We start from the raw sequence: 56,277 nt of genomic DNA, 5'->3' as shown, positions 1-56,277 counted from the left end.
TAACGCTGCGCAGCATGACTTTCTCATCCACCGACGCCGCCAAGGCTGCTACGTGGCAGCCATTGCCGTCTTGCATGTTGCCGTGTTCTGGGCGGCCACGCGGCCGGTCCGGCAAAACGTGCCGCACGACGGCCGGGTCTGGCTAACGTTGATGCCGTCACTGCCGCCAGCGCAGGAGTTCATCCCCCCTGCCACGCCTGCCCCCAGGCACGCGCCCCTGCCGGCTGCCCGTGCGGCACCGGCAAGCCCGCCGGATGCGTCACCGCCCAAGGCCGTTGCGCCCGCCACGCCGGCATCACCGCCAGACAAGCCTGAAGACCATGCCTTCACGGCCGCGCCTGCAGCAGCGCCAGCGACACCGGCCTCCGGCACGGCCACCCTGGCGCAACAGGCCCTGAAGGCGGCCGGCGCCATCGACCGCCAGCTGCGCGCCGAGCATCCGCAGGAGTTCACGGCGCCGGCCGACACGCCGCAGACGCGCCTGGCGAAAGGCTTCGCGCAAGCGCATGCGGCGGTCAAGCCGAAGTGGTTCGAAGCGGCCCGCATCGAATTGTGGAGCGCGCCGAACGACCCCAAGCGCATCTACCGCATCGTCACGGCGACCGGAGAATATTGCATCTACATGCCGGACAAGGGCAACATGACGCTGAACCTCAGCGCGCGCTCCGGCTACGCCGGTTTTGGCGAAGGGACCGCGGCACCTTGTCCCATCCGGTTCTGATTTTTCCAGCCACTCCATCAGCATCGTGCCGCATATGCCTGAGAATGGTGGCATGGCGCACGCAGCGCCACAATTGTGTAGCCCCGGACCACTGGCCCCGCTTATGATGAGGCAACTCAACCATTATCATTCCGCTACCGCCCATGCCTACCCTCACGCTGCATCAGAAAGTGTTCTTGCTCCTGCTGAGCATCGTCACCATCGGCTTCGGCTGGATACTGGCGCCGTATGCGGGCGCCATCTTCTGGGGCGTGGTGCTGGCGATCCTGTTCGCGCCCGTCTACCGCTGGCTGCTGCTCAGGACGCGAGGGCGCGCCGGGCTGGCCTCGCTGCTGACCTTGCTGCTGATTATCGTCATCGTCATCCTGCCGCTGTCGCTCATTTCCGTGTCGCTCGTGAACCAGGCGGCGGGCGTGGTGGAGATGGTGCGTTCGGGTGAAATCACGGTCGGCATGTTCTTCAATAAAATCATGGCCGTGCTGCCGCAATAGCTGATCAACCTGCTCGAGCGCTTCAACCTGTCCAGCCTGGCCAGCCTGCAAGACAAGCTGGCCGAGGGCGCCAAGCAGGTGAGCCAGGTGGTGGCCGTGAAAGCCATCAATGTGGGCCTGTACACCTTCGAATTCCTGACCAGCCTGTGCATCATGCTGTACCTGCTGTTTTTCCTCATGCGCGACGGCTCGACCCTGTCGGCCCGCATCCGCGATGCCGTGCCACTAAGCCGCAAGTACAAGCAGCGCCTGTTTACCAATTTCACCACGGTGATCCGCGCCACGGTGAAGGGCAACATCCTCGTGGCGATCGCCCAGGGCGCCCTGGGCGGCCTGGCATTCTGGTTCCTCGGCGTGCCTGCACCCCTGCTGTGGGCCGTGCTGATGGCCTTCCTGTCGCTGCTGCCGGCCGTCGGCGCCGCCCTCGTCTGGGCGCCCGTGGCTGCCTACTTCCTGGCCACTGGCGCCATCTGGCAAGGCGCGGGCCTGGCCGCCTTCGGCGTCTTCGTCATCGGCCTGGTCGACAATGTACTGCGCCCCGTTCTGGTGGGTAAGGATACCAAGATGCCCGACTATGTGGTGCTGCTGTCGACCGTGGGCGGCATGGCCCTGTTCGGCCTGAACGGCTTCGTCATCGGCCCCGTGGTGGCCGCCCTGTTCATCGCTTCGTGGGATCTGTTCGTCTCGGCCAGCGAATTCCATGCGGACTGAGTCCGCCACCGGCGCGCGGACACGGGGCGCGGGAAACTACGCGCAATAACGGCCGCCAGGATGCGCGGCCGCAACGGCAATGCGCTGACGCCCTGCCAGGACTGCTTGCATTGCGCCCGTCATTGCACTATCGTTACAGCACGCGCATGTTGCCAACCTTGCAAAGGAGATACTACGGTGTCGCTCATCCTCTACGGCCACCCTTTTTCATCGTACACGCAGAAGGTGCTCATCGCCCTGTACGAGAATGCCCTGCCCTTCGAGTTCCGCTGCCTGGCGCCGGACATGCCGCAACACCTGCAGCAGTGGCTGGAGCGCTGGCCGCTACGCAAGTTTCCGCTGCTGGTGGACGGCGAGCGCAACGTCGCCGAGACGAGCATCATCATCGAATACCTGCAACTGGCCCATCCCGGCCCGCTGCGCCTGCTGCCGGACGACCCGATGCGGGCGCTGGACGTACGTTTTCTCGACCGCTACTTCGACCTGCACGTCATGACGCCCGTGCAGCATGCCGTCGGCGCCGCCCTGACGGGCGACCCGGCGAAGACGCGCGAAGGCCGCGCGCAGGCCGGAGAAAAACTGGACCTCGCCTACGCCTGGCTGGAAACCCGCCTGGCCGGCATGACGTGGGCCACGGGCGAACACTTTACGCTGGCCGACTGCGCGGCCGCCCCCTCGCTGTTCTATGCGGACTGGACGCAGCCGATTCCCGCCACCCTGCCCCTGCTGCGCGCCTATCGCGCGCGCCTGCTGGCCCGTCCATCGTTTGCCCGCGCGGTGGAAGAGGCACGCCCGTACCGCCACCTCTTCCCCCTCGGTGCGCCGCAGCGCGACTGAGGCATATCAGGCAAACACGGGCCGGAAGAAGCTGCGCTCGTAGCTGACGATGCAGCGCGTCTCCTCGGCGTAGCGGAAGGCGGCCTGGCATTCGGCGTCCTGCATGGAATCGCTGCGGTACTGCTCGTACAGCGCCAGGCTGGGAAACGAGAACATGGCCAGCGCCACGTTGCTGGCGCCCTCGGACGGCAAAAAGTAGCCGTGGTGCTGGCCGCCGAAGCGCTCGACGAGCGGTATCCACAGCTTGCCGTAAGCTTCGAATTCCTTCAGTTTGTATGGATCGATGATGTAGCGCAAATAACAGGTGATCATGCGGTTTCCTTGTGAACGTTCAGATTTGTCAACATACCTGCCTCCCACGAGCCGATGGCGGCCAGTGGCGAGGCAGGCAAAAAGTCCAGCGCGCAGGGATAGGTAAAATCTTCCTGCGCCAGCACATCGAGGCCGGGCCAGGCGTAAAACAGCAGCTTGCCCTTGCCGATGCGTCCCAGCGCGCTGCCATCGGGCAGTCAGCGCAAGGCATTGCCCGTGCCGCCGCCCGCCTCCACCGGCACCGTGGCCAGGCGGCGCCCATCGTCGATCGCGTGCACGGACAGGCACTCGTCGCCGCCAGCGTGGTGCAGCACGGCCAGGCGCCCGCCATCGGGCGATGGCGCGCATGACCTGATGCCTGGCAGCGACAGCACCACGCGGCCGCCCCCCGCCTGCAGCGGCCAGTCCCACAGGCTGCAGTAGTCGGGCGGCTGCACCTGCCCTTCCTCCACCGACTTGACGCCATGCTGGAGCAGCAGACGCCGTCCGCCATCGATGGCGCAAACGCTGCGCAGCATCTCGCGCGGATGCTCCTGCATGAAGAGCACCTCGCCCGTTTGCGCGTCGCGCAGCCGCAGGCGGCCATCCCAGCTGCCGTCGGCCAGATAGCGGCCGCAGGGCGACCATGCGGGACCACAGCCCTCGCCATCCTTTTTATTCTGGAAGTTGAGCAGCAAATTTCCCGATGCGGCATCGACCATGGCCATCTGGCCCGTCGTGCTCTTGATGGCGATCCGGCTGCCGTCGGGCGAAAACGCCATGCCCGACATATGCGCGATGAATTTGCCGCGCCACAGTTTCCGGCGCGATGCCACGTCCCACAGGACCAGGTCGCGGCCCAGCACGGCCAGCCGCGCGCCATCCGGTGAAAACCGCACGCCGTAGCTGCAGCCCAGCTTCAAGGGCTTCACGCTTGCCGTCATGGGCGCGCCAGGCGGTACACCACGCTGTCGATGTCGTAGTGGCGCTCCATGCCCACGTACTGCATGCCCAGGCGCGTCATGACCTTGATCGAGGCGGCGTTGTCGGGATGCGCCACGGCCACCACTTCGGGTGCGCCGACGACGTCGAACGCATGCGCGACGATGGCATTGGCCGCCTCGCTCGCATAACCCTTGCCCCAGCCGGCGCGCGCCAGGCGCCAGCCGATTTCGTGCGGTTTCTCCTTGTCGCCGCCGATATGCTGCAGGCAGGCCAGCCCCACCAGCACCTCGTCCTCGGTACGCATCAGGGCCCACCATGAATAGCCCCACTCGGCCCAGCGCCCCATGATGCGGGCAACGGCGGCGCGCGTGTGTTCCTCCGTCTCCGGCTGGCCCGCATTGAGGTAGGTCATCACCTCGGTATCAGAGTTCATGGCATGCATGGCGTCGTAATGCTGGTCGGTGACGGGTTCGAGGCGCAGCCGCGCCGTGTGCAGGATGGTCATCGCATTTCCTTGGACGAAAAAAAAGACGATACACGATCGTCTTTTTTTAGCAAGAGTGCAAGCGAATTACTTGCTCGACTCGCCCTTCTTGATCCACGCCGCCAGCTGGTGCGGGCGCAGGCCGTCATAGTCTTCGAATGGCTGGTGGATCCACGGGTTGTGTGGCAGCTCATCGAGGAAGTAGTCGGGACGCACGACGGAGCAGCCTTTCAGCCAGATCACGGCCGATTTGACTTCGGTCACGCCCGGGAAGTTGTCCTTCAGGTGGCGCGTGACCTTGTCCAGCGTGACGCCCGAATCGGCCAGGTCGTCGACCAGCAGGATGCGGCCGGCCAGCGGGCCCTTGGTCATGGTCATGTACTTGGCGATATCCAGGTCGCCCTGGGTGGTGCCCTTGTCTTCGCGGTAGGAGCTGGTCGACAGGATGGCCAACGGCAAATCAAAGATGCGCGAGAAGACGTCGCCGGGACGCACGCCGCCGCGCGCCAGGCACAATACCTGGTCGAATTTCCAGCCCGATTCGTGGACCTTGAGCGCCAGACGCTCGATCAGGCGGTGGTACTCTTCCCAGTTGACCCAGAGATGTTGATCGTTCGATTGTGGGGTAGTCATGATAGTGGAATCTTATTATTAGCGTGATTAAAAAAATCCGCCTTGCGGCGGATTGTATCCAGCAGCTTACTCGAATGGGTGGCGCAGCACGATCGTTTCTTCACGATCCGGACCTGTCGACACCATGTCCACCGGTACGCCGACCAGCTCTTCGATGCGCTTGATGTAGGCGCGCGCCGTGGCAGGCAGGGCCGCCAGCGATTTCGCGCCGACGGTGCTTTCCGTCCAGCCCGGCATCTCTTCGTACACGGGTACGCAGCGGGCGGCTTCTTCGGCGCCCGACGGGAAGATGTCCGTGGCCACGCCGTCGATGGTGTAGCCGGTGCACAGCTTCAGGGTTTCGATACCGTCCAGCACGTCCAGCTTGGTCAGGCACATGCCCGTCACGCCGTTGATCTGCACGGAGCGGCGCAGCAAGGCGGCGTCGAACCAGCCGCAGCGGCGGGCACGGCCCGTCACGGTGCCGAATTCATGGCCCACTTGCGCCAGGTGGTGGCCGACGCCCGCATCCGTTGGCAGTTCCGAAGGGAACGGGCCGGAACCGACGCGCGTCGTGTAAGCCTTGGTGATGCCCATGATGTAGTGCAGCATGCCAGGACCCACGCCCGAACCGGCGGCGGCATTGCCGGCCACGCAGTTCGACGAGGTAACGAACGGGTAGGTGCCGTGGTCGACGTCGAGCAGGGAACCTTGCGCGCCTTCGAACAGCAGGTTGGCGCCGGCCTTGTGCGCCTTGTACAGCGCGCTCGATACGTCGGTGACCATCGGACGCAGACGCGGCACATAGGCCAGCGCGTCGTCGAGGGTCTTCTGATAGTCGACTTTCGGCGCCTTCAGGTAGTGCTCCAGCACGAAGTTGTGGTAATCGAGGTTTTCGGCCAGCTTTTCGGCAAAGCGCTTCTCGTTGAGCAAGTCGGCGATACGGATCGCGCGGCGCGCCACCTTGTCTTCGTAGGCCGGACCGATGCCCTTGCCGGTGGTGCCGATCTTCGCATCGCCACGCTTGGCTTCACGCGCCAGGTCGATCGCGGTGTGGTAAGGCAGGATCACGGGCGCCGCGTCCGACACTTTCAGGCGCGAGGCGACTTCGACGCCAACGGCTTCCAGCTTGTCGATTTCGCGCAGCACGTCCGGCACGGAAACGACCACGCCGTTACCGATGTAGCAGGCGACGCCTGGACGCATGATGCCCGACGGGATCAGCTGCAGCGCGGTTTTGACGCCGCCGATGACCAGCGTGTGGCCTGCATTGTGGCCGCCCTGGAAGCGCACCACACCCTGGGCGTGATCGGTCAGCCAATCGACGATCTTGCCTTTACCTTCATCGCCCCATTGGGTGCCGATGACAACAACGTTCTTTGCCATAATTTTCTTTGACATCACTCAACCTAAGTTTTTAAGAATCCAGCTACTACCATTATCGGCAAGTACCAGCACGCGATCGCACTCGAACTCGTCTTGTTCATTACTGTGACCCGGCATACTCTGGATCACGACCTCGCCCGCCTTGCGCAACTCGGCGATTTTTTCCTTCAATTCCGGCGCGCTGCCCCATGGGGCGCGGATCGAATGCTTCCGTTCCGCCGTGGGGAGCAGGCGCGCCAGTTCGCGCAAATCGAGCGAGAAGCCGGTCGCGGGACGTGCCCGGCCGAACGCTTCGCCGACGTGGTCATAACGGCCGCCGCGCGCAACCGCGTTCGGCAAGCCAGGTACATACAGCGCAAACATCGCGCCGCTTTCATATTGGTAGCCGCGCAGGTCGGCCAGGTCGATCGCCACTTCGGCGCGGCCCAGGGCGGAACCTGCCAGCGCGGCCAATTCGGCCAGCGCCTTGAGCACGCCCGGCAGCGGCGGCAGCACTTCGCGCGCACGCGCCAGCACGTCGATGTCGCCATACAGGTTCGGCAGAGCCAGCAGCGCATCGCGCGTCACGGCGTCATAGCCGGCCGTCAGGGCGCGCAGGCCCGGCGCATCTTTCGCGCGCAGCAGGGTGTACAGCGCAGCCTCGTCGCGCCCGGCGGCGGCGTCTTGCGCAATGATAGCGCGCAACAGGCCCACGTGCGACAAATCCAGGCGCACGCTGTCGAAACCGGCCAGTGCCAGCGAGGCGAGCGCCAGTTCCTGGATCTCGGCATCCGCTTCCAGGCCGGCGTGGCCATAGATTTCGGCGCCGATCTGCAACGGTTCGCGCGTGGCGTGCAGGCCCGACGGACGGGTATGCAGCACGCTGCCGGCGTAGCACAGGCGCGTCACGGTGGCACGGTTCAGCAGGTGGGCGTCGATGCGCGCCACCTGGGTGGTCATGTCGGCGCGCAGGCCGAGCATGCGGCCGGACAGTTGGTCGACCAGCTTGAACGTGCGCAGGTCGGTATCCTTGCCAGCGCCGGTCATCAGCGATTCCAGATACTCGAGCAGCGGCGGCATGACCAGTTCATATCCGTACAGACGGAAATTATCCAGCATGAGGCGGCGCAGCTCTTCGATCTTGCGCGCTTCCGACGGCAGAACATCGGCAATATTTTCGGGCAAAAGCCAATTCGGCATGAGGGAGCGAGATACGGAAGAAAGTTGAAAAATGCATCATGCGAGGCAGCGGCGGGCGCGCCAGGCAAGAGGCCGAACCTGATATTTTACGCGAAAACACGGGCCTTTAGGGATAAGTTGTCCGAATCGATGCCGCGCAAGGCGAAAAACGCCCCATTTTACGCATTCCCGCAACAGCATGGCAGGCACAAAAAAACGGGGCCGACGTCAGACGCCGGCCCCGCTGGTGCCGCCCCCGCCCTTGCGGACGGAAGCAGTGTGCTGCTGTCTTACTTCTTGGCCGGAGCGGCTGCGCCGCCGCCCTTGAAGTACTTGAAGAATTCCGAGCTTGGATCGACCACCATCACGTCGCCCTTGTCCTTGAAGGTGGCGCGGTAGGCTTCCAGGCTACGGTAAAACTTGTAGAACTCCGGATTCTTGCCGAACGCTTCCGCATAGATCTGCGACGCCTGGGCATCGCCCTCGCCGCGGGTCTTCTCAGCTTCGCGGTAGGCTTCGGCCAGGATCACCGTGCGCTGCTTGTCGGCATCGGCGCGGATTTTCTCGGAGTCGGCCGAACCCGTCGAACGCAGTTCGTTGGCCACGCGCACGCGCTCGGACTTCATGCGGTCGTACACGGAGTTGTTGATCTGCTCGACGTAGTCGACGCGTTTCAGGCGCACGTCGACGATGCCCACGCCGATGGACTTGGCTTCCGCCGAGACCTTGGCCTGGATCGCCTCCATCACCTTGCCGCGCTGGCCCGAGATCACTTCGCGCACGGTACGCTTGGTGATTTCATCGTTCAGGGCGGCCTTGACGATTTGCGACATGCGGTTGCGGGCACGGCCCTCATCGCCGCCGAAGCTGCGGAAATACAGCTTCGGATCGGTGATGCGCCATTTGACGAAGGCATCGACGAGGATGTTCTTCTTCTCGGCCGTGATGAAGCGCTCCGGCTCCGGCGTGTCGATGGTCAGCACGCGCTTGTCCAGGTACATGACGTTCTGGAATGGCGGCGGCAGCTTGAAGTACAAGCCCGGGGTGCTGATCACTTCCTTGACCTCGCCCAGGGCGAAGACGATCGCGTATTTACGCTGATCGACGACGAACACGGTCGAGGACAGGAGCATGATCGCGATAAAGCCCGCGATCAGGGCGGCAACGATACGGTTCATTAACGGCTCTCCCGTTCACGCGAAGAGCGGCTCTCGCGACGCGAATTGACTTCTACTGTCTGCATGGCTTCCTGTGGCATTACGGTATTGGCTGCGGGTGCGGCCGCCGCTGCGCGCGCTGCCGCGGCCGAGGCGTCCGACGCTGCCGTCTGGGCGATCAATTTGTCGAGCGGCAGATACAGCAGGTTGCTGCCCGTCTTCGCATCGACCATGACCTTGCTGGCACTGCTGAATACCTGCTGCATGGTTTCCAGGTACATGCGGTCACGCGTGACGGCCGGCGCCTTCTGGTACTCGACCAGCACCTGCTTGAAGCGCGACGCGTTACCCGCGGCGTTCTCTGTCACCATGGAACGATACGCCTCGGCTTCCTGGATCAGGCGGAATGCGGCGCCGCGCGCTTTCGGAATGACGTCGTTGGCGTAGGCCTGGCCTTCATTCTTCTGGCGTTCACGGTCCTGGCCAGCCTTGACGGCATCGTCGAAGGCGGCTTGCACCTGCTCAGGCGGCTGCACGGCCTGCATCGTCACGTTGGTGATGACGACGCCGACGTTGTAGCGGTCGAGGATCTGCTGCATCAGCTGCTGCGTTTCGTAGGCGACTTTCTCGCGTCCTTCATACAGCACGAAGTCCATCTTGCTGCGGCCGACCACTTCGCGGATCGCCGTTTCGGCGACCTGGCGCAAGGTGTCTTCCTGGTCGCGCACGCTGAACAGCCAGGCCACCGGATCTTTCAGGGTGTACTGCACCGCGAACTGGATGTCGATGATGTTTTCATCGTCCGTCAGCATCAGCGATTCGCTGGCCTGCTTGTTGCGCAGCGACGTGCGATAACCCACTTCCACGGTACGCACCTGCGACACGTTGACGGTTTCGTCGGTCTGGAACGGATACGGCCAGCGCCAGTTGAAACCGGCCGGCGTGGTGTGGCTGTATTTGCCGAACGTCAGCACGACGCCGCTCTGCCCCTCCTGCACGATGAAGGCGCCGCTGGCGAGCCAGATCAGCACGGCGATCACGCCGACGACGCCGGCCGTGATGCCGGCACCCTTCATGTCAGGGCGCGGGCCGCCGCCGCCATTGCCGCCGTTGTCGGGACGGTTCTTCTGTCCGAAAAAGGCGTTCAGGCGCTGATTGAAATCGCGCCACAGCTGGTCGAGGTCCGGCGGACCTTCGCCGGGCTTTTTGCCTTCTTGGGCTTTCTTGCCGTCGTCCTTGCGATTGCCCCAGCGGGGATCGTTCAGGGACAACTTCAAGCCTGTTTTTTTGAGTAGGGAGACAAGCATAACTATCGTGTTCCGACTTGGGAGTGGGTGGAAAACCTATCGTCCTCGCCAGGCTCTTCGTCCTGGTCCGGGGCGGCGCCATCGTGCTGGTCGTGCTGACCGTCAAACTGATCTTCCTGCAGCGCAGCTTCGCCGCTCTCATCGTTCTGATAGAGGTGGGCCGAACCGGGCGCCTTCCTGGCCATTTCGACAATGGCATCGCGCAGCAGGTCGAGACCGCTGCCCTTCTGCGCACTGACGAACACGCGACTGATCGTAGCATATTCATCGCGTTCCACCGAAGGTTCCAGCCCTGCCGCATCGATCTTGTTCCACACGAGGATTTGCGGGATATGATCGGCGCCGATCTCTTTCAGGACCAGGTTGACCTGCTCGATCTGCTCCATGCGCACCGGCGACGCGGCGTCGACGACGTGCAGCAGCAGATCGGCATGGATGGTCTCCTCGAGCGTGGCGCGGAAGGCGGCCACCAGCTGGTGCGGCAATTCGCGCACGAAGCCGACCGTGTCGGAGATCACCACATTGCCCACTTCCTGGCCCAGGTAAACCCGGCGCGAGGTGGTGTCCAGGGTGGCGAACAACTGGTCGGCGACATACACGCCGGCCTTGGTCACGGCATTGAACAGGGTCGACTTCCCGGCATTGGTGTAGCCGACGAGGGACACCGAGAATGTGTGATTGCGGCCGCGCGCGCGGCGCTGCGTTTCGCGCTGCTTGTGCAGCTTTTCCAGGCGCGCGCGCAGGGACTTGACACGCTCGCCGATCAGCCGGCGGTCGGTCTCGAGCTGCGTCTCGCCGGGACCGCGCAAGCCGATACCGCCCTTTTGCCGTTCCAGGTGAGTCCAGCCGCGGATCAGGCGCGTGGCCAGATGCTGCAACTGGGCCAGCTCGACCTGCAGCTTGCCTTCGTGGCTCTTGGCGCGCTGCGCGAAGATATCGAGAATCAGGCTGGTACGGTCGAGCACGCGCACATTCAGGCGCTTTTCCAGATTGCGCTGCTGGGCAGGTGACAGGGCATGGTTGAAGATGACGATTTCCAGGCCATCGTTGACGACGGCGTCGCCAATTTCATCGGCCTTGCCGCTGCCGACGAAGTACGCGGAATCCGGACTGGAACGCTTGGCCGTGATGGTGGAAATCGGATCCGCACCGGCGGAACGCGACAACAGCATGAGTTCCTCCATGCTGGCGGCAAAGTCGCTGTGACCGAAGTCAACCCCGACTAGTGCCGCGCGCATGATGGCATCGGATACGTTGAGGCGGACGCCGACGCCGATGCAAACGCATCAGCGCCGCTGGCGCGGACGGGGGCGATGGGGAGTGAAAGGCGCTGGGCCGTCAAGCTCAACGCTTTACTCCGCTTCAGATTCAATATTGAGATTGACGGCACGGGCCGGCACCACCGTCGAGATGGCATGCTTGTAGACCATCTGCGTGACCGTATTGCGCAGCAATACGACATATTGATCGAACGATTCGATATGGCCCTGCAATTTAATGCCATTGACCAGATAAATCGAGACAGGAACATGCTCTTTGCGTAATGCATTGAGGAATGGGTCTTGTAACAGTTGCCCTTTGTTGCTCATAACAGCTCCGTTGTTTATGTTGTTGTGTAAGAATTGGAGGCGACTCGCTTGATTTCAAGTGCTCTCACACCTTTCAAAGAGAGAAAGATGCATCGCAGCTACTGTAACCTGTTTTCGCGATCGCTGTCGCGCATGGCGCATTAACACTTTATTATTTCCGTGCAAATGGCCCTATTTATTTGCTGTCGGCGCCGCATTATCTCTGCGGCGCCTTAATATGCACTTAATTTTACTTGCTTGGCGTGCGCGCAAACGGGTTTTTACCCGTACGCAACTCGATGCGCAGCGGCGTACCGACCAATGCAAACGTATCGCGGAAATGTTTTTCCAGATAACGCTTGTACGGATCGCCCACGGCGTCGAGTGCATTGCCGTGAATCACGATCACAGGCGGGTTCATGCCGCCCTGGTGGGCATAGCGCAGCTTCGGACGGATCGAGCCCTTGCGGCGCGGCTCCTGCTTCTCCACGGCCTCGATCAGGGCGCGCGTCAACTTCGGCGTCGACAGGTCGCACATGGCGGCCGCATACGCGGCGTTGAGCGACTTCATCAGCGGACCGATGTTGGTGCCCTTCAGCGCCGAAATGAAATGCATCTGCGCGAACGACAGGAAATCGAGCTTGCGGTCGATATCGATCTTGATTTCGTCGCGCTGGTGCGATTGCAAGCCATCCCATTTGTTCACGGCCACCACCAGCGCGCGGCCCGATTCCAGGATGAAGCCGGCGATATGCGCGTCCTGCTCGGAAATATCCTGCTGCGCGTCGAGCATCAGCACGACCACGTTGGCTTCGGAAATCGACTGCAGGGTTTTTACCACCGAGAATTTCTCGATCGCTTCGAATACCTTGCCGCGGCGGCGGATACCGGCCGTGTCGATCAAGGTGTATTGCTGGCCATCGCGCTCGAACGGAATCTCGATCGAATCGCGCGTCGTGCCCGGCATGTCGAAGGCGATAACGCGCTCTTCGCCCAGCAGGGTGTTGATCAAGGTCGACTTGCCCACGTTCGGACGGCCGACGAGGGCGATCTTGATGCCGCGGTCGGTCTTTTCCAGCTCTTCCGGCTCATCCGGACGCTGCGCGAAGGCCAGGTCCAGCATCACTTCGACGAGGTCGTTGACGCCGTCGCCGTGCGCCGACGAGATCGCATACGGATCGCCCATGCCCAATTCATAGAATTCGGACACGACGGCCGTATAGCGCATGCCTTCGCTTTTGTTAACCACCAGCAAGACCGGGCGGCCGCTCTTGCGCAGGAAGTCGACGATGGTCTTGTCATGCGGGGTCAGGCCCTGGCGGCCGTCCACGATGAACACCACCACGTCGGCCTCGGCCACGGCCTGCTTGGTCTGCAGTGCCATCTGGTGCATGATGCCTTCCTTGGCGACGGGTTCGAAACCACCCGTATCGATGACGAGGAAGGGACGTTCGCCGACACGGCCTTCGCCATAGTGACGATCGCGCGTCAACCCAGGCAAATCCGCCACCAGCGCATCGCGCGAGCGGGTCAGACGATTGAATAAGGTCGATTTCCCAACATTGGGTCGACCAACAAGTGCAATTACCGGCTTCATTACATTACTCGACCGCGAGAGCGGTCACTGTCCCTGATTGGGTTTGAAAAATCAAATTCGAACCGGCAACAACGGGAGCCGCAACAATCGGGCTGCCGTCGGTGCTGATCCGACCTATTAATGCGCCATCTTCCCGTGACAGGAAGTGGATATAACCCTGATAGTCGCCGACGGCGACGCTGCGGCCGAACGAGGCCGGCGTCGACAGGCGGCGGCGTGCCAGCGCGTCATTCTTCCAGGCGCTCTGGCCGCCTTCGCGGCTGAACGCCACCACGGCGCCCTGGTCATCGGCGGTAAACACGAAACGCTGGTCGACGGCCACGCCCACGTCGGACGAGATCGGCTTGGTCCAGCGCGGCACGCCCGTGGCGGCGTCGAAGCAGCCCGCCTTGCCCTGGTACGTGACGGTGCACACTTCGCCTTCGAACACCACCGGCGTGCCGGCGATGTCGGAGACGCGCTCCAGTTCGGTGGCGCCGCGCGGCTCGCTGACGATGATCTCCCAGCGTACCACACCGGTGGCCGCCGTCAGTGCCAGCAGCTTGCCGCCCGGCTGGGCCACGTAGACGTTCGCGCCGCCCAGCACCATGCCCGGCGCATTGCGCAGGGTCAATGCCGGTGTGGCGCGCTGCACGGTCCACTTGCGCTCGCCCGTCTTGGCATCCAGGCCGACGATGCGGTTGTCCACGCTGCGCACCACCACCACGCCCTGCCCCACCACTGGCGGCGTCAGCACTTCGCTGGACGCCTGCGCCTTCCACAATTGCTTGCCATCGGCATCGAAGGCCAGCACGGCGCCCTTGGCGGCGCCCACGGCCACGACCGTGCCGTCGCTGCCGGCACCCGACGTGATGTCGCTGCCCGCCTTGATGCGCCACGCTTCACGGCCGCTGGCTGCATCGAGGCGCGCCAGCGCGCCGTCGGCGCTGACCACGTACACGCTGCTGCCCGCCAGCGCCGGCGAGAACGCATATACGCCCGCCTTGCCGATCGAATATTTCCAGGCGTCGCGCACGGCAAGGCTCGATTTTAACTCGACGAGCTTGGCTGGCTCGGTTTTCGGATCTTTCGAGGCGAACGGATTCCAGGAAGAGCAACCGGCCATCAGGGCCAACAGGCTTGCAGCTACCAGCTTTTCAGTGACACGCATAAGTGTTATCCAACCTTTTTCTTGTACTTGTAAGGGCAAGGCAGGCGGCAAAAACGCCGCGCAGCCGCACCATCAGTGTTCCTGTCAGGCGGCAGCCTTGTCAGCCTTGGCCTTGTCTTCCGGTACCGTACCGCCGATCGCTTCCAGCTTGACCTGGATCAATTGACGGCCTGGATTGTTCTTGTCCGTCGCGGCTATCGCGGCCAGGTAGGCGGTGCGGGCATCGGCCAGCTTGTTTTGTGCCACCAGGATGTCGCCCTTGCGGTCGGCCACGGCGCCGGCAAATTGCGGCACAGTCGCCGTCGCCAGTACTTTCAGCGCTTCATCGTAGGCTTTCTCGTCCAGCAGGACACCGGCCAGGCGCAGCTTGGCGATGGCCTTGTACTCTTCCGTGCCATGCTCGGCCACCCATTGCAGCTGGGTCTTCGCCGTTTTCAGGTCATTCGCGTCGAACGCCACCTTGGCCGCGGCCAGGGCGCTCATCTGCGCATACGCCGTGCCGCTGAAGCGCGATTGCATGTCGCCGGCCGCGCGCATCACCTTGGCCGTATCCTTGGCGGTGATGGCGTTTTGCAGTTCGTCGTACAACTGGCCCGCTTGCGCCGCCTGCGTGCGCTGGTAGTACTGCCAGCCGGCCCAGCCGCTGTAGCCGGCCAGCGCCACGATCAGGACCCAGGAGGTCAGATTGCCATTGCGCTGCCACCAGGCCTTGAGGGTTGCCAGTTGTTCTTGTTCTTCGTGATCGTATGCCATGGGTCGTCAGTTTTAATGAGTAGTTGATCGAGGGTGGAACGGTCTTGCTTCAAATCAGTGGTGGTGATGCACGTGGCCGCCAGGGCCATGGTCGTGGCCGCAATCGTGGTCGCCGATGATCTGGTCCACCACGTAGTCGACGACGTCGTCGAACGGCACCGTGTTCTGCTGCGCGCCCGCATCGGCTTCGCGCATGGCTTTCACCGTGGCGACATGATTGGCGATTTCATCGTCGCCCAGGATCACGGCAAACGCCGCGCCGCTGGCATCGGCCTTCTTCATTTGCGTCTTGAAGCTGCCGCCGCCGTTGCTCGCTGCGCAATGTAGCACAACGTCCAGGCCCGCATCGCGAATCCGCTCGGCCAGCACGAAGGCTTGCAAGCCTGCCTGCTCGCCCTGGTGCACCAGGTAGACGTCGCACTGGGCCGGGGCTTCCGGCTCGGCCGCGTCCTTCATCAACAGCACCAGGCGCTCCACGCCCATGCCGAAACCGACGGCGGGCGTCGGCTTGCCGCCGAACATTTCCACCATGCCGTCATAGCGGCCGCCGGCGCAGACCGTGCCTTGCGCGCCCAGCTTGTCGCTGACCCACTCGAACACGGTGCGGTTGTAGTAATCGAGGCCGCGCACCAGGCGTGGATTGATGGTGAACGGAATATTGTTGTGGTTCAGGATCTTCTGCACGCCGTGGAAGTGGGCCAGCGATTCCTCGCCCAGGTAGTCCAGCAGCTTCGGCGCGCCATTGACCAGGTCCTGCATGGCAGGGTTTTTGGTGTCCAGGATGCGCAGCGGATTGCTGTGCAGGCGGCGCTTGGCTTCTTCGTCGAGCAGCTCGCTGTGGCTTTCCAGGTAGGCGATCAGGTCGGCGCGGTGGCGCAGGCGCTCGGCCGCGTCGCCGATCGAGTTCAGTTCCAGGCGGATGCCTTCCAGGCCCAGGTCATCCCACAGGCGGCGCGACAGCATGATGATTTCCGCGTCGATGTCCGGGCCCGTGAAGCCGATGGCTTCCACACCGAACTGGTGGAACTGGCGGTAGCGGCCCTTCTGCGGACGCTCGTGGCGGAACATCTGGCCCTTGTACCACAGGCGTTTCGGGCCTTCGTAGACGAGGTTATGCTCGACGACGGCGCGTACCACGCCGGCCGTGCCTTCGGGACGCAGGGTCAGGTTGTCGCCGTTCATCGAATCGGTGAACGAATACATTTCCTTTTCCACGATATCGGTCACGGCGCCGATGGCGCGCGCGAACAGTTTCGTCTCTTCCACGATCGGCGTGCGGATCTGCTGGAAACCATAGCTTTGCAGCACGGACTGCGCCGTGTTTTCAAACAATTCCCACAGCGGGGCGTCGGCGGGCAGCACGTCATTCATGCCTTTCACCGCGGTAATTTTATCGAACTTCTTATTTTCGGACATAGTATTCTTCTTTGCTTTTGATCGGATCAGGCTCAGGCGGCAACCGTTTTTCCGTAGTGACTCTTTACATAATTCAAGACGATGTCCTGGAATTCCTCGACGATGCGTTCGCCGCGCAGGGTGACGACTTTTTCGCCGTCGACAAACACGGGCGCGGCCGGCGACTCGCCCGTGCCGGGCAGGCTGATGCCGATGTTCGCATGCTTCGATTCGCCCGGGCCGTTAACGATGCAACCCATGACGGCCACGTTCATCGCTTCCACGCCCGGGTACGATTTCTTCCATTCCGGCATCTGCTCGCGCAAATACGTCTGGATGTTGTCGGCCAGCTCCTGGAAGGTGGTCGACGTCGTGCGGCCGCAGCCGGGACAGGCGATGACCATGGGCGCGAACTTGCGCAAGCCCATGGTTTGCAGGATTTCCTGGCCGACGATGACTTCGCGCGTGCGGTCGCCGCCCGGCTCGGGCGTGAGCGAGATGCGGATGGTGTCGCCGATGCCTTCCTGCAGCAGCACGGCCAGGGCCGCCGTGGACGCGACAATGCCCTTGCTGCCCATGCCCGCTTCCGTCAGGCCCAGGTGCAGCGGATAGTCGCAGCGCTGCGCCAGTTCGCGGTACACGGCGATCAGGTCCTGCACGCCGGATACCTTACAGGACAGGATGATCTTGTCGCGGCCCAGGCCCAGCTCTTCGGCGCGCACGGCGTTTTCAATCGCCGACGTCACCAGCGCCTCGTACATGACGGCTTGCGCCGGCCACGGTTCCGCGCGGCCCGCGTTTTCGTCCATGATGCGCGCCAGCAAGGCCTGGTCCAGGCTGCCCCAGTTCACGCCGATGCGCACCGGCTTGTCATAGCGGCACGCCGCTTCGATCATTTGCGCGAATTGCGTGTCGCGCTTGGCGCCCTTGCCCACGTTGCCCGGATTGATGCGGTACTTCGACAGCGCGCGCGCGCAATCGGGATAATCGTTGAGCAGGGTATGGCCGTTATAGTGAAAATCGCCCACCAGCGGCACATCGATGTCCATCTTGTCGAGCTGTTCGCGGATGTAGGGCACGGCCGCAGCCGCTTCCGGGCGGTCCACCGTCAGGCGCACCAGTTCCGAACCGGCACGCGCCAGTTCCTTGATCTGGATCGCCGTGCCGATGGCATCGGCCGTATCCGTATTCGTCATCGACTGCACCACCACGGGGGCGTCGCCGCCCACCCAGATCTGGCGCTGGCCGTGCGCGATCAGCACCTTGCGGCTGTCGCGCCGATCGGAAGGGCCGGAGCCGATCGCTGTTTTCGAAGTCGCCATAATATTATCTTCTGAGTTTGCTTATTTAAACTACTTGCTTAACCGACTAATTTCAATGCCTGATTGATGCTTGTTTGACAATTACTTAATGCTCACGCGCGAAATCGTGCCGCCCGCGACGGTCGGCAAGTCCAGCTTGGCGCCGCGCAAGGTTGCCTGCACAACACCCGGCTTGCCCACCACCAGGGTGGCCGGACCCGTGATATCGAACGTTTCCGTGCTACCCGCCTTGACCATGCGCGAAATCAGCGGCGTGGTGCCAGGACGGCGGATCTCGACCCACGAATCCTGTTCCACCTTCAGCACCAGCGCATTCGCGCCAACGGCCGCAGCGGCGGCAGGCGGCGTAACGGCGGCCGGCGTGGCCACAGCCGGGGCAGTCGCGGCCGGTGCGGCGGCCGGCGGCACTGCGGCGGCAGCCGGCGCCGAAGCGGCGGCGGAAGCGGTCGGCGCGCCCGTCTGCGTGTCGTTGCCTGGCGGCGGCGGCACGGAAATCAGCGGCACGGACGGCGTCTGCACGGGCGTCAGGTCCTGGCCCGGCTTGATCAGGGTCGTTTCCACGGGACCCACGTCCGCATGCACGGCTTCCTTCTCGGCATGCGAGGACAGCAGGCTGGCCGGCACATAACCGAGCTTGTACGCGCCGAAGGCAACCGCGACGACGGCCACGACGCCGGCGATCCAGAGGGGCGCCTGGTTCGACGAACGCTGCGTCATCGACGGGAAGCGCGATTCGGAAAACGTGGCGGAAATTTCACGCCGCACGGGCGCGGCCGGGTCCTGCGCCGGCGCCGGATGGACTTCGATCATGGCCACCAGCGGTGCCGCGTCAAGACGCACCACCTTGGCATAGGCGCGCACGAAACCGCGCACGACCGCCAGGTTCGGCAAGGCCGCCATGTCGCCCTCTTCCAGCGCGATCACCTGGCGCGGCGCCAGCTTGAGCTGGTCCGCCACCTGCTCCACCGGCCAGCCCAGCGCTTCGCGCTGCGCCTTCAACTGCGCGCCGGCCGACGCCAGATTGCCCTGGGGCTGCTGCCGAGGCGTTTCTGCCCACTCTGAATTCATTGGTATCCCTGTCTCACTCATCAAACGCCCCATTTTGATAAGCAGCATATTCGGGCGAGCCGGAATGGTGGTTGCGCAAATGCGCCCCCAGGCCAGCTTCCGCACCCGCATCCCCGAGCTTATGCTGCACCTTGATCCCGAGCCACAGCACATCGGCCGTCTGGCTCTCCATTGTCGCTATCTTACCGAGCCGCTGCAAATAATAGGCCGCCTGCCGGTAGTCTTGCTGTTGGTAATACACGCGCACCAGGCCGGCGTTCGTCACTGCCACGTCCGGTGCGATGCGTACGGCGCGCAACAAATATGCCCCCGCACGCGGGTAATCTTTCAGGGCCAGGCTGCAGGCGCCCCCGTTATTGAGCGCCTTTTCCGGCGACACATACGCCGCGTCGACCAGGGCCGCATCGAAATACGCCAGCGATTGCGCGGCGCGTCCCGTCTGGCACAAAAACAGACCGTAATTATTGCTCAACTCAGGATTGTGGGGCGCCAGGCGCAAAGCGTAAAGGAAATCTTTCTCGGCTGGCAAAGTTTGCCGTTGGGCCGCGAAGATCAGGGCGCGCATGCCATACGCTTGCGCATCGTCCGGCGCCAGCTGCACGGCCTGCTCCGCTTCCGCCAGGGCCACGTCCAGCTGGCCTTGCGCATAATACGCGCTGGCCAGCTGCAGGCGCAGCGCGGCACGCTGCGGGGCGCTGGCCTGCGCATCCTGGCGCGCGGCCCTGGCGCCGGCATCCGGCGTGGAAGAGGCACAGCCGACCAGCAGCACAGCCAGGCTAACAGCGGCCACAGCGAGCGAGCGATGGTAAGCCATGCCTTCTCCCATCAGGAGCGGATCTCCACGATCTTGCCGAAATTGGCGCCGAATTTCTGTTGATACTCCGTCATCTTTTCCATGCGTTCCTGCACCCGCGTGCGGTCCTTGACTTCGCCGGCCAGCTGGCCGCAGGCCGCATCGATATCGTCGCCACGCGTCTTGCGCACGGTGGTGATGATGCCGCCATCCATCAGCACCTGGGCAAAGGCCTTGATGCGCGGGTTCTTCGAGCGGAACAGGCCCGACTCGGGAAACGGGTTGAAGGGAATCAGGTTGAACTTGCAGTTCACGCCGAACTCGCGGTCTTGCACCAGCGCCAGCAGTTCGCGCGCGTGCTCGTCGCTGTCGTTGACGCCGTCGAGCATGCAGTATTCGAAGGTGATGAAATCGCGCGGGGCGAATTCCAGGTAGCGCTTGCACGCCGCCATCAATTCCTTCAGCGGATATTTCTTGTTCAGTGGAATCAAACCGTCGCGCAAGGCATCGTTCGAGGCGTGCAGCGAGACGGCCAGGGCCACCGGCACTTCCTGCGACAGCTTGTCCATCATCGGCACCACACCCGACGTCGACAGGGTCACGCGACGGCGCGACAGGCCGTAGGCGTTGTCGTCAAGCATCAATTTCAGGGCCGTGACGGTCGGTTCAAAGTTCAGCAGGGGCTCGCCCATGCCCATCATCACCACGTTGGTGATCTGGCGCTCGCCTTTCGGGCCCGGTTCGATGCCCTTGGTGCGGCGCAATTCGAATTCGGCCATCCACAGCTGGCCGATGATTTCGCCGACGCTGAGGTTGCGGTTGAAGCCTTGCTTGCCCGTCGAGCAGAAACGGCAGTTCACGGCGCAGCCGGCTTGGGTCGAGATGCACAGGGTGCCGCGGTTTTCTTCCGGAATGAACACGGTTTCCACGGCATTGCCATTGCCCACGTCGACCAGCCACTTGCGCGTGCCGTCCGTCGACGTGTGGTCGCTGATGATGGCCGGGGCGCGCACTTCGGCGCGCGTGGCCAGCTTGTCGCGCAGCGACTTGGCCAGGTCCGTCATGGCGTCGAAATCGGAAGCGCCGAACTGGTGTATCCAACGTTGCAATTGTTTCGCACGAAACGGTTTCTCCCCCAACTCGGCGCAGTAGGCGATGAGTTGCGCGGGATCGAGGTCCAGCAAGTTGGTGAGGGTCGTCGTATTCATGATCTTGTCTATTCTAAAAATCCGTCCCCGCGCGCATCCGGAGCAAAAACTCCACAGCGCAGCGGGAACAGGGGGTGATAAGTTATTTCACAGATAACGCCAGGAAATAACGTTATCTAAGACAATTAAGCCTTCAGTTCTGGGAAGAAGTAAGCGATTTCCACTTTAGCAGCTTCGACAGCGTCGGAACCGTGTACGGCGTTAGCGTCGATCGAATCGGCGAAATCGGCGCGGATCGTGCCTTTTTCTGCTTTCTTCGGATCGGTCGCGCCCATCAGGTCACGGTGGGCCAGAACGGCGTTTTCGCCTTCCAGGGCCTGGATCATGACTGGACCGGAAACCATGAAGTCGACCAGGTCTTTGAAGAAACCGCGCTCTTTGTGCGCTGCGTAGAAGCCTTCAGCTTGTTCGCGCGACAGTTGGGTCATGCGTGCTGCAACGATTTTCAGGCCAGCGTTTTCAAAACGGGTGTAGATTTGACCGATTACGTTTTTTGCAACTGCGTCTGGTTTGATGATCGACAGGGTGCGTTCGATTGCCATGTGTGAAAACTCCAATAAAAAGAAAGGTTTAAAACGGTAAATTGATAACTCAATCAACCTTTGATTTTACCATACTCCACCCCATATCACCCAGACAGGCAGGTGGGCATCTTCCGCCCTTGCCTGAGTTTAATTAAATCTTAAGCTGGTTTTTTTGTAAAAACCGGGGTCCATGCTATCCTTGGGCAAAGTAGTAATTTGAATTGACAACACGGAGGCACTATGAATCAGAACATGCAACGCACCTTTGACCTGTCGGGGGGCATGCAGCAAGTCCGCCATCAGGTCTTGCGCAACACTTACTGGCTGCTGGCACTGTCCATGATACCGACCGTGCTGGGCGCCTTCATCGGCGTGCAAATGCATTTGCCGATGCTGACCGGCGGCATGGGCTTCATCATCTTCATGGCCGTCGCTTTCGGCTTCATGTACGCGATCGAGAAAACCAAGAACTCGGGCCTGGGCGTCGCCGTCCTGCTGGGCTTTACCTTCTTCATGGGCCTGATGCTCACGCCTATCCTGACGCGCACGCTCGGCTACTCGAACGGCGGCATGCTGATCATGACGGCATTCGGCGGCACGGCCACCATCCTGGCCGTGATGGCGACGATCGCCACGGTGTCGAAGCGCGATTTTTCCGCGATGGGCAAATGGCTGTTCGCCGGCGTGATCGTGCTGATCCTGGCATCGGTGGCGAACATCTTCCTGGGCCTGTCGGCACTGTCGATCGTGATCTCCATGGTCGCCATCGCCATCTTCTCGGCCTACATCCTGTATGACGTGCAGCAAATCATCAACGGCGGCGAGACCAACTACATCTCGGCCACCCTGCGCATCTACCTGGACGTGTACAACATCTTCACCAGCCTGTTGTCGCTCCTGGGCTTCGCCGGCGGCAGCCGCGACTAAGCGCTGCGATTGAAACAGCAAAAAGCCGACCCGCGGGTCGGCTTTTTTACGTCTGTCGAACTTACTTGATCTTCTCCGCCACCTCGATCAGGCAGGCGCGGGCGCGGTCCAGGGTCGGGTTGTCGCGCTGGGCCGCATACACGGCGTAGGCGGAGTGCGAGAATTCGGGCGCGTCGTGCACGCGGTGCAGGAGGCCCGCGTCGAGGTAAGGCTGCGCGCTGCCGATGCGGAAGTAGCTGGCGCCGCCCACCTCCAGCAGATACACGAGGGCCAGCGGCCCCAGCGAAATGGAGACGGGCGGGCTGCTCAGTTCAGGATACGCCGCCTGGTGGTTGGCGGCAAACGCCGGCCCCCAGTCCACGTACACATACGCATCGGCATGCATCTGCCCGTCGTCGCGCGAGGTCACCATCACGAGCTTTTCCTCGGCCAGCAGTTCGCTGACGAGGCCCGGGCGCTGCGGCGGGTTGTACAGCACGGCCAGGTCGAGCGAACCGTCGTGCACGGCGTCGAGCAGGCGCGCGGGACTGTCGACTTCGGCCCGCAAGGCGATCTCGGGGCAGTCGCGGCTCATGCGTATCAGCCAGTCGCCGAGCAGCGGCTGCCACAAACTCAGCTCGCAGCCGATGCTGACGGCGTCGTCGCGCCCCGGCGGCAAGGCCACCTGATGGCGCGCCCGCTCCCACACCTGCACCATGGTGGCCGCGTGGCGCATGAAGCGCTCGCCGGCCGACGTCAGGCGCGCGCCCGCCTTGTTGCGCACGAACAATTGACGCCCCAGCTGCTGCTCCAGGGTGCGGATGCGGGCGCTGACGGCCGTCTGCGTCACGTGCATGCGTTCGGCCGCCATGATGAAGCTGCCGCAGGAAGCCACTTCCAGGAAGGTACGCGCTTGATTGATATCCATCAAGCCATCATATCAGCTGACGCGCATCTCAACTGACACGCCCGTAGCCACCCAATACACCCTGCTTCGACAAGACCCATTGCCACAGCTGCAGGTCGCGCGCGCGGAAGGCGCCCGCGCAGGACAGCAAATAGTAGGACCACATGCGGTGGAAGCGCTCGCCCAGCTGGGCCGCAAACTGCGGCCAGGCCTGCTCAAAGTTCGCGTGCCAGGCCATCAGGGTCTTGTCGTAGTCGGCGCCGAAGTTGTGCAAGTCCTCGGCGACAAACAGATCATCGATGGCGTCGCCGATCTGGCCGATGGAGGGCAAGTCGCCATTCGGGAAGATGTATTTGTCGATCCACGGGTCGCACGCGGAATCGCGCTTGTTCTTGCCGATCGTGTGCAGCAGGAACAGGCCGTCGTCTTCCAGGCAGCGGTGCGCCACTTGCATGAAGGTGCGGTGGTTCTTGTGCCCCACATGCTCGAACATGCCGATGCTGACGATGCGGTCGAATTTTTCATTGGTGTCGCGGTAATCCTGCAGGCGGAAGTCCAGGTTTTCTCCGCCCGGCATGCCGCGCGCGTAGGCGACCTGCTCTTGCGAAATCGTCACGCCCACGCACTGCACCTGGTATTTTTCCGCCGCATAGCGCATGAAACTGCCCCAGCCGCAGCCGATGTCGAGCACGCGCATGCCCGGCTCCAGGCGCAGCTTGCGGCAGATCAAATCGAGCTTGGCTTCCTGCGCCTCGGCCAGGTTGCCGGCGTCCTTCCAGTAGCCGCAGGTATAGGTCATGCGCGGATCGAGCATGGCCGCATAGAAGGCGTTGCCCAGGTCATAGTGCTCCTTGCCCACCATCCAGGCGCGGCGCTCCGTCTGCAGGTTGAACAGGCGCGCGTACAGCGCGTGGCAAGCCAGGCGCATGGGCCGCACGTCGTCGGCTACCCGGGCGCGCAGCAGATGGCAAAAGAATTCGTCGAGTTGATTTGCATCCCAGTCGCCATCCATGTAAGCCTCGCCCAGGCCCAGGTTGCCGCTGGCGAAGGCCCGCTCCGGTACGCCGGGCTTGCGCAGCTGCATGTCCCAGGCGGCGCGCCCGTTCAAGTGGATGTCCGCCCTGGCCAGCAGTTCGGCCGCTTCGCGGGTCAGCCGCGTGTCGAGCTTAAGTTCCGTGCCGGATGCCGGCGCTTGTTGCAACTGCATTGCTGCTTGTGTCGTGTGCTGCGTGTTCATGCCCTGCCGCCTCCAGATGATTGTCGGTGCCGGTGCGCGCCGGCACAGCAACATCAGGTGCCCGGCGGCGCATCAGCCATAAAATTATCTACCCCTCATCCGCATCTGGATAATGAAACATCATGGCTATTCATATCAAAATAATTGCTGCAAAATGATTTCAATCAATTATTCTATGGAAATATCTTATACAGGAAGCGCTCCGTAGCATGAAAAAAGCCGCCTGTTCGGCGGCTGTTCCCTGCGTGTTCGCGGCAATGCGCGCCACGATCAAAAGTCGTGATTCGATGGATACTTTGTGTAAAAGTCGTTATCCCATTTGAAGTTGGTGAACGCCACCGTCATGGAAACGTCGAGCGCTTCGACGAAATGCCAGCAGCCGACGGGTAAAAACAGGATTTCACCGGGCGCCAGCACGCATTCGCGCACCTGCACGTCGGCCATCAGCGGGTAGCGCTGCACGTCGATGGCGCGCCCGTCGACGGGCGTGAAGCAGTGGCGCTGGTTGTACACGCGCGCCACTTCACAGGCGGCCATGATGCGCAGGCGCTTGCGCCCCGCCACTTGCGCCATGAAGTTGTTCGTCAGGTCGTGGTGGAAGGGCGTCACCGTGCCGGCCGGGCCGAACCACAGGAAGCCCGTGGGAGCGCCCTCCTGCTTCAGGTATTCGGGCAGCTGGCCGATATCGTCCCACAGCTCGCGCAAGGCTTGCCGGTTCTGCGAATTGTTGTTCGCTGTCATATAGAAATCGTTGGTCGCGCCGCTGCCCTCGACCAGGCTGGCGTAGTCGCCAAAGGCCATCTTGCGCTTGTGCGCCACGCTGTTCATCTCGTACTGGGCGTCCGCTTCGCGGCCGAACTGCACTTCCACTGCGCGCTGCGCGAAATGGTCGCGGAAGTAGGCGGGACTCCACTTGGCCATGGCGGGCCAGTCGTCCATCATGCCGGTGATGATGACGGGCTGGTTGAGGGAATAGTATTCATCCAGGAATGCCTGCGCGGACAGCTTCTCGCGGCGGGGAATCTCGGGCGCGCGCAGCTGGTTCAGCCTGCGCTGGATGTCGATCACCCAGTCGCGCTTGGCCAGCCGGTTCGACAGGCGCACGGCGCCGGCCAGGTAGGGACTTTGCAGGGCCAGCTCCACTTCGCGGCGCGCCAGGGGCGCCGCGATGCCGGCCTGCTGCAGCACCGGCATCAGCGCCGATGGGTGGCTGCCCAGCATGAGGTTTTCCGCGATCCAGCTGCGCCATTCGCGGCTCAGTTCCTGCTGTTCCAGCTTCTGCTGGCTGGCTCCCAATGTCGATACCGCCGCCATCGCCCGTCTCCTGTATTGTGTGTGAATAGACGGCCGGACAGCAGGGCTGCCCGGCCGCATCTTACGCTACATCAACATTACCGCACTTTCCACACTTCCGTTGCCAGCACGCCATTCGCGTCACCGTCGAGTTCCCACGAGAACGCGCCGCGCAAGCCCTGGTCCTTGACGTACTTCACCTTGGTGCCGATGACGGTCGGATCGTCATAGCTCCACCACTGGCCGCCCGCCCCCGTGTACAGGTACAGCTGCTTGGTGACGGGATGGTAGTAGCGCGTGCCGGCCTTCGATACCAGGACTTTGTAGTCCTCGATGCCCGCTTCGTACGCACCCGGCGCCATGCCCGTGGCCGTCTGGTACAGGCCATCGCCATTCGGTCCCGGCGCCACGCCTGTCCAGCCGCGGCCATAGAACGGAATGCCCAGCAACAGCTTGTCGCGCGGCACGCCGGCGGCGATCATGTACTGCACCGCCTTGTCGCCCACGTATTCGCGCGCCATGCCCGTCGACGGATCGGCAGGGTCGGCAAACAGCTGGGCGTTGAAGTTGGTGCTGTTTTCCCAACCGCCGTGGAAATCGTAGGTCATCAGGTTGATCCAGTCCATGTACTGCGAGTACAGGGCCGGTTCCGTGTTGTCGATCTTGTCCTTGCCCGCACCGACGGCGGCCGTCAGCAGGTAGCGCTTGCCGTTGGCGGCGCCCAGCGCATCGAGCTGGCTGCGGAATTCCGCCATCAGCAAGGTGAAGTTGCGCTTGTCGTTCGGGCTGACCGTGTTGTACGGCTGGCCGCCGCCGACCGGGTATTCCCAGTCGATGTCGATGCCGTCAAAGATGTTGGCCGCCGAACCCGGACCACCGCGCCCTTGCGAGAGCGGCAGGTTGCCCTTGATGTACAGGTCGATGCAGGAACTGACCATCTGCTTGCGCAGCGCATCGGTGGCAGATCCCACCGAGAAGTTCTTCGACCAGCTCCAGCCGCCCAGCGAGATGAACAGTTTCAGGTTCGGGTGCGCCGCCTTGAGCTTCTTCAACTGCAGGAAGTTGCCCGACAGGGGAGCATCCCACGGAATGGCCTGGCCATCGACGGTGCGCTTCGGCGTGCGGATGTAGTCGGCCTCGGCATCGCCGCCCGTGCCCGCGTCGGGCGCATTCGGATTCGTCGCGCCCGGCTCGGCCTTGGTGATCATGCCGCATTCGTAGCCGCCGTTTTTCGGATAGATGTTGCCGAAGGCGTAGTTGATGAAGGTCAGCTTGTCGGCCACGCCGCTCGTGTGCACGTTCGCCACTTCATAGTCGCGGCCATACACGCCCCACTGCGCGAAGTAGGAGCCGACTTCGCGGCCCGTTGGGGTCGGCGTTGGGGTCGGCGTTGGGGTCGGCGTTGGCGTTGGCGTTGGCGTTGGCGTTGGCGTTGGCGTCGGCGTCGGCGTCGGGGTCGGGGTCGGCGTTATGCTGCACAGTTCCTGGCTGGTCCATGGCTTGCCCGTGCCGGCGGCGCCGTTGTTGGTCGACGGATTGTCGCCCAGGGTCCAGTAATTGGCGCGGTAATTGGTGCCGGCAAAGCTGACGACGGCACCCGCGCTGTAAGCCGTGCCCGAAGCCCAGGCCAGCGCGCAGGTGCTGCCGGTGGGTGTCGGTGCCGGAGTCGGCGTAGGCGTGGGATTCGGTGTCGGTGTCGGTGTCGGGGTGGGCGTCGGGGTGGGGGTCGGCGTTGGCGTAGGTGTGGTGCCGCCGTCGCAGGCGCCGCCCGCGCTCCACAGGCTCGGTGTGGAAACGGGATTCCAGCCCGACCCCACGTGATCCGTCTGCGTCACCAGGGCCGTGTAATTGGCGCCCAGGTAGGTGACCACCGTGCCCGCGTTATATGTGCCGCCCTCTTGCCACGGGATGCAAGCCACCGTGCTGACAGCGAGCAATTGCGAACTGGCCGGCGCGCTGGCATCGCCACCGCCGCCGCATGCCGCCAGCACACCGCCGCTGGCCAGGCATACCATCATATTCCTGATCGTTTTTCTGAGTATTAAATTTTCCACGCTGTCTCCTGTTCAGGTTTGCGGAAAGACCACTCTGCTTCAATAAAAGCTACCCTGTGTTATCGTTTTTTTGCAGTTGCAAGAACAGCATGCTGCTGAAAAAATAGGCGGTCAAGTGGTTTTGAAGTGGCATCAGAGCAAGCAATACCACTTCGCGCAAAAAGCACAGCAGCTTATGCGTACGGCGTGTTGTCCTACTGGAGAACGAAAAAACTGCAGGGGGAAGAGGAGGAAAAGCGCTCGATCCGAAAAAAACAGACCAATTTTATACAACAGTGTAAGTGGTATTGCGGTGGCTTGTTGCCTTGCTGCACTGGACAACGGCGGGTGCCTGCCTGGCCACCCACGGTGTCTTATGCGTCAACTCGCGCGCGACGCGCCTGAAAAACGTTCAGGGCAAGGCGCCTTGCCGAAGGCAGTACGCATGGTACGGCCAGGCAAGGCAACGCAGCCACGGGCGTTTTTTCAGGTGCGCCATCAGGCCAGGTCAAATACCGCCATCGATTCCACATGGGACGTATGCGGGAACATATTCACCACGCCCGCCTTGCTCAGCACATAACCCGCTTCCAGCGCGAGGATGCCGGCGTCGCGCGCCAGGGTCGAGGGACTGCACGACACGTAGACGATGCGTTTGGGCAGCATGTCCGGACGCGCTTGCGCCAGGCCGACCAGGGCCTGGCACAGGGCCATGGCGCCATCGCGGGGCGGGTCAATCAGCATGCGGTCGAACTTGCCCAGCGCGATCAGGTCATCCGTCGTCACTTCAAACAGGTTGCGCGTCGAGAACGAGGTTTTTTCCGCCAGGCCATTGGCCAGGGCGTTTTCCAGCGCCCGCTCCGTCAGGGTGGTGCTGCCTTCGATGCCCACCACTTCGCTGCCCTGCGTGGCCAGCGGCAAGGTGAAATTGCCCAGGCCGCAGAACAGGTCGGCCACGCGGTCCGTCGGCTGCACTTCCAGCAAACGCAGGGCTTTCGATACCAGCACGCGGTTGATGTGGTGGTTCACTTGCGTGAAATCGACGGGCTTGAACGGCATCTTGACGCCAAATTCCGGCAACAGGTAGTGCAGCTGCTTGTCCAGCGGGTAAAACGGCACGGCCGTTTCCGGACCCTTCACCTGCAGCCACCATTGCACGCCGTATGCGTCGGCAAACGCTTTCAGCTTCGTTTCGTCGTCGGCCGTCAGGGGCGCCATGATGCGCAAGACCATGGCCGTGACGTCTTCGCCGACAGCCAGCTCGATCTGCGGCATCTGGTCGAAGATGGACAGCGACGCGATCAGCGCGCGCAGCGGCAGCAGCATGGCGGAGATGTGCGGCGGCAAGATTTCACAGCTGTCCATATCGGCAACGAAGGCCGATTTCTTTTCATGGAAGCCCACCAGCACGGCGTCCTTCTTCTTGACGTGGCGCACGGACAGGCGCGCGCGGTAGCGGTAGCCCCACGTCGGGCCATACATGGGGCGCATGATGCTTTGCGGACGCACCTTGCCGATATGCCACAAGTTGTCTTCCAGCACGCGCTGCTTGATCGCCACCTGCGCCGACGGTTCCAGGTGCTGCATGGAACAGCCGCCGCAGTTGTCGAAATGCTTGCACTTGGGCGTGACGCGCATGGACGATTCGCGGTGCAACGCCGTCATGCGGGCCATTTCCCAGTTCTTCTTTTTCTTGAACGTCACGAAGCTGACGCGCTCGCCCGGCAATGCGCCTTCGACAAACACGACCTTGCCCGGCGAGCCGTCTTCGTTCTCAATATGGCCAACGCCACGGGCGTCCATGTCGAGCGATTTGATTTCGATGATATTTTCTTGCATAGCGATCAATAGGTAAGAGTGGGCCAGGACGCAGGGCCGCGCTGGAACTTGCAAACAATGGGGGAAAGATCAGGCGCCGCGAGCGGGGCGTATGATAGCAGATGCGGCCCCGGAAATGCCGGGACCGGGCGTCCTACAATAACGAGTCGCGCACGACGCCGCGTGCCGCCATAGCCCGTTTGAGCTTGATCAAGGCTTCCTGCTGGATCTGGCGCACGCGCTCGCGCGTGACGCCCATTTCCTCGGCCAGGGTTTCCAGGGTGGCCGGGTCATCGTTATCGAGGCCGAAACGGCGCATGATGACCACGCGCTGCTTGTCGGGCAGCTTGGTCAGCCAGTCGCGCACGAGCACTGTCATTTCATGGTGTTCCGCGCGCGCGTCGGGGCTGTCTTCGCTGGCGCCCGGCAGCATGTCCATCAGGGACGACTGCGGGTCGTTGTCGAGCGGCGCGTCGAGCGAGGTGGCGTGCTCGGACAGGGCCAGGATATCCTGCACCTCTTCCACGGGACGCCCCACCAGGTGGGCGATGTCTTCCGCGGTGGCATCCTTGCCGTCGTGGTGCTGGGCTTCCAGGTGATATTTGCCGCGCAGGATCTGGTTCAGCTCGCGCACCATGTGCACGGGCAGGCGCACCGTGCGCGCCTGGTTCATGATGGCGCGCTCGATGCTCTGGCGTATCCACCACGTCGCATAGGTGGAGAAACGGAAACCGCGCTCGGGCTCGAACTTGTCGATGGCCCGCATGAGGCCAATGTTGCCTTCCTCGATCATGTCGAGCAGCACCACGCCGCGGTTGATGTAATGCTTGGCGATCGACACGACGAGGCGCAGGTTGTGCTCGATCATGGTTTGCCGGGCTTCGAAGTTGCCCTGCTTGGCCAGGGTGGCGTAATGCACTTCCTGCGCCGCCGTCAGCAGGGGCCGCGTGCCGATCTGGTTCAGGTAATGCTGCGTGGTATCGGTCGACAGCTCGGCCGCCAGCACTTTCTTCAGTTCATCGACACTTTCGACCAGCACGCTGACGCTGGCCACTTCGCCGCCTTCGCCCGCCTCGACGGCATCAATACCGTCGAGTTCGCCCGCATCGTCCGTCACGACATCGTCCGCCCCCTCTTCCGGCGGTTCCGGGTCATCGTCCAGCGGGTCGTGCGGCGCGTGTGTCATTGCTTTACCTAACGGTTAGGCAGGAATTTCGAAGGATCGACAGGCTTGCCTTGCTGGCGGATTTCAAAGTGCAGCTTCACGCGGTCGGCATCGGAATCGCCCATCTCGGCGATGGCCTGGCCTTTGTTGACGTTCTGCCCTTCCTTCACCAGGATGCTGCGGTTATGCGCATACGCCGACAGCAAGCTGTTACTGTGCTTCACGATAACAAGATTACCATAACCACGGATTCCGCTCCCGGCATACATGACTTTTCCTGCGCCGGCGGCCACGACCTGCTGGCCCGCCTTGCCGGCGATGTCGACGCCCTTGTTCTTGCCTTCGTCGAAAGTGCCGATGACCTTGCCCTCGGACGGCCACATCCAGCTGATCTTGTCATCGCCAGGCGCCGATGCCGCAGGGGCTGCCGCGGCGGCGGCCGGTGCGGCGGCGACGGCCGCTGCCGGGGCAGGCGCCGGGGCAGGCTTGGCGTCGCCGCTGCCATCGGCGCGCAGCTCGGCCAGGGTGGCATCGGAATACGCGCGCTTCTCGCCGCGCGGTCCCGTCTTCTTCGGCACGACGGGCGCGGCCGGCTTGACTTCCGTCACGGGCGGCATGACGATGGCCGACGTTTGCGCGCCGCCCGCGTCGCCGTTCGGCGGCAGCACGCGCAACACCTGGTCGACCTTGATATCATTCGGATTGCTCAAGTCATTCCACGCCACCAGGTCGCGGTAATTCTGGCCGTGTTCCAGGGCGATGCGCAACAGCGTGTCGCCGCGCTTGACCGTATAGAAGGCGGGATCGCGGTCGCGCGGGTCGCTGGCGGCGGCGCTGCTACTCAATGGCTGGCGTTCCACCACCGGCGCCTGCACGCCCGTGGTGCCGCAACCGCTCAACAGGGCGGCCAGCGTGACGCTGCATATCAGTATGTTACTTTTCTTAATCATTCGCATGTAATTGTATGTCCTGCTTGCTAGCTGATCCGGGGATCATATGGTGCCCGGGCGCAAAGGCACGAAATGGCAATCTTCCAGGGTTTGGCTGGTCCATTCCGTTTTCCCCACCCGGGTAATGAGTTGTAAGTGTTGCAATTTAGCACCGACTGGCGCGACCAGACGCCCGCCTGGCGTCAGCTGTTCCAGCAGGGCTTGCGGGACCTCCAGGCCGGCTGCGGCAAGGATGATCCCGTCAAAGGGCGCCGCCTGCGGCAGGCCAAGCATACCATCTCCGTACTGCAAGCGCAGATTCGACACGCGCAGCGGCCGCAGATTGGCCTTCGCCAGCTCGTGCAGGGGCCGGATGCGCTCGATCGAATACACCTCTTTCGCCACCAGCGACAGCACCGTGGCCTGGTAGCCGCAGCCGGTGCCGATTTCCAGCACGCGCTGCAGCGCCCCGCCATTGCGCATCACCTCGATCATGCGCGCGACGATGTACGGCTGGGAAATGGTCTGGTGGTGGCCGATGGGCAGCGAAGCGTCGATATACGCCTGCGAGGCCAGTGCCTCGTCCATGAACATGTGGCGCGGCACGGCCTGCATGGCGTCGAGCACCACCTGGTCCTTCACGCCCTGCCTGGCGATGCGGGCCACCATGGCGCGCCGCACGGCGTCCGACACGAGCGGGTTTTGCCGTGGCGCCGCCGCTACCGCCGGCTGCGCCCGCTCATTGGCGATGGCCTGCGCGCGCGACGGCGCGATGGGCGGCGGGGAGCCATGGTGCGGCGCCCCGCCGCGGGCCGCGTTTTGCGCCGCATTCTGCGTGGCCGTCTGCGGCGTGGCGATCCTGGACTGGGCCAGCGACTGTCCCCCGCCCTGCCTGGCGGGCTTGCCGGCCAGCGAATCGAGGGTGAGGGGGAAGGTACGCGGCTTGTCGGTCATGCCAGGCCTTTTGCCAGTGCAGCAAGTTGGGTGGTATGCGTCAGGTCGATCTGTAGCGGGGTAATCGAGACCTGTCCTTGTGCGATCGCATGAAAATCCGTGCCGGGGCCACCTTCCTTGGCGGCCCCGGCGGGGCCGATCCAGAAGATTTCCCGGCCACGGGGATCGAGCGCGCGGATCACCGGCTCGGCCGAATGGCGCTTGCCCAGGCGCGTGGCCGCCACGCCTTGCATTTGCTCGTAGGGAATCGCCGGGATGTTCACGTTCAGCAGATACGGTTTTTGCAAGGCATCGTAGCGGCGCTCGACGATCTCGCGCGCCACGCGGGCGGCCGCATCCAGGTTGACCCAGCCGAATTCGGACTGGGAAAAGGCGATGGCGGGAATGCCGAACAGATAGCCTTCCGTGGCGGCGGCCACGGTGCCCGAATACAGGGTGTCGTCGCCCATATTGGGGCCGTTGTTGATGCCGGACACTACCAGGTCGGGACGCTCGATGAGCATGCCCGTCAGCGCCACGTGCACGCAGTCGGTGGGCGTGCCGTTGACAAAATAAAAGCCGTTGGCGGCCTTGTGCACGGACAGGGGCCGGTCCAGGGAGAGGGAATTGGAAGCGCCCGAGCGGTTGCTGTCGGGCGCCACCACCACGATTTCGGCGATGGGCGCCAACGCGTCGGCCAGTGCGGCAAGGCCAGGCGCAAGGTAGCCGTCGTCGTTACTGATAAGAATTCTCATAACGCGATTTTACCTGAAGCATTGCCAACACTGCGCGTATGGCACGCCCTTCGGCAGCATTTTTTCTGCCGGCGGGCCGGCATGGCGCGCCGCCTCAGCGCTGCTCGATGCGCGCCTCCGACAGCGCCCCCTCCAGCGCCTGCACCTCGTCTTCCTGCAAGGCCAGCAAGGCATCGAGGTCGCCTTGCAATTTGTACATTCTTTTGAGCTGGGCCATACCCCGCTTGCGCAGCCTGCCCGGCACGCCCGGGCGCAGCAGGCACGATTTCAAATGCTCGGCCAGTTCGCCCGCCTGCGCATACTGCTCGCGCTCGATCATGCCTTGCAACATGCCGATCATGCTGGCCAGGGTATCCGGCTCCGCCCCGTCGTGGCCGTTGGCGCGGCCCGCGAGTATGGTTTCCTGCAGATGGCGCGCGCCGTCGAGCACGCTTTCGGCATGCCCCGTGACGGGCGCACTCAGGAGGCGGTCGCTGCCGCTGAGCACGTCGTCTTCCAGCAGGCGCGCCGCTGCGCTGTCGCCCTGCTGCAGCAAGGTGCCGGCCAGTTGTTTCTTGCTGTGCAGGGTATCGAGGTGGTCCTCGCCCAGCAGGCGCGCATGCACTTCCAGCACCTGCTCCTGCACGCTGCGCGCTGCATCGAGCTCGCCGCGCCGCAGCAGCGCCTCGGCCAGCTTGCGCTGGCTCATCAGGGTTTCCGGATGGTCGAGTCCCTGCGTGCGCTCGCGCGCCGCCACCTGGTCTTCATGCAGCTGGCGCGCGCCGGCCCAGTCGCCCTGGCCGGCCATGATGTCGGCCAGCAAGTCGCGCGTGGCCAGGGTGGCCGCATGGTCGACGCCCAGGCGCCGCCCCTGGGCCTGCAGCACGGCATCGAGCAGGCGCCGCGCGCCTTCCAGGTCGCCATCGCGCCCCAGCGCCTGCGCCAGGGCCAGCTTGCTGCGCAAGGTGTCGCCATGCTCGGCGCCGAACAGGCGGGCGCGCGCCGCCACCACCCTGGCCAGCACCTCCTGCGCCTGGGCCAGGCGCCCCATGCGCAGCAAAGTGGCGGCGCGGCTGTCCATCGCCCCCAGGGTCATCGGGTGCTCCTCGCCCAGCAGGCGCGCATAACTGTCCAGCACGTAGTCCTGCAACAGCAGCGCGGCCGCCAGTTCGCCCTGCTGCGCCAGGGTCTGCGCCAGGCACGCCCGCGCGGCCAGGGTATCGGGATGGTCGGCGCCCTGCAGCCGTTCGCGCACGTCGGCCACGTCTTCCTCCAGGAAGCGGGCTTCGTCGAGCTTGCCCAACTGGCGCAGCAGGCGCGCCATGCCGCTCTTGCCGGCCAGGCTGTCGGGGTGTTCCTCGCCCAACAGGCGCACGCGGATCTCGACGCTTTGCCGGAAGGCATCGAGGGCCTGCGTGCTGCGGCCATCCTTGCGGTACAGCTCGCCCAAGCGGGCCAGGTCGCGCGCCAGCGGCAGGGCCACGGCGCGGCCCGGTTCCAGCTGCAGCGCCTGGCGCGCCTCGCCGATGGCGGCCAGCAAGGCGATTTCGCGGCTCGACTGCCAGGGAAAATAGCCACCCGTCAGCCAGTGCAGGAAGGCTTCGAAGGTGCGCGTGAGGGAAAAGCGGTCGCCGCCCTGGTCGATGCGCACGGCCAACTGCTCGCCATAGGCAAAGGTTTTCGTCTGCTGCAGCTGCACTTCGTCGAAATAGCTGTCGAGGGCGATCTGCGGCAAGCCGTAGGAGGCACGCAGCAGGCGCTCGAACATGGGCTGGAAGCCGGCGATGCCCTTGTGCGCGTCGCCGCGGCGCCACTCGGCGCGCTGCGCCCCGTCGCCCATTTCTATGCGCGAGGGCAAGGGATACACGAGCAGCGGGCGCTGTTCGTCTTCGTGGCTGCGGCGGTACTCAATGGCCCGCGTGACGAGCGCGTCGACGCCTTCCAGGCTTTGCCGGTTCGGCGTGAAGACCACCACCAGCTTTTTCGGCAACAGGGTGGTGCAGATGCCGGCGCTGTCCGTGCGCCCCGTGCGCGAATCGACCAGCACGTAGCGGAAGTGCTGGGCCAGGGTATCGGCAAAGCAGCGGAACAGGGCCGGGCAGGTGTCGAACAGGTGATCCCAGCGCATCTGCGCCAGGCGCTCGCTGTAGCTGGCGTCGAAGCGCCCCGCGCGCATCAGGTACAGGGGACTGCCCTGGTCGACGCGCACCACGTACTGCTGCCAGTCGATGGCGTCGAGCACGCGCTGCGCCAGGGAAGTGTGGTCCGCGCCCTCGCCCGCGCCGCGCTGGCCGGCCGTCTCCAGGCCGATGCGCTCGAGCTGCTGGCGGCAAGCCTCGAAGAATTCCAGCACGCCAGGGCGTTCCTCGTGCTGCTCGAAATAATGGTGCAGGCCGGGCGCCTCCATGTCCCAGTCCAGCATCAGCACCGGCACGCTGGCGTTTTCGCGCCGCGCCAGCAGCACGGCGATATTCGACAGCGCCATGGTGCGGCCCGTGCCGCCCTTGTAGGAATAGAAGGTGACGACTTCACCAGGGGCGCTCAAAGGCGGCAGGGAGAGGCGTTGGCTTTCCATAACGGTACCTTTAACGTGATTAACGTGGAAAGTGAGGAGGCGGAACGGCGCGCCATTCCGGCGGAATCTCGGGCAGCACGAAACGGCTGCAATCGTGGCCCGGCGGCGTGGACCGCTTGAGCAGGTGGTAATGCGTGGCGATGCGCTGCACGATGCGGTCGATGTCGGGCAGGTATTGCGGATTCGATTTCAGGTCGCCGCTGGCCAGGGTGTAGCCGGAAAAGTCGACGTACAGGCCCCACTCCGTGATTTGCTGCGGCAAACCATCGGGATGGCGCGTCATGATGATGGGAATGATCAGATGGCTGGGCAATTCATACCAGGCGCGGCGCTCCTGCTCGATCAGTTGCATGGCAGCAAATTCCCGCCGCGTGTAGCCGTGCGCTTCGTATTTCGGCGTGTACAGCACGATCATGCACACGCTCTGGCACATGGCGCGCGCCACGCGCAGGTCGATGTCGTCGCCGCCGCCCAGCTGCTCGCTGTCGATGAACAGGACTTCCTCGCGGTCCAGGTGCGGCTCCAGATAGCAGGCCAGGGCCTCGATGAGGTCATTCTTGAACTTGTTCATGAACGCATATTGGCCGTGTGCATAGCTCAAGAAACAGCCGTAGCGGATATCCATGGCATCCCCCTGTTCCCCGTGCGGCCTGCCACCGCCGCGCCTTGCTCCCACAAGGCATGAGGTCACTGTAAACCGCTGGGCAACGGCCTGTTTGCGCTGGCGCAAAGATGTGTCTGGCGTCCAGGACATTCCCGCTCACGCCAGAATATGGCGCAATCGTGCCGCAGGCTGGCATGGCCGGCGCGCAGGCAGCGCACGGCGCCCGCGCGCCAGGCCATTGATTGCAAAGGGGAAATGCCCGGCATGCCAGCGCCGGGCGGGAAGCTTATTGCGCCCGGGCGGGCAGGTTGCGGAAGAATTCCACCACTTCGGCGGTGTCGCGCGTGCGCTTGAACGGCGGCAGGCTTTGCCAGATGCGCTTGCCATACGGCTTGGAAATGAGGCGGGGATCGCAGATCATCAGCACGCCGCGGTCGCCCTCGTCGCGGATCAGGCGGCCCGCGCCCTGCTTCAGGTTGATGATGGCTTCCGGCAGCGAGTGGTGCATGAAACCGTTCTTGCCCTGCTTTTCCATCACTTCGATGCGCGCCGCCAGCACGGGATCGTCGGGCGGCGCGAACGGCAGCTTGTCGATGATGACCAGCGACAAGGCGTCGCCGCGCACGTCGACGCCTTCCCAGAAGCTCTGGCTGCCGATCAGCACGCCATTGCCGGCGGCGCGAAACTGGTCCAGCAATTCCGTGCGGCCACGGTCGCCCTGCACGAACAGGGGGAAGTCCAGCCCCCGCTTTTTAAATTCGTCGGCCAGGCGCTCGGCCGCCCGCTTGACGGCGCGCAAGGTGGTGCACAGGAAGAAGGTGCGCCCGCCCGCCGCCTCGATGATGGGCAAGGCACAGTCGATGACGGCATCCGTGTAGCCCAGCGAATTGGGCTGGGGCAGGTTCTGCGGCACGAACAGCAAGCCCTGCTGGCCATAGTCGAACGGGCTCGGCCACGTATGCGACGGTTCGCCCGTCAAGCCCATCTGTTCCGAAAAATGCTTGAAATCGTTCTTCACGGCCAGCGTCGCGGACGTGAAGATCCAGCTGCGCGGCGTGCCTTCGCGCTGGTTGTTGAAGATGGGCGCGATCGACAATGGCGTTTTATGCAATTGCAGGGAGCTGGAAAACGCTTCCACCCAGAACACGGCCTCTTCGCCGGCCGCCACTTTCGCCTTCGGGTCGAACTTCCAGCCGCTCAGCTGCTGCGCCAGTTCGACGCCGCGCACGCGGCACTGTTCCAGCGTTTCCGCCCGTTCCGCCTGGGTTTCCAGCACGGCCACCATGCCATCGAGCTCATCCTTGAGGGTGTCGAGCGCGGGGAAGAAGTCGCTCGACGGGGCGATCTGCGGCAGGGACAGGCGCACGATATCCTGAGGAAACGTCAAGCGCAGGTCGCGCGCCGCCTTTTCCACCACCGTCACGGTCTTGGCCCAGTCGATGCCGCGCGCGTGCGCCAGGCCCTCGGCCAGCACGTCGCGGCACAATTCCAGGATTTGCGAGGTCGACACCGTGTTACCGAAGAACAAGGTGGCCGTGTCGGGCAGCTGGTGCGCCTCATCGAAGATGATGGTGTTGGCCGAGGGCAGCAATTCCGCCACGCCCGTGTCCTTCAGGGCCACGTCGGCAAAGAACAGATGATGGTTGACCACCACCACGTCGGCCTGCTGGGCTTCCTTGCGGGCCTTCATCACAAAACAATCCTGGTAATACTGGCATTCGGCGCCCATGCAGGTGTCGCGCGTGGACGTCACCAGGTTCCAGATCATGGCGTTTTCCGGCACCTTGGCCAGTTCCGCCTTGTCGCCGGAGCTGGTCATCTTGATGAAGCGCGAAATCTCGCGCAGGTGGCCCACGTCGTCGCGCGACGTCATGCGCCCGTTCTGCAAGGTGCGTTCCAGGTGGTAATGGCAGACGTAGTTCGAGCGGCCCTTGAGCAGGGCCACGGAAACGGGCGCCTGCAGCGCGGCGCGCACGGTAGGGATATCGCGCAGGAACAATTGATCCTGCAAGTTCTTCGTGCCGGTGGAGACGATGGTCTTGCCGCCCCACATCAGGGCCGGCACCAGGTAGGCAAAGGTCTTGCCCGTGCCCGTGCCCGCCTCGGCGATCAGCGTGGTCTGGCTGTCGATGGCGCTGGCGATGGCTTTCGCCATTTCCGTTTGCGAACGGCGCGGCTTGTAGCTGCCCACGGCGGGACCGAGGGGGCCGCCGGCGCCAAACAGGCGTTCGATGTCGGCATCGTGCTTGCCAGGCGCAGCCTGGGGTTCGGCTGGCACATCGGCAGGCTGGCCATCTTGGCTTGCGGGCAATAAATTGTGATCGGTCAAAATATACTTAAAGTGAAGGCAGGGCTGGACGCTACTGGCGTCCTTCAGGCAGGAACGTCGGGCACGAGTTGCATTTTCAGCAAGGTAATATGATCCTTCAGCTGCAGTTTGCGCTTTTTCAGGCGGCGCAATTGCAGTTCGTCATGGTGGCCATCGAGTATCAGCAACTCGATGACGGCGTCGAGGTCACGGTGTTCCACGTTGAGTTCAATCAGGCGCCGCTCTATATGCTGTGCATCGCTCATGTGTTGCATTCCAGGCAGTGTTGTTCAACAGGCGCGCGCAGCATGCGCAGGCAACCATCTGCGCCGGGATCACCGGCGAGTGCATAGTTTAACCTGCCGCGCGCGATAGGGCACGCCATTTCCGGCCTGCCCGCGCGGCGCGGCTCAATTTGCGGGTGGTACGGCCGGGGCTGGCGCGCTGGCCGCGGCCGCCGCGGCCTTGGCCGCCTTGGCATCCGCGTCGGCCTGGCGCTCGGCCAGGCGCTTCGCCACGCGCTTCTGGCGCTCCACGGCCTCGGCCTGCTTGCGCGCAAAGGCCGCTGCGCGGGCCGCCCGGCGCGGCGCCTCGGCCGCGTCGTCGGCGGCCTGTTTTTTCATTTTCGCCGCATACTCGGCCTCGCGCTCGGCCACGCTCTTGCCTTGCGGCTTGGGCGCTTCCGGTTCCGGCGCCACCACCTTCACGGGCTTGGGTGCGGCGGCGGCGCGCTGTTCCGCGTCCAGGCGGGCCGTTTCCTGCGTCCTGGCCAGATCCAGATCGCGCAGGCGCACGGATTCGGCACGCTTGAAATGATTCGCTTCCGCTTCGATGGCGCGCAGGCGCACCAGGGTCAGGCGGCGCTTTTCCTTGGCCTTGTCGAGGCAGTTATTCACGAAAAACTTGCTGTAGCACTCCTGCTCGCGCGCGGCATACTCGTTTTCGGCCGCCTCGCGTTCGCTGGCCGCCTGCTTCAGCTTGGCGTCCGCTTCCTCGACGGAGAGCGTGGCAGGCACTTGCGGCGCGCCCACTTCATCGAGTGCGACGCTGCCCTGGTGCGCACAGGCGGCCAGGGCCAGGGCCAGGCCCGCGCCCGCCGCCAGCTTCCATAGTGTTTTTGCCATTATCTTCATTCTTCCTGCCTCAAACGATCGCGTCGGCCGCGCCGCGCTGTTCTTTTTCCATGTATTCGCGCGATTGCATCTCGATGATACGCGAAACGGTACGGTGAAACTCGTTGGCCAGCATGCCGTTCGTGTACAGCTGCTCGGGCGGCACTTCGGCCGACATGATCAGCTTGACCTTCTGGTCATAAAACACGTCGATCAGCCACGTGAAGCGGCGCGCCTCGGACGACTGCGCCGCCGACATGGCCGGTATCCCGGACAATATCACTGTATGGAAGCGGCTGGCGATTTCCAGGTAATCATTTTGCGAGCGGGGGCCGCCGCACAGGGTGGCGAAATCGAACCAGATGATGCCGCCGGCGCGGCGCAGGCAGTGGATTTCGCGGCTTTCGATGCGGATGCGCGCATCTTCGTCGGCCGTCTCGGCGATGCGCGCGTAGGCGTCGCGCAGGGCCTTGTCGGTGGCCGCGCCCAGCGGCGTGTAGTAGCTTTCCACCTGCTCCAGCGCGCGGCCGCGGTAGTCCACGCCCGCGTCGACGTTCATCACGTCGAGCTTTTCCTTCAGCAGCGCGATGGTCGGCAGCATGCGGTCGCGGTGCAGGCCGTCCGGGTACAGCAGGTCGGGGTCGTAATTCGAGGTCATGATGAAGGACACGCCGTTGTCGAACAGGGCCGACAGCAGGTTGTACAGGATCATCGCGTCGGCGATGTCGGAGACGTGGAATTCATCGAAACAGATCAAGCGGTATTTCTTGGCGATGCGCTTGGCCACTTCGTCGAGCGGGTCGGCCACGCCCTTCAATTCATCGAGCTGCTGGTGCACGCCGCGCATGAATTCATGGAAGTGCAGGCGCGTCTTGCGCACCAGGGGCACCACGGAATAGAAGCTATCCATCAGGAACGACTTGCCGCGCCCCACCCCGCCCCACATGTACACGCCCTTCGGCACGGCGGGACGGTTGATCAGGCGCTTGAAGGTGCTCGAACGCTGGCCCTTGTAGGCTACCCACTCGTCATAGCACAGCTGCAGGCGGTCGACCGCGCGCCGCTGGGCGGCATCGGCCTTGAAATCGCGCTTCTGCAACGCGTGCTGGTAAAACTCTTCAACGTTCATGGGATTCGATTCAACAGGGATTCTTGACATAGCGCAAACGGGCCGGCAAGGCAGAAACTGCTTTGCCGGCCCGCTGCGAGGTACTGTAGCGCTTAGAAGTTCAGCGTACGCTTGTCTACCGCCAGTGCCGCTTCCTTGGTCGCTTCCGACAGCGATGGGTGAGCGTGGCAGATGCGCGCGATGTCTTCGGCCGAGGCCTTGAATTCCATCGCCACGACGGCTTCGGAAATCAGTTCGGAAGCCATCGGGCCGACAATGTGCACGCCGAGTATTTCATCGGTGGTCGCATCGGCCAGGAATTTCACCATGCCCGAGGTGTCGCCCAGCGCGCGCGCACGGCCGTTGGCCATGAACGGGAAGGTGCCGGCCTTGTAGGCGATGCCTTCGGCCTTCAGGGTTTGCTCGGTCTTGCCGACCCATGCGATTTCCGGCGAGGTGTAGATGACCCAAGGGATGGTGTTGAAGTTGGTGTGACCGTGCTGGCCGGCGATACGCTCGGCCACGGCAACGCCTTCTTCTTCCGCCTTGTGCGCCAGCATCGGGCCGCGCACGACGTCGCCCACTGCCCACACGTTCGGCAGGTTGGTCTTGCAGTCGCCGTCGACGGCGATGAAGCCGCGTTCGTCCAGCTGCAGGCCGACCTTGTCGGCGCCCAGGCCATTCGTGTTCGGCGTGCGGCCGATCGAGATGATCAGCTTATCGAACACGGCTTTTTGCGCTTCGCCCTTGGCGTCCACGAATTCCACGGTGACGTCTTTCTTGCCCGGCGTGATCGCGCCGATCTTGCAGCCGAGGTTGATCTTCAAGCCTTGCTTGGTGAACAACTTCGACGCTTCCTTGGCGATCTGCTCGTCCACGGCGCCCAGGAAGACCGGCAGGCCTTCCAGAACGGTGACGTCGGAACCCAGGCGGCGCCAGACGCTGCCCATTTCCAGGCCGATCACGCCGGCACCGATGACGCCCAGCTTGGCTGGAACGGCGTCGATGGCCAGTGCGCCCGTGTTCGACAGGATCAGTTTCTCGTCGAATGGTGCGCCCGGCAGTTCGCGTGCGTTCGAACCCGTGGCGATGACCACGTGCTTGGCGCTCAGGGTTTCGTTGGCTTCGCCCGTCACGCTGATTTCATACGCGCCAGCGGCGGCGGCAGCGAAAGCGGCACGGCCGTGGAAGAAGGCAATCTTGTTCTTCTTGAACAGGTACAGGATGCCGTCGTTGTTCTGCTTGACGACGGTGTCCTTGCGCTTGAGCATCTGGCCCAGGTTCAGCTTCAGGCCGGCGAGGTCGATGCCGTGCTCGGCAAAGCTGTGGCCCGCGTGTTCGAAATGCTCGGACGATTGCAGCAGCGCTTTCGACGGGATGCAGCCCACGTTGGTGCAGGTTCCGCCAGGTGCGGCGCCGCCCTTGGCGTTCGACCACTCGTCGACGCAAGCGACGGAAAAGCCCAGCTGCGCTGCGCGGATGGCGGCGATGTAGCCGCCAGGGCCCGCACCGATGACAACTACGTCAAATTGTTTAGTACTCATGTTTTGTTATTCCAATCTCTTCGTCTGGTACGAAAATCCACAATAGAAGGTAAATCGCCACGCCGAAGCCGAAGGTCAATGTAAACAGGACGAACACCAGGCGCCAGATCCACGACTCCATGCCGGAGGCCTGTCCCAGGCCGCCGCAGACGCCGCCAAGCCAGCGGTCGTTGCGCGAACGGCGCAGGCGGTTGAATTCCTGCACCAGGTCGTTCGAAGGCGCGGAGCCGGAGGGGCTGTCCGCCTTGTCCAGGTTGATATTGCTCAAGAGCTTGGCTTTCGCTTGCGCGAATTCCGCCTCGCTCAGGGCGCCCGCCAGGTGCAGCTCGTGCAGACGCTTGATTTCTTCAGAGACGTTCATGGGAATCCTCTTTCATTGAGATCAGCCAGCTGCGTCTTCTGGCAGGGGGTGCAACTACATTGCCCCGGCGGCTACGCCGGGGGACTACGGTGCTTACAAGTCCAGCAGCAGGCGTGCAGGATCTTCCAGCGCTTCTTTCATCGCCACCAGGCCCAGGACGGCTTCGCGGCCGTCGATGATGCGGTGGTCGTAGGACATGGCCAGGTAATTCATCGGACGTACCACGATCTGGCCGTTTTCGACGACGGCACGGTCCTTGGTCGCATGCACGCCCAGGATGGCCGATTGCGGCGGGTTGATGATCGGGGTCGACAGCATGGAGCCGAAGGTGCCGCCGTTCGAGATCGAGAACGTACCGCCCGTCAGGTCGTCCAGGGTCAGCTTGCCTTCCTTGGCTTTCGCGCCGAATTCACCGATTTTTTTCTCGATGTCGGCGATCGACAGCTGGTCCGCGTTGCGGATGATAGGCACGACCAGGCCGCGTGGCGAACCGACGGCAATGCCGATGTCGAAGTAGCCGTGGTAGACGATGTCGTTGCCGTCAACGGAAGCGTTGATGATCGGGTACTTTTTCAGGGCGGCGACGGCAGCCTTGACGAAGAAGGACATGAAGCCCAGCTTGACGCCGTGCTCTTTCTCGAACTTGTCCTTGTACTTGTTGCGCAGGTCGATGACCGGCTGCATGTTCACTTCATTGAACGTGGTCAGGATGGCGTTCGTCGATTGCGATTGCAGCAGGCGCTCGGCGATACGTGCGCGCAGGCGGCTCATCGGCACGCGCTCTTCCGGACGGTCGCCCAGGTTGGCGGCGGCAGGTGCGGCCACTTGCTGCAGCGCCGGCTTGGCAGCGGCTGGCGCCAGCGGCGCAACGGCAGGCTTGGCGGAAGCGGCCAGGGCGTCGCCCTTGGTCACGCGGCCATCCTTGCCCGAACCGGCGACGTCGCCAGCGGACAGGCCTTTTTCCGACAGGATCTTGGCGGCGGCAGGCATGGCCACGTCACCCTTGGTGGCAGCGGCAGGCGCCGAGGCGCTCGAAGCGTCTTGTGCGGCGGCAGCCAGGGCTGGCGCGGCAACGGCCGACACTTCCATCGGGCTGACCTTGGCCGAGCCGTCGGTGTCGATGATGGCGATGACTTCGCCGGCAACGACGGTGGCGCCGTTATCCTTGATGATCTGGATGATCACGCCAGCGGCCGGCGCAGGCAGTTCCAGGACCACTTTGTCGGTTTCGATATCGATCATGTTTTCGTCGCGCGCGACTGGTTCGCCGACTTTCTTGTGCCACGCCAGCAGGGTTGCTTCAGCAACCGATTCCGACAACTGGGGAACTTTGACTTCGATTTGTGCCATGTAAAACTCCGTTTATTTTGTTATTGCGGCGCCGCCCCTGCGTAGCAGGAGCGGCGCTCCGTCATCATCTAGTTAATCAGGCGCAATGCACACCGCACGGCGCCCGTTATCCTTACTTGGTAAGGATAAAGCCCTTCAGCTTCGAGAACGCTGTTTCCAGCAGGTCTTTTTGCTGGGCGTAGTGCTTGTCATAGTAACCGACAGCAGGCGACGCCGAGGCAGGACGGCCGGCGTAGGCCAGACGCTGACCCGACTCCAGGCCTTCGAAGATGTTGTGCTGGATCTGGAACCAGGCGCCCTGGTTTTGCGGCTCGTCCTGTGCCCAGACGACTTCGACCAGGTTCGGGAACTTCTTCAGTTCAGCAGCAAACGACTTGTGCGGGAACGGATACAGCTGTTCCAGGCGCACGATGGCCGTGTCGGTCTGGCCGCGGGTCTTGCGTGCGTTGACCAGGTCGTAGTAGACCTTGCCCGAGCAGGCGATGACGCGCTTGACTTTCTTGGCATCGATTTTCTCGTCGACTTCGCCGATGACGGTCTGGAAACCGCCCTTGGCCAGGTCGGTCAGCGGCGAACCGGCGTCCTTGTTGCGCAGCAGCGACTTCGGCGTCAGGATGACCAGCGGCTTGCGGAACTGGCGCACCATCTGGCGGCGCAGCAAATGGAAGATCTGCGAAGCCGTCGTCGGCTGCACCACTTGCATGTTGTTGTCTGCGCACAGCTGCAGGAAACGCTCGGGACGCGCGGACGAGTGCTCAGGACCCTGGCCTTCGTAACCGTGCGGCAGCATCATGACCAGGCCCGAAGCGCGGCCCCACTTCACTTCGCCGGAGCTGATGAACTGGTCGATCACCACTTGCGCGCCGTTGGCGAAGTCGCCGAACTGGGCTTCCCAGATCGTCAGGGTGTTCGGTTCAGCGGTCGAGTAGCCGTATTCGAAGGCCAGTACGGCTTCTTCGGACAGCACCGAGTCGATGACGGTGAACGGTGCCTGGTTGTCCGACACGTTTTGCAGCGGAATGTAGGTACCGGCATCCCAGCGCTCGCGGTTCTGGTCATGCAGCACGGCGTGGCGGTGCACGAAGGTGCCGCGGCCCGCATCCTGTCCCGTCAGGCGGATGGCGTAGCCAGACGATACCAGCGAAGCGTAGGCCAGGTGTTCGCCCATGCCCCAGTCCAGGTTCATTTCGCCGCGGCCCATGGTGGCGCGGTCGCCCAGGACTTTCTCGACCAGCGAGTGGACCTTGAACTCTTCCGGCACGGTGGTGATGCGCGCGGCCAGGCGTTTCAGTTCCGTCATCGGCACGGCTGTATCGGCCGAGTCGGTCCATTTCTTGTTCAGGAATGGCAGCCAGTCGACGGCGTACTTGTTCTTGAAGTTCGAGATGACCGGATCGACGGTGTGCTTGCCGGCGTCCATGGCGTCACGGAAGGCGGCTACCATCTTGTCGCCGCCATCGGCAGGGATCACGCCTTGTGCCACCAGCTTGTCCGCGTACAGCTTGCGGGTGCCCGGGTGCTGGCCGATGCGCTTGTACATCAGCGGCTGCGTCAGTGCCGGCGTATCCTGCTCGTTGTGGCCCAGCTTGCGGTAGCAGATGATGTCGAGGACGATGTCCTTCTTGAATTCCATGCGGTAGTCGAGCGCGATCTGCGTCGCCAGTACCACGGCTTCCGGATCATCGGCGTTGATGTGCAGGACCGGTGCTTCGATCATCTTGACGACGTCCGAGCAGTACAGGGTCGAGCGCGAGTCGCGCGGGTCCGAGGTGGTGAAACCGATCTGGTTGTTGATCACGATGTGCACCGTGCCGCCCGTGCCGTAGCCGCGGGTTTGCGCCAGATTCAGCGTTTCCATGACCACGCCCTGGCCGGCGAAAGCGGCATCGCCGTGCACCAGGATAGGCAGCACTTGCGCGCCGTGCACGTCGCCGCGGCGATCCATGCGGGCCTTGACGGAACCTTCGACCACGGGGTTGACGATTTCCAGGTGCGACGGGTTGAATGCCAGCGACAGGTGGACCGGGCCGCCCGCGGTGGAGATGTCCGACGAGAAGCCTTGATGGTACTTCACGTCGCCGGCCGGCAGGTCGTCGCCATGCTTGCCTTCGAATTCTTCGAACAGTTCCTGTGGCGCCTTGCCCAGGGTGTTCACCAGCACGTTCAGGCGGCCGCGGTGGGCCATGCCGATGACGATTTCCTGCACGCCTTTTTCGCCGGCGCGCTGGATGGTCTCATCCATCGAGGCGATGAAGGTTTCGCCGCCTTCCAGGGAGAAGCGCTTCTGGCCCACGTAGCGGGTGTGCAGATAGCGCTCCAGGCCTTCAGCCGCGGTCAGGCGGTCGAGGATGTGGATTTTTTTCTCTGGGGTGAAATTCGGGGTGGAGCGGATCGATTCCAGTTTCTCCTGCAGCCAGCGCTTTTCGGCCGGGTCGGAGATGTACATGAATTCGGCGCCGATCGAGCGCGTGTAGGTGTCGCGCAGGTAGTTCAGCAGATCGCGCAGGGTGGCGGTCTCGGGGCCAAAATAGGTGTTGCTGATGTTGAACACGGTGTCCATGTCCGCATCGGTGAAGCCGTAGAAGCTCGGCTCCAGTTCCGGGATCATCGGACGTTCCTGGCGCTGCAGCGGGTCCAGGTTGGCCCAGTGCGTGCCCAGGTAGCGGTAAGCGGCGATCAGCTGGGTAGCGGCGACGCGCTTGCGGCCCATTTCGGCATCGAAGGAAGCGGTCACTGTGCGGATCGGGCCTGCTTTTGCGCGCTCGGCGAACGAGGCGACGACGGAGGCATGTGCCACGTCAGGCTTGTTGGTGCCATCGACGGCAGGCACGTGCTGCATCGCGTCGAAGTAGGAGCGCCAGTTATCGGGTACCGAGCCTGGGTTGTTCAGATACGCCTCGTACAGGTCTTCCACGTACGGAGCATTCCCACCAAACAGGTAGGAGTTGGTCGTTAATTGCTGCATATATTGCTCACCTTTCTTCGCGTTTCGCGAGGAATTAGCGGGTTAATCTAACCTTCCGCGACACGGCCTGACCGGTTAGCGGATTGCACATCAAGTTGTGGGGAAGGGCTTTTTTATTGCACCAGCATTCTGCATACCGTCATTTAGAATAGCACGCGGTATTGTAACGCAACAACCGCTAGTTGAATTTTATTTGGCAAGCAAATGTAAGCCGTGTTGTTGATTTTCGCGGGCTGGGAGGAGCGTACTGTTGCGCTTACGCGATTCCGCCCTCGGCCCCGGCGCGACGCTGGCGCGCAAGTGGTCTGCCTGACAACTGCGGTGCGGCGATGGCCGCCAGCCATTGCGGATCGCCGGCAAACCATTCCACCAGGAAGTCCAGCATGGTGCGCAGCAGGGGCGACATGTGCTGGCGCGACGTATAGATGCCGTAGATGCCCATGTCCTGCGGCACGTAGGCGGGCAGCAGTTCCACCAGCTGCCCGCTGGCGATCAGCGGCGCGGCCGAATAGCGGGGCTGCATGGCGATGCCCGCACCCGCCGCCGTCGCTACCAGCAGCACCAGCGACTCATTCGCCGACAGGCGCCCGCTGACGGGCACAGTGAGCACTTCCCCCTGATGCGTGAACTGCCACAGGCTCTTGCCAAAATAGGTATAAGTGAGGCAATTGTGCAGGGCCAGGTCTTCCACCCGGCGCGGCGTGCCATGCGCCGCCAGGTACGATGGTGCGGCGCACACCACCGAGGCGCAGCTGGCCAGCTGGCGCGCGATCAGGTTCGGTTCGAGCGCGTTCGTGATGCGGATCGCCAGGTCGATGCGCTGCTCCACCAGGTTGACGGCGCGGTTTTCCATCTGCAGGTCGACGGCGGCGCGGGGGTAACGCTGCAGGTAAGCGGTCACTGCGCCTGCCAGCGCCGTCTGCGCCAGCGATTGCGAGCACGTAATGCGCAACAATCCCTGCGGCGTGTCGGCCCCTTCCGGCGCCGCCACGGCCATGGCGCCCGCCACCTCCAGCATCTGCCGGCAGCGCGCCAGGGTGGCGTCGCCCGCATCCGTCAGGCTCAAACGGCGCGTGGTGCGATGCAGCAGGCGCGCCCCCGCCCACTGCTCCATCTCGGCCAGGTAGCGCGTCACCATGGCACGCGACATGTCGAGTGCCTCGCTGGCGGCGACCATGCTGCCGCGCTCGGCGATGGCGACAAACACTTGTGCGGCGGTGATGCGGTCCATACGACCCTCCCTTGATTCATCCGATTCATGCAACTAAGTATTGCAATCTACCCTATTTGCCCCGCTTGGTCCAAAGGATACTATGCGGGAGAGTATCCAATAGCGAAAGAACAATATGCTTGCACGCGCCGCCCACCCCTTCCGCACGCTGGAAACCTTTCATCTGGATGTACTGGGCCGCGCGCCATCGACTTCCCTGCTGCTGAGCGGCGTGGCCGATGCCATCCTCGTCAATGCCCAGTTCCTGCGCGATGATGCGGCGCAGTTAGCGCACACCATCGCCGCCAGCGGCAAGCGCCTGACCACCATCTATATCAGCACGGCCGATCCGCAAGCGTATTTTGGCCTGGGCGTGCTGCAGCAAGCCTTTCCGCAAGCCCGCATCCTCGCCAGCGGCGCCACGGTCGAGGCAATCCGCCGCCAGGCGGGCGCCAGAGTCGCCCACTGGGGCGGCATCCTCAAGCACAATGCGCCGCGCTGCATCGTCATGCCCCAGCCCTATGAAGGCAGCAGCCTGCCACTCGAGGGCCGGCACGTCGAACTGCACCGCCTGGTGGCGACGCTGAATTGAGACGATACGGCCTGCCTTACAAGGCGGCCAGGAAACGCTCATATTCTTGCGCGCTGCGCGCCAGCCGCTCGGCATAACCCACCTCCTTCGGCCCGTCCTCCGCGCCATAGAAGGCAAAGAAGCGGCGGTTGTCGGCGCCGATGTACGCCAGGGTGACATCGAACGGCGCCAGCAGCTGCGCCAAGGTGACGTTCCACTTGCCTTCCGGCGTGAAATCCTCCTGGCGGATGCCTGCCGTGACGGCCAGCGCCACCTTGCGGCCCTTGAAGGCGTCGCCGCCCGAGCCGTAGGCCCAGCCGTACGCCAGCACGTCATCGAGCCACTTCTTCAGCAAGGGCGGACAGTTGAACCAGTACACGGGGAACTGCAAGACCACATTGGCGTGCGCTTCCACCAGCGCCTGTTCGCGCGCCACATCGATGTTTCCGTCTGGATAAGCCGCATGCACATTGTGGAGGGTGTAGCGGTCGGGATACTGCGCCAGCTCCTGCAGCCAGCGCTTGTTGGCCACCGAGGTGGCGAGGGAGGGATGGAAGACGATAACGAGGGTTTTCATGAGGCTGCTTTCCTGAGTGTGGGATGGGCGCACCGCGCCCGCATTCGCAGGAAAGCAGGCAAGCCGGTACCCTGCCCCCAGGCGCGCGGTCGCGCCTCCAGAGGCAGAAGCAGCATAGCCACAGCGAGTACTTTTCACAAGTACGCACATTTACTGCTCATACAGTAAGAAAAGTAAGTAACTTAAAGCCAAGAAATCCCTGGCATGCAGTCGCGCATGCGGATCAGCCTGGCTGGTGCCGCTCGCCCCATTCGCACAGGGTGTTAAGCACGGGAATCAGCGATGCGCCCTTGCTGGAGAGGAAATACTCCACCTTGGGCGGGACTTGCGGGTATTCCCTGCGCACGATCAACGCATCGGCTTCCAGTTCCTTCAGCACGACGCTGAGGGTCTTGAAGGCGATGCCGCCGAGATGGCGCTTGAGCTCGTTATGCCGCAACACGGTGTTTCCCGCCAGCGCATACAGGATCAGCATCTTGTATTTGCCGCCGATCAGCGACAGGGTATAGCCGAATCCCGTATCGCCCAGGGCCACGCCGCTGGGCGCGCATGTTTCTTCGTTCATCACGTTCTGCTTCTTGGTGGAGCGGACCCCGAGCATACCAGCCCGGCCGCCTGACCTGTTAGCGGCGCTGCCGGCGCGCATAAAAAAAGCGAGCCCAAAGGCTCGCTTTTGTGCGCCGGGCCCGCAGGCCCGGCAAGGATGCGGCGGCTTGACTTAAGCGCGCTTGTCCAGTGGCAGTACTTCGCGGGTCGTCGAACCGACGAACAGCTGGCGCGGACGGCCGATTTTTTGCTCCGGATCGGCGATCATTTCGTTCCACTGGGCGATCCAGCCGATGGTGCGGGCCATGGCGAAGATACCCGTGAACAGCGACACGGGGATGCCCAGCGCCGATTGCACGATGCCCGAGTAGAAGTCGACGTTCGGGTACAGTTTGCGCGAAACGAAGTATTCGTCGTTCAGTGCAATCTTTTCCAGTTCCATCGCCAGCTTGAACAATGGGTCGTCTTGCAGGCCCAGTTCGTTCAGCACTTCGTAGCAGGTTTCACGCATCAGCTTGGCGCGCGGGTCGAAGTTCTTGTACACGCGGTGGCCAAAGCCCATCAGCTTGACGCCGGAGTTCTTGTCCTTGACTTGCTCGATGAAGGCAGGGATGTTCTCGACGGTGCCGATTTCCTTCAGCATGTTCAGTGCCGCTTCGTTGGCGCCGCCGTGGGCAGGACCCCACAGGCAGGCGATGCCGGCAGCGATACAGGCGAACGGGTTGGCGCCCGACGAACCGGCCAGGCGGACGGTCGATGTCGAAGCGTTTTGCTCGTGGTCTGCGTGCAGGATCAGGATGCGGTCCAGGGCGCGCACCAGCACGTCGTTGACCTTGTAGTCTTCGCACGGGTTGGCGAACATCATGTGCATGAAGTTGGCGCTGTACGACAGGTCGTTGCGCGGGTACGTGAACGGCTGGCCGATCGAGTACTTGTAGGTCATGGCGACCAGGGTCGGCATCTTGGCGATCAGGCGGATGGCCGACACTTCGCGGTGACGCGGGTCGTTGATGTCCAGCGAATCATGGTAGAACGACGCCAGCGCGCCGACGGTGCCGACCAGGATCGACATCGGATGCGCGTCGCGGCGGAAGCCACGGAAGAAGAATTGCATCTGCTCGTGCACCATCGTGTGCTTGGTCACGGTGTCGACGAACTTGGCTTTCTGCGCCGCGTTCGGCAGTTCGCCGTTCAGCAGCAGGTAGCACGATTCCATGAAGTCGGCGTTGACGGCCAACTGTTCGATCGGATAACCGCGGTACAGCAGTTCGCCCTTGTCGCCATCGATGTAGGTGATCGACGAATTGCACGAGGCGGTCGACATAAAGCCTGGGTCGTAGGTGAACTTGCCGCTACCGGCGTACAGTTTGCGGATGTCGATGACGTCCGGGCCAACCGTGCCTTTGTAGATGGGAAATTCAAGCGATGGGCTGCCATCGGAGAACGACAGGGTAGCTTTTGTGTCAGAGATATTCATGGGCTCTTCCTTCTCGGGAGTGAGTCGAAATTAAAATCAAAAATTCTGGCTGCAATTCGCACCGCATTCGGCAGTGCTACAGCGCGCCACTCGCACCGTTTGCAATATATCGCCCAGGCGTCTAGGCAATGCGCAGTCGTTGCAGCAGTGCGCGCACATGCGGCAGATCGACTTCGCCTTCCGGCTCTTTACGGGCCAGTACCAGATCCATTAACGCATTGTCCGACAAATCCAGCAAACGCGTCAGCGCGTCAACTTCTTCATCGGTCAATTCGGTTTCATACGCATCGAGAAAACGGGTCAGGATAATGTCGTTTTCCAGCAGGCCACGGCGTGAACGCCAGCGCAGGCGGGCGCGGTTGGCCGGGTCGGCCTGATGCGAGGACAAAATTGATTCTGTCATTTGGTTTACCACTTTACGTGTGCCTTGCGGCACGGTGCTGCTTTGCAGGCGCCGCCCGGCAGGAAGGGAGCATACTCCCTTCCCGGAAACGGCGCCCGGCGGACGCGATTCTGACGGATCAGATCGCGCGGCGGACCATCAATTCCTTGATCTTGCCAATCGCCTTGTTCGGGTTCAACCCTTTCGGGCAGACGTCGACACAGTTCATGATCGAGTGGCAGCGGAACAGACGGTACGGATCTTCCAGGTTGTCCAGACGCGCGCCCGTGGCTTCGTCGCGCGAATCGGCGATGAAGCGGTAGGCTTGCAGCAGGCCGGCAGGACCGACGAATTTGTCCGGATTCCACCAGAACGACGGGCACGACGTGGAGCAGCAGGCGCACAGGATGCACTCGTACAGGCCATCGAGCTCTTCGCGCTGTTCCGGCGACTGCAGGCGCTCTTTTTCAGGCGGGATCGAGTCGTTGATCAGGAACGGCTTGATCGAATCGTACTGCTTGAAGAATTGCGTCATGTCGACGATCAGGTCGCGGATGACCGGCAGGCCTGGCAACGGGCGCAGCACAATAGGCTCGCTCAGCTCGTTCAAGTTGGTGGTGCAGGCCAGACCGTTCTTGCCGTTGATGTTCATCGCGTCCGAACCGCACACGCCTTCGCGGCACGAGCGGCGCAGGGCCAGCGAGTCATCGACGTCCGCCTTGATGCGCTGCAGTGCGTCGAGCAGCATCTTGTCGGTGTCTTTCAGTTCGACCGTCAGGTCTTGCATGTACGGCTTGGCATCCTGGTCGGGATCGTAGCGGTAGATTTTAAATTTGAGAGTGCGTGCCATGGTATAGCCTTAGAAAGTACGTGGTTTCGGTTTGAAGGTATCTACCGTCAGCGGCTTGGTCACGACTGGCTTGTATTCCAGTCGGTTGCCTTCCGAATACCACAGCGTGTGCTTCATCCAGTTGTCGTCGTCGCGTTGCGGGTGGTCGTCCTGGGCGTGGGCGCCGCGCGATTCCTTGCGGGCTGCCGCCGAGACGATGGTCGCTTTCGCCGTTTCGATCAGGTTGTCCAGTTCCAGCGCTTCCACGCGGGCCGTGTTGAAGACCATCGACTTGTCCTTGAACGAGACGTGCTTGCGGCGCTCGTCCAGCTTCATGATTTCCTCGACGCCCTTGTTCAGCATCTCGTCCGTACGGAACACGCCGCAGTACTTCTGCATCGTGGCGCGGATGTCGTTCGCCACGCCCTGCACGGTTTCCGTGCCGGTCGAGTTTTCCAGGCGCTGCAGGCGGCCCATGGCAAAATCGGCGGCGTCGGCTGGCAAAGGCTTGTTTTCCTTGGCTTTCAGGCCGCTGTTGACGATGTGGTTGCCGGCCGCGCGGCCGAAGACCACCAGGTCGAGCAGCGAGTTCGTGCCCAGGCGGTTGGCGCCGTGCACGGAGACGCAGGCGCATTCGCCGATCGCGTACAGGCCGTTGACGACTTTCGGCGAATTATCCGGGCCGGTCGGGGTGACGACCTGGCCGTGGATGTTCGTCGGGATACCGCCCATCTGGTAGTGAATCGTCGGCACGACAGGAATCGGTTCCTTGGTGGCGTCGACGTTGGCAAACTTGTGGCCGATTTCCAGGATCGACGGCAGGCGCTTGGCGATGGTGTCGGCGCCGATATGGCGCAGGTCCAGCATCACGTGGTCCTTGTTCGGACCGCAGCCGCGGCCTTCCTTGATTTCCTGGTCCATCGAACGCGAGACGAAGTCGCGCGGCGCCAGATCCTTCAGGGTCGGCGCATAGCGCTCCATGAAGCGTTCGCCTTCGCTATTGATCAGGATGCCGCCTTCGCCGCGCACGCCTTCGGTGATCAATACGCCCGCGCCGGCCACGCCGGTCGGGTGGAACTGCCAGAATTCCATGTCCTGCAGCGGCAGGCCGGCGCGTGCCGCCATGCCCATGCCGTCGCCGGTGTTAATGAAAGCGTTGGTCGAGGCGGCGAAGATGCGGCCTGCGCCGCCCGTTGCCATGACCGTCGTCTTGGCTTCCAGGATCATGCATTCGCCGGTTTCCATTTCCAGTGCGACAACACCGATCACGTCGCCGTCGGCGTCACGGATCAGGTCGAGCGCCATCCATTCGACGAAGAAGTGCGTACGGGCGCGCACATTGCGCTGGTACAGCGTGTGCAGCAGGGCATGACCGGTACGGTCGGCTGCCGCGCAAGCGCGCTGCACGGGCTTTTCGCCGAAGTGGGCCGTGTGGCCGCCGAACGGACGCTGGTAGATGGTGCCGTCCGGGTTGCGGTCGAATGGCATGCCGAAGTGTTCCAGCTCGTAGACAACCTTCGGTGCTTCGCGGCACATGAATTCGATGGCATCCTGGTCGCCCAGATAGTCGCCACCCTTGACGGTGTCGAACATGTGCCAGAACCAGTTGTCTTCGGCCATGTTGCCGAGCGACGCGCCGATACCGCCCTGCGCCGCCACGGTGTGCGAGCGGGTCGGGAAAACTTTCGAGAGTACTGCGACGTTCAGGCCGGCTTCAGCCAGCTGCAGCGACGCGCGCATGCCGGAACCGCCGGCGCCAACGATGACCGCATCAAAGCGGCGGGTAGGGATTGCAGATTTATATGCTGCCACGATTACACACTCCAGAGTATCTGTACCGTCCAGCCGGCACAAGCGATCAACCACAGCATGGTGGCAATTTGCAGGGTCAGACGGAGGCCAGCGCTTTTCACGTAGTCCATCCAGATGTCGCGTACGCCGACCCATGCGTGGTAGAACAGCGCCAGGAAGGTCACCAGGCTGAACAATTTAAACCATTGCTGCGCGAACAGACCAGCCCAGCCTTCATAGCTGAAGTTGCTGCCGGTCAGGAAAGAAATCAGCAGGATGGCAACGTAGGCCACCATGACGATGGCGGTGACGCGTTGCGCCAGCCAATCGCGCAAGCCGTAATGGGCACCGACGACGAGGCGTTTCGGTCCGATATTATTGTCTGCCATTATTAAAATACTCCAAACAGTTTCAAAGCGACCAATGCCGTCAACACCAGGCTCACCACCAGCACCGAGCTGGCGGTCTTGCGTGCCGAGTCTTTTTCGATGGCAACGTGCACATCCATGAACAGGTGGCGGATACCGGCGCAGAAGTGGTGCAGGAAGGCCCAGACCAGACCCAGGGTGATCAGCTTGACGAACCAGTGCGAGGCGATGCCCTGGAAGTAGGCGAAGGACATTTCGGAACGCAGGCTCAGTTCCAGCATGTACAGGATGCACGGCAGCAGGGCGAAAATGATGAAACCGCTGATGCGATGCAGGATCGAGACGATGGCGCCGACAGCCATGCGGTAGTTCGACAATTCGGTAACATGGATGTTACGGAATTGCGGCCGTTCTTTTTTTGGTACTTCTCTTACGGCTTCAGACATAACAAAAACCTCCCCTTTGAATTTCAACTAAATATTGAAGCCGCGATTTTCGCCGATTTTCGCAACCCATACCAATATCTATTGTTACATATAACCAAAATGGTTTTTTACTACAAAATACCGCGCTACTTTCCGTAGTTCACGTAATTTAATTACAGAATCGCCGGCAAAGCACAGCCCGCCGGGGCTGGTCATGCTTTACCTGCGCGTTCTGCTGTCTCCCATGCCCGCCTTGCGGCAGGCACGTTCAAGCGATGCACTTCAGCCTTGCCGCCTGTTCGGGCACCCGCGGGTGCCCCGCTGCTTCAGCTGAGTTCATTCTGATAGTGATGGCGACTCGTCAGGTACAGGCCCCGGCGCAGTTCGACCGGCTTGTCGCCGTAGGTAAACGACACGCGCTCGGAACTGAGCAAGGGCGTGCCGAGGTCGATATTCAACAGCTGCGCGGCGCCCGCATCGGCGCAAACGGCGCGGATCTGCTCGGACGCGCGTATCATGCGCGTGCCAAATTCCGTTTCAAACAGGCCATACATGGGCCCCTTGTACTCCACCAGGCGCTCGGCCGTGAGTCCCTTGAAGATCAGGCCGGGCAGCCACAGCTCCTCGACGATGGTGGGGATGCCGTCGAAATACTGCACGCGCTTGATGAAGATGACGGCGTCGCCGGACTTCAGGTCCATCAGGCGCGCCACGTCGGCCGGCGCGCGCACGCGCTTGACT

The 56,277-nt window shown here is 63.0% G+C and carries 52 protein-coding genes and 1 pseudogene (2 of these 53 cut by a window edge); 5 read left to right on the top strand and 48 right to left on the bottom strand.

Features of this window, described 5'->3' with window-relative positions; genetic code table 11:
• The 3 genes and pseudogenes from AC07VL_RS23400 to AC07VL_RS23390 all read left to right on the top strand — a co-directional run.
• Positions 1-721, top strand: the 3' portion of a protein-coding gene (locus tag AC07VL_RS23400; protein WP_494807969.1) for a hypothetical protein. Its footprint begins 8 nt before the window's first position; the window shows 721 of its 729 coding nt (coding positions 9-729); the start codon falls outside the window, past its left edge; its stop codon occupies positions 719-721.
• Positions 722-864: 143 nt separating this feature from the next.
• Positions 865-1,923 (top strand): annotated as a pseudogene (locus AC07VL_RS23395) (AI-2E family transporter).
• Positions 1,924-2,100: 177 nt separating this feature from the next.
• A complete protein-coding gene (locus tag AC07VL_RS23390; protein ID WP_494807968.1) occupies positions 2,101-2,760 on the top strand; it encodes a glutathione S-transferase family protein in 660 nt (219 codons plus the stop codon).
• 6 nt (positions 2,761-2,766) lie between these two features.
• Here the strand turns inward: AC07VL_RS23390 and AC07VL_RS23385 are convergent, their stop codons facing one another.
• From AC07VL_RS23385 to ndk, 19 genes are all read right to left on the bottom strand, one after another.
• Entirely contained in the window at positions 2,767-3,072 is a 306-nt protein-coding gene (locus AC07VL_RS23385; RefSeq protein ID WP_152281105.1) for an NIPSNAP family protein, read from the bottom strand.
• A 197-nt stretch (positions 3,073-3,269) separates the two neighbouring features.
• Positions 3,270-3,995 (bottom strand): WD40 repeat domain-containing protein, encoded by a 726-nt coding sequence (locus AC07VL_RS23380; protein WP_494807967.1) that lies wholly within the window; start codon positions 3,993-3,995, stop codon positions 3,270-3,272.
• Positions 3,992-4,501 carry a GNAT family N-acetyltransferase gene (locus AC07VL_RS23375; protein ID WP_494807966.1) on the bottom strand — a complete coding sequence of 170 codons (510 nt, stop codon included), beginning with the start codon at positions 4,499-4,501 and terminating at the stop codon, positions 3,992-3,994. The genes AC07VL_RS23380 and AC07VL_RS23375 overlap by 4 nt, the downstream gene beginning before the upstream one ends.
• 66 nt (positions 4,502-4,567) lie before the next feature.
• The gene (locus tag AC07VL_RS23370) at positions 4,568-5,113 is read right to left on the bottom strand and encodes a phosphoribosyltransferase (RefSeq protein WP_092795180.1); all 546 of its coding nucleotides are present in this window, start codon (positions 5,111-5,113) and stop codon (positions 4,568-4,570) included.
• A gap of 66 nt (positions 5,114-5,179) precedes the next feature.
• Positions 5,180-6,493, bottom strand: a complete 1,314-nt coding sequence (locus AC07VL_RS23365) for an adenylosuccinate synthase (RefSeq protein WP_086136345.1) — start codon at positions 6,491-6,493, stop codon at positions 5,180-5,182.
• Between the two features lie 3 nt (positions 6,494-6,496).
• Positions 6,497-7,657 (bottom strand): ATP phosphoribosyltransferase regulatory subunit, encoded by a 1,161-nt coding sequence (locus AC07VL_RS23360; protein WP_494807965.1) that lies wholly within the window; start codon positions 7,655-7,657, stop codon positions 6,497-6,499.
• 269 nt (positions 7,658-7,926) lie between these two features.
• Positions 7,927-8,814 (bottom strand): protease modulator HflC, encoded by an 888-nt coding sequence (hflC, locus tag AC07VL_RS23355; RefSeq protein ID WP_494807964.1) that lies wholly within the window; start codon positions 8,812-8,814, stop codon positions 7,927-7,929.
• A complete protein-coding gene (gene hflK / locus AC07VL_RS23350; protein WP_494807963.1) occupies positions 8,814-10,100 on the bottom strand; it encodes an FtsH protease activity modulator HflK in 1,287 nt (428 codons plus the stop codon). Before hflK ends, hflC begins: the two co-directional genes overlap by 1 nt.
• Before the next feature lie 2 nt (positions 10,101-10,102).
• Positions 10,103-11,338 carry a GTPase HflX gene (gene hflX, locus AC07VL_RS23345; protein WP_494807962.1) on the bottom strand — a complete coding sequence of 412 codons (1,236 nt, stop codon included), beginning with the start codon at positions 11,336-11,338 and terminating at the stop codon, positions 10,103-10,105.
• 114 nt (positions 11,339-11,452) lie between these two features.
• Positions 11,453-11,689, bottom strand: coding sequence for an RNA chaperone Hfq (gene hfq, locus AC07VL_RS23340; protein ID WP_008450615.1), 237 nt, complete (start codon positions 11,687-11,689; stop codon positions 11,453-11,455).
• A gap of 229 nt (positions 11,690-11,918) precedes the next feature.
• On the bottom strand, positions 11,919-13,265 hold the full coding sequence (gene der / locus AC07VL_RS23335; RefSeq protein WP_070221915.1) for a ribosome biogenesis GTPase Der: 1,347 nt from the start codon (positions 13,263-13,265) through the stop codon (positions 11,919-11,921).
• Between the two features lie 4 nt (positions 13,266-13,269).
• Positions 13,270-14,415 (bottom strand): outer membrane protein assembly factor BamB, encoded by a 1,146-nt coding sequence (gene bamB, locus AC07VL_RS23330; RefSeq protein ID WP_494807961.1) that lies wholly within the window; start codon positions 14,413-14,415, stop codon positions 13,270-13,272.
• Positions 14,416-14,499: 84 nt separating this feature from the next.
• On the bottom strand, positions 14,500-15,168 hold the full coding sequence (locus tag AC07VL_RS23325; protein ID WP_494807960.1) for a YfgM family protein: 669 nt from the start codon (positions 15,166-15,168) through the stop codon (positions 14,500-14,502).
• A 54-nt stretch (positions 15,169-15,222) separates the two neighbouring features.
• Positions 15,223-16,584, bottom strand: a complete 1,362-nt coding sequence (gene hisS, locus AC07VL_RS23320; RefSeq protein ID WP_290600726.1) for a histidine--tRNA ligase — start codon at positions 16,582-16,584, stop codon at positions 15,223-15,225.
• Between the two features lie 32 nt (positions 16,585-16,616).
• Positions 16,617-17,885, bottom strand: a complete 1,269-nt coding sequence (gene ispG / locus AC07VL_RS23315) for a flavodoxin-dependent (E)-4-hydroxy-3-methylbut-2-enyl-diphosphate synthase (RefSeq protein ID WP_494807959.1) — start codon at positions 17,883-17,885, stop codon at positions 16,617-16,619.
• Positions 17,886-17,966: 81 nt separating this feature from the next.
• Positions 17,967-18,953, bottom strand: a complete 987-nt coding sequence (locus AC07VL_RS23310) for a helix-turn-helix domain-containing protein (RefSeq protein WP_494807958.1) — start codon at positions 18,951-18,953, stop codon at positions 17,967-17,969.
• A gap of 13 nt (positions 18,954-18,966) precedes the next feature.
• The gene (pilW, locus tag AC07VL_RS23305) at positions 18,967-19,767 is read right to left on the bottom strand and encodes a type IV pilus biogenesis/stability protein PilW (protein WP_494807957.1); all 801 of its coding nucleotides are present in this window, start codon (positions 19,765-19,767) and stop codon (positions 18,967-18,969) included.
• A gap of 11 nt (positions 19,768-19,778) precedes the next feature.
• Positions 19,779-20,954, bottom strand: a complete 1,176-nt coding sequence (rlmN, locus tag AC07VL_RS23300) for a dual-specificity RNA methyltransferase RlmN (protein ID WP_034752035.1) — start codon at positions 20,952-20,954, stop codon at positions 19,779-19,781.
• A gap of 125 nt (positions 20,955-21,079) precedes the next feature.
• Complete coding sequence (gene ndk / locus AC07VL_RS23295) at positions 21,080-21,496, bottom strand: nucleoside-diphosphate kinase (RefSeq protein WP_070223377.1); 417 nt, start codon at positions 21,494-21,496, stop codon at positions 21,080-21,082.
• Between the two features lie 222 nt (positions 21,497-21,718).
• Here ndk and AC07VL_RS23290 point away from each other — a divergent pair, with 222 nt between their 5' ends.
• Positions 21,719-22,405: a Bax inhibitor-1/YccA family protein gene (locus AC07VL_RS23290; protein WP_034752039.1), complete on the top strand. Its 687-nt coding sequence runs from the start codon at positions 21,719-21,721 to the stop codon at positions 22,403-22,405.
• A 61-nt stretch (positions 22,406-22,466) separates the two neighbouring features.
• On the opposite strand, the gene AC07VL_RS23285 is transcribed toward AC07VL_RS23290, so the two are convergent.
• The 20 genes from AC07VL_RS23285 to AC07VL_RS23190 form a co-directional block, all read right to left on the bottom strand.
• A complete protein-coding gene (locus tag AC07VL_RS23285; RefSeq protein ID WP_494807956.1) occupies positions 22,467-23,312 on the bottom strand; it encodes a LysR family transcriptional regulator in 846 nt (281 codons plus the stop codon).
• Between the two features lie 28 nt (positions 23,313-23,340).
• Entirely contained in the window at positions 23,341-24,528 is a 1,188-nt protein-coding gene (gene cfa / locus AC07VL_RS23280) for a cyclopropane fatty acyl phospholipid synthase (protein WP_494807955.1), read from the bottom strand.
• Positions 24,529-24,798: 270 nt separating this feature from the next.
• A complete protein-coding gene (locus AC07VL_RS23275) occupies positions 24,799-25,842 on the bottom strand; it encodes a cupin-like domain-containing protein (RefSeq protein ID WP_494807954.1) in 1,044 nt (347 codons plus the stop codon).
• A 77-nt stretch (positions 25,843-25,919) separates the two neighbouring features.
• Positions 25,920-27,839 carry a glycosyl hydrolase family 18 protein gene (locus AC07VL_RS23270; RefSeq protein ID WP_494807953.1) on the bottom strand — a complete coding sequence of 640 codons (1,920 nt, stop codon included), beginning with the start codon at positions 27,837-27,839 and terminating at the stop codon, positions 25,920-25,922.
• 513 nt (positions 27,840-28,352) lie between these two features.
• On the bottom strand, positions 28,353-29,693 hold the full coding sequence (gene rlmD / locus AC07VL_RS23265; protein ID WP_494807952.1) for a 23S rRNA (uracil(1939)-C(5))-methyltransferase RlmD: 1,341 nt from the start codon (positions 29,691-29,693) through the stop codon (positions 28,353-28,355).
• Positions 29,694-29,826: 133 nt separating this feature from the next.
• Positions 29,827-30,858 (bottom strand): RNA polymerase sigma factor RpoS, encoded by a 1,032-nt coding sequence (rpoS, locus tag AC07VL_RS23260; protein WP_290600736.1) that lies wholly within the window; start codon positions 30,856-30,858, stop codon positions 29,827-29,829.
• Positions 30,859-30,866: 8 nt separating this feature from the next.
• Positions 30,867-31,787, bottom strand: coding sequence for a peptidoglycan DD-metalloendopeptidase family protein (locus AC07VL_RS23255; protein ID WP_494807951.1), 921 nt, complete (start codon positions 31,785-31,787; stop codon positions 30,867-30,869).
• 42 nt (positions 31,788-31,829) lie between these two features.
• Positions 31,830-32,720 carry a protein-L-isoaspartate(D-aspartate) O-methyltransferase gene (locus tag AC07VL_RS23250; RefSeq protein ID WP_494807950.1) on the bottom strand — a complete coding sequence of 297 codons (891 nt, stop codon included), beginning with the start codon at positions 32,718-32,720 and terminating at the stop codon, positions 31,830-31,832.
• Positions 32,717-33,454 carry a 5'/3'-nucleotidase SurE gene (surE, locus tag AC07VL_RS23245; protein ID WP_494807949.1) on the bottom strand — a complete coding sequence of 246 codons (738 nt, stop codon included), beginning with the start codon at positions 33,452-33,454 and terminating at the stop codon, positions 32,717-32,719. Before surE ends, AC07VL_RS23250 begins: the two co-directional genes overlap by 4 nt.
• 94 nt (positions 33,455-33,548) lie before the next feature.
• Positions 33,549-36,008: a tetratricopeptide repeat protein gene (locus tag AC07VL_RS23240; RefSeq protein WP_494807948.1), complete on the bottom strand. Its 2,460-nt coding sequence runs from the start codon at positions 36,006-36,008 to the stop codon at positions 33,549-33,551.
• A 19-nt stretch (positions 36,009-36,027) separates the two neighbouring features.
• On the bottom strand, positions 36,028-36,633 hold the full coding sequence (locus AC07VL_RS23235) for a toll/interleukin-1 receptor domain-containing protein (RefSeq protein WP_494807947.1): 606 nt from the start codon (positions 36,631-36,633) through the stop codon (positions 36,028-36,030).
• 265 nt (positions 36,634-36,898) lie between these two features.
• Entirely contained in the window at positions 36,899-38,890 is a 1,992-nt protein-coding gene (yoaA, locus tag AC07VL_RS23230; RefSeq protein WP_494807946.1) for a DNA repair helicase YoaA, read from the bottom strand.
• Positions 38,891-38,985: 95 nt separating this feature from the next.
• The gene (locus AC07VL_RS23225; protein WP_010399897.1) at positions 38,986-39,186 is read right to left on the bottom strand and encodes a YdcH family protein; all 201 of its coding nucleotides are present in this window, start codon (positions 39,184-39,186) and stop codon (positions 38,986-38,988) included.
• A gap of 144 nt (positions 39,187-39,330) precedes the next feature.
• Positions 39,331-40,044, bottom strand: coding sequence for a hypothetical protein (locus AC07VL_RS23220; protein WP_494807945.1), 714 nt, complete (start codon positions 40,042-40,044; stop codon positions 39,331-39,333).
• A gap of 19 nt (positions 40,045-40,063) precedes the next feature.
• A complete protein-coding gene (zapE, locus tag AC07VL_RS23215) occupies positions 40,064-41,161 on the bottom strand; it encodes a cell division protein ZapE (protein ID WP_494807944.1) in 1,098 nt (365 codons plus the stop codon).
• Between the two features lie 92 nt (positions 41,162-41,253).
• A complete protein-coding gene (gene lpdA, locus AC07VL_RS23210; RefSeq protein ID WP_494807943.1) occupies positions 41,254-42,684 on the bottom strand; it encodes a dihydrolipoyl dehydrogenase in 1,431 nt (476 codons plus the stop codon).
• Positions 42,674-43,045 (bottom strand): PspC domain-containing protein, encoded by a 372-nt coding sequence (locus AC07VL_RS23205; protein ID WP_290600750.1) that lies wholly within the window; start codon positions 43,043-43,045, stop codon positions 42,674-42,676. The genes lpdA and AC07VL_RS23205 overlap by 11 nt, the downstream gene beginning before the upstream one ends.
• A 93-nt stretch (positions 43,046-43,138) precedes the next feature.
• Positions 43,139-44,395, bottom strand: a complete 1,257-nt coding sequence (gene odhB / locus AC07VL_RS23200; protein ID WP_494807942.1) for a 2-oxoglutarate dehydrogenase complex dihydrolipoyllysine-residue succinyltransferase — start codon at positions 44,393-44,395, stop codon at positions 43,139-43,141.
• A 112-nt stretch (positions 44,396-44,507) separates the two neighbouring features.
• Positions 44,508-47,360: a 2-oxoglutarate dehydrogenase E1 component gene (locus AC07VL_RS23195; protein WP_494807941.1), complete on the bottom strand. Its 2,853-nt coding sequence runs from the start codon at positions 47,358-47,360 to the stop codon at positions 44,508-44,510.
• A gap of 256 nt (positions 47,361-47,616) precedes the next feature.
• Positions 47,617-48,591 (bottom strand): LysR family transcriptional regulator, encoded by a 975-nt coding sequence (locus tag AC07VL_RS23190; RefSeq protein ID WP_494807940.1) that lies wholly within the window; start codon positions 48,589-48,591, stop codon positions 47,617-47,619.
• 115 nt (positions 48,592-48,706) lie between these two features.
• Here AC07VL_RS23190 and AC07VL_RS23185 point away from each other — a divergent pair, with 115 nt between their 5' ends.
• Complete coding sequence (locus AC07VL_RS23185; protein ID WP_494807939.1) at positions 48,707-49,162, top strand: MBL fold metallo-hydrolase; 456 nt, start codon at positions 48,707-48,709, stop codon at positions 49,160-49,162.
• A 16-nt stretch (positions 49,163-49,178) separates the two neighbouring features.
• Here the strand turns inward: AC07VL_RS23185 and AC07VL_RS23180 are convergent, their stop codons facing one another.
• The 9 genes from AC07VL_RS23180 to AC07VL_RS23140 form a co-directional block, all read right to left on the bottom strand.
• Positions 49,179-49,718, bottom strand: a complete 540-nt coding sequence (locus tag AC07VL_RS23180; protein WP_494807938.1) for an NAD(P)H-dependent oxidoreductase — start codon at positions 49,716-49,718, stop codon at positions 49,179-49,181.
• Positions 49,719-49,941: 223 nt separating this feature from the next.
• A complete protein-coding gene (locus AC07VL_RS23175; protein ID WP_494807937.1) occupies positions 49,942-50,283 on the bottom strand; it encodes a winged helix-turn-helix transcriptional regulator in 342 nt (113 codons plus the stop codon).
• Positions 50,284-50,436: 153 nt separating this feature from the next.
• Entirely contained in the window at positions 50,437-51,741 is a 1,305-nt protein-coding gene (gene gltA / locus AC07VL_RS23170) for a citrate synthase (RefSeq protein WP_092795232.1), read from the bottom strand.
• A 121-nt stretch (positions 51,742-51,862) separates the two neighbouring features.
• Entirely contained in the window at positions 51,863-52,144 is a 282-nt protein-coding gene (locus tag AC07VL_RS23165; protein ID WP_034752073.1) for an FAD assembly factor SdhE, read from the bottom strand.
• A 118-nt stretch (positions 52,145-52,262) separates the two neighbouring features.
• Positions 52,263-52,973 (bottom strand): succinate dehydrogenase iron-sulfur subunit, encoded by a 711-nt coding sequence (locus tag AC07VL_RS23160; RefSeq protein ID WP_034752075.1) that lies wholly within the window; start codon positions 52,971-52,973, stop codon positions 52,263-52,265.
• A 9-nt stretch (positions 52,974-52,982) separates the two neighbouring features.
• Positions 52,983-54,764 carry a succinate dehydrogenase flavoprotein subunit gene (gene sdhA / locus AC07VL_RS23155; RefSeq protein ID WP_494807936.1) on the bottom strand — a complete coding sequence of 594 codons (1,782 nt, stop codon included), beginning with the start codon at positions 54,762-54,764 and terminating at the stop codon, positions 52,983-52,985.
• 2 nt (positions 54,765-54,766) lie between these two features.
• Positions 54,767-55,132, bottom strand: coding sequence for a succinate dehydrogenase, hydrophobic membrane anchor protein (gene sdhD / locus AC07VL_RS23150; protein ID WP_102121570.1), 366 nt, complete (start codon positions 55,130-55,132; stop codon positions 54,767-54,769).
• A 2-nt stretch (positions 55,133-55,134) separates the two neighbouring features.
• Positions 55,135-55,557 carry a succinate dehydrogenase, cytochrome b556 subunit gene (gene sdhC / locus AC07VL_RS23145; protein WP_086146039.1) on the bottom strand — a complete coding sequence of 141 codons (423 nt, stop codon included), beginning with the start codon at positions 55,555-55,557 and terminating at the stop codon, positions 55,135-55,137.
• 305 nt (positions 55,558-55,862) lie between these two features.
• A protein-coding gene (locus AC07VL_RS23140; RefSeq protein ID WP_494807935.1) for a GntR family transcriptional regulator crosses the window boundary here: on the bottom strand, positions 55,863-56,277 show its end. It continues 470 nt past the right edge of the window; 415 of the gene's 885 nt are visible here — the last part of the coding sequence; the start codon falls outside the window, past its right edge — the gene reads right to left on this strand; its stop codon occupies positions 55,863-55,865.

This window comes from Janthinobacterium sp. GW821-FHT03C08 (assembly GCF_059420905.1).
The sequence above is the reverse complement of the archived record's forward strand: the minus strand, read 5'-3'. Positions and strand labels throughout refer to the sequence as shown.

Excerpts from the sequence above, each read along its gene's own strand:
- AC07VL_RS23385 (WP_152281105.1), bottom strand. The coding sequence starts at position 3,072 with ATGATCACCTGTTATTTGCGCTACATCATCGATCCATACAAACTGAAG.
- AC07VL_RS23380 (WP_494807967.1), bottom strand. The coding sequence starts at position 3,995 with ATGACGGCAAGCGTGAAGCCCTTGAAGCTGGGCTGCAGCTACGGCGTG.
- AC07VL_RS23375 (WP_494807966.1), bottom strand. The coding sequence starts at position 4,501 with ATGACCATCCTGCACACGGCGCGGCTGCGCCTCGAACCCGTCACCGAC.
- AC07VL_RS23370 (WP_092795180.1), bottom strand. The coding sequence starts at position 5,113 with ATGACTACCCCACAATCGAACGATCAACATCTCTGGGTCAACTGGGAA.
- AC07VL_RS23365 (WP_086136345.1), bottom strand. The coding sequence starts at position 6,493 with ATGTCAAAGAAAATTATGGCAAAGAACGTTGTTGTCATCGGCACCCAA.
- AC07VL_RS23360 (WP_494807965.1), bottom strand. The coding sequence starts at position 7,657 with ATGCCGAATTGGCTTTTGCCCGAAAATATTGCCGATGTTCTGCCGTCG.
- hflC (WP_494807964.1), bottom strand. The coding sequence starts at position 8,814 with ATGAACCGTATCGTTGCCGCCCTGATCGCGGGCTTTATCGCGATCATG.
- hflK (WP_494807963.1), bottom strand. The coding sequence starts at position 10,100 with ATGCTTGTCTCCCTACTCAAAAAAACAGGCTTGAAGTTGTCCCTGAAC.
- hflX (WP_494807962.1), bottom strand. The coding sequence starts at position 11,338 with ATGCGCGCGGCACTAGTCGGGGTTGACTTCGGTCACAGCGACTTTGCC.
- hfq (WP_008450615.1), bottom strand. The coding sequence starts at position 11,689 with ATGAGCAACAAAGGGCAACTGTTACAAGACCCATTCCTCAATGCATTA.
- der (WP_070221915.1), bottom strand. The coding sequence starts at position 13,265 with ATGAAGCCGGTAATTGCACTTGTTGGTCGACCCAATGTTGGGAAATCG.
- bamB (WP_494807961.1), bottom strand. The coding sequence starts at position 14,415 with ATGCGTGTCACTGAAAAGCTGGTAGCTGCAAGCCTGTTGGCCCTGATG.
- AC07VL_RS23325 (WP_494807960.1), bottom strand. The coding sequence starts at position 15,168 with ATGGCATACGATCACGAAGAACAAGAACAACTGGCAACCCTCAAGGCC.
- hisS (WP_290600726.1), bottom strand. The coding sequence starts at position 16,584 with ATGTCCGAAAATAAGAAGTTCGATAAAATTACCGCGGTGAAAGGCATG.
- ispG (WP_494807959.1), bottom strand. The coding sequence starts at position 17,885 with ATGGCGACTTCGAAAACAGCGATCGGCTCCGGCCCTTCCGATCGGCGC.
- AC07VL_RS23310 (WP_494807958.1), bottom strand. The coding sequence starts at position 18,953 with ATGAATTCAGAGTGGGCAGAAACGCCTCGGCAGCAGCCCCAGGGCAAT.
- pilW (WP_494807957.1), bottom strand. The coding sequence starts at position 19,767 with ATGGCTTACCATCGCTCGCTCGCTGTGGCCGCTGTTAGCCTGGCTGTG.
- rlmN (WP_034752035.1), bottom strand. The coding sequence starts at position 20,954 with ATGAATACGACGACCCTCACCAACTTGCTGGACCTCGATCCCGCGCAA.
- ndk (WP_070223377.1), bottom strand. The coding sequence starts at position 21,496 with ATGGCAATCGAACGCACCCTGTCGATCATCAAACCAGACGCAGTTGCA.
- AC07VL_RS23290 (WP_034752039.1), top strand. The coding sequence starts at position 21,719 with ATGAATCAGAACATGCAACGCACCTTTGACCTGTCGGGGGGCATGCAG.
- AC07VL_RS23285 (WP_494807956.1), bottom strand. The coding sequence starts at position 23,312 with ATGGATATCAATCAAGCGCGTACCTTCCTGGAAGTGGCTTCCTGCGGC.
- cfa (WP_494807955.1), bottom strand. The coding sequence starts at position 24,528 with ATGAACACGCAGCACACGACACAAGCAGCAATGCAGTTGCAACAAGCG.
- AC07VL_RS23275 (WP_494807954.1), bottom strand. The coding sequence starts at position 25,842 with ATGGCGGCGGTATCGACATTGGGAGCCAGCCAGCAGAAGCTGGAACAG.
- AC07VL_RS23270 (WP_494807953.1), bottom strand. The coding sequence starts at position 27,839 with ATGATGGTATGCCTGGCCAGCGGCGGTGTGCTGGCGGCATGCGGCGGC.
- rlmD (WP_494807952.1), bottom strand. The coding sequence starts at position 29,693 with ATGCAAGAAAATATCATCGAAATCAAATCGCTCGACATGGACGCCCGT.
- rpoS (WP_290600736.1), bottom strand. The coding sequence starts at position 30,858 with ATGACACACGCGCCGCACGACCCGCTGGACGATGACCCGGAACCGCCG.
- AC07VL_RS23255 (WP_494807951.1), bottom strand. The coding sequence starts at position 31,787 with ATGATTAAGAAAAGTAACATACTGATATGCAGCGTCACGCTGGCCGCC.
- AC07VL_RS23250 (WP_494807950.1), bottom strand. The coding sequence starts at position 32,720 with ATGACCGACAAGCCGCGTACCTTCCCCCTCACCCTCGATTCGCTGGCC.
- surE (WP_494807949.1), bottom strand. The coding sequence starts at position 33,454 with ATGAGAATTCTTATCAGTAACGACGACGGCTACCTTGCGCCTGGCCTT.
- AC07VL_RS23240 (WP_494807948.1), bottom strand. The coding sequence starts at position 36,008 with ATGGAAAGCCAACGCCTCTCCCTGCCGCCTTTGAGCGCCCCTGGTGAA.
- AC07VL_RS23235 (WP_494807947.1), bottom strand. The coding sequence starts at position 36,633 with ATGGATATCCGCTACGGCTGTTTCTTGAGCTATGCACACGGCCAATAT.
- AC07VL_RS23225 (WP_010399897.1), bottom strand. The coding sequence starts at position 39,186 with ATGAGCGATGCACAGCATATAGAGCGGCGCCTGATTGAACTCAACGTG.
- AC07VL_RS23220 (WP_494807945.1), bottom strand. The coding sequence starts at position 40,044 with ATGGCAAAAACACTATGGAAGCTGGCGGCGGGCGCGGGCCTGGCCCTG.
- zapE (WP_494807944.1), bottom strand. The coding sequence starts at position 41,161 with ATGAACGTTGAAGAGTTTTACCAGCACGCGTTGCAGAAGCGCGATTTC.
- lpdA (WP_494807943.1), bottom strand. The coding sequence starts at position 42,684 with ATGAGTACTAAACAATTTGACGTAGTTGTCATCGGTGCGGGCCCTGGC.
- AC07VL_RS23205 (WP_290600750.1), bottom strand. The coding sequence starts at position 43,045 with ATGAACGTCTCTGAAGAAATCAAGCGTCTGCACGAGCTGCACCTGGCG.
- odhB (WP_494807942.1), bottom strand. The coding sequence starts at position 44,395 with ATGGCACAAATCGAAGTCAAAGTTCCCCAGTTGTCGGAATCGGTTGCT.
- AC07VL_RS23195 (WP_494807941.1), bottom strand. The coding sequence starts at position 47,360 with ATGCAGCAATTAACGACCAACTCCTACCTGTTTGGTGGGAATGCTCCG.
- AC07VL_RS23190 (WP_494807940.1), bottom strand. The coding sequence starts at position 48,591 with ATGGACCGCATCACCGCCGCACAAGTGTTTGTCGCCATCGCCGAGCGC.
- AC07VL_RS23185 (WP_494807939.1), top strand. The coding sequence starts at position 48,707 with ATGCTTGCACGCGCCGCCCACCCCTTCCGCACGCTGGAAACCTTTCAT.
- AC07VL_RS23180 (WP_494807938.1), bottom strand. The coding sequence starts at position 49,718 with ATGAAAACCCTCGTTATCGTCTTCCATCCCTCCCTCGCCACCTCGGTG.
- AC07VL_RS23175 (WP_494807937.1), bottom strand. The coding sequence starts at position 50,283 with ATGAACGAAGAAACATGCGCGCCCAGCGGCGTGGCCCTGGGCGATACG.
- gltA (WP_092795232.1), bottom strand. The coding sequence starts at position 51,741 with ATGAATATCTCTGACACAAAAGCTACCCTGTCGTTCTCCGATGGCAGC.
- AC07VL_RS23165 (WP_034752073.1), bottom strand. The coding sequence starts at position 52,144 with ATGACAGAATCAATTTTGTCCTCGCATCAGGCCGACCCGGCCAACCGC.
- AC07VL_RS23160 (WP_034752075.1), bottom strand. The coding sequence starts at position 52,973 with ATGGCACGCACTCTCAAATTTAAAATCTACCGCTACGATCCCGACCAG.
- sdhD (WP_102121570.1), bottom strand. The coding sequence starts at position 55,132 with ATGGCAGACAATAATATCGGACCGAAACGCCTCGTCGTCGGTGCCCAT.
- sdhC (WP_086146039.1), bottom strand. The coding sequence starts at position 55,557 with ATGTCTGAAGCCGTAAGAGAAGTACCAAAAAAAGAACGGCCGCAATTC.